50 protein-coding genes (2 of these 50 cut by a window edge) are annotated in these 57,671 nt (G+C 44.5%); 15 read left to right on the plus strand and 35 right to left on the minus strand.

The window, feature by feature from the left end; translation table 11 throughout:
* Positions 1-1,163, plus strand: the 3' portion of a protein-coding gene (locus tag BMW79_RS04275) for a RagB/SusD family nutrient uptake outer membrane protein (protein WP_089891010.1). The gene continues 211 nt to the left of window position 1, outside the view; 1,163 of the gene's 1,374 nt are visible here — the last part of the coding sequence; its start codon lies beyond the left edge, outside the window; it ends in the stop codon at positions 1,161-1,163.
* 87 nt (positions 1,164-1,250) lie between these two features.
* Positions 1,251-2,690: a TlpA family protein disulfide reductase gene (locus BMW79_RS04280; protein ID WP_177192037.1), complete on the plus strand. Its 1,440-nt coding sequence runs from the start codon at positions 1,251-1,253 to the stop codon at positions 2,688-2,690.
* Between the two features lie 380 nt (positions 2,691-3,070).
* Here BMW79_RS04280 and BMW79_RS04290 read toward each other — a convergent pair whose 3' ends face one another.
* From BMW79_RS04290 to BMW79_RS33800, 6 genes are all read right to left on the minus strand, one after another.
* Entirely contained in the window at positions 3,071-3,424 is a 354-nt protein-coding gene (locus tag BMW79_RS04290) for a DUF6520 family protein (protein WP_089891020.1), read from the minus strand.
* A gap of 76 nt (positions 3,425-3,500) precedes the next feature.
* Positions 3,501-4,286, minus strand: coding sequence for a protein kinase domain-containing protein (locus BMW79_RS04295; protein ID WP_143059068.1), 786 nt, complete (start codon positions 4,284-4,286; stop codon positions 3,501-3,503).
* Between the two features lie 194 nt (positions 4,287-4,480).
* On the minus strand, positions 4,481-4,972 hold the full coding sequence (locus BMW79_RS04300; RefSeq protein WP_089891025.1) for a hypothetical protein: 492 nt from the start codon (positions 4,970-4,972) through the stop codon (positions 4,481-4,483).
* Positions 4,973-4,989: 17 nt separating this feature from the next.
* Positions 4,990-5,469, minus strand: a complete 480-nt coding sequence (locus tag BMW79_RS04305) for a MauE/DoxX family redox-associated membrane protein (RefSeq protein WP_089891028.1) — start codon at positions 5,467-5,469, stop codon at positions 4,990-4,992.
* Between the two features lie 395 nt (positions 5,470-5,864).
* A complete protein-coding gene (locus tag BMW79_RS04310; RefSeq protein WP_089891030.1) occupies positions 5,865-6,206 on the minus strand; it encodes a hypothetical protein in 342 nt (113 codons plus the stop codon).
* A 233-nt stretch (positions 6,207-6,439) separates the two neighbouring features.
* The gene (locus tag BMW79_RS33800; RefSeq protein ID WP_177192038.1) at positions 6,440-7,015 is read right to left on the minus strand and encodes a helix-turn-helix domain-containing protein; all 576 of its coding nucleotides are present in this window, start codon (positions 7,013-7,015) and stop codon (positions 6,440-6,442) included.
* 894 nt (positions 7,016-7,909) lie between these two features.
* On the opposite strand from BMW79_RS33800, the gene BMW79_RS04320 reads away from it, so the two are divergent.
* Complete coding sequence (locus BMW79_RS04320) at positions 7,910-8,491, plus strand: hypothetical protein (protein WP_143059069.1); 582 nt, start codon at positions 7,910-7,912, stop codon at positions 8,489-8,491.
* A gap of 96 nt (positions 8,492-8,587) precedes the next feature.
* Positions 8,588-9,733: a hypothetical protein gene (locus tag BMW79_RS04325; protein ID WP_143059070.1), complete on the plus strand. Its 1,146-nt coding sequence runs from the start codon at positions 8,588-8,590 to the stop codon at positions 9,731-9,733.
* Positions 9,734-9,746: 13 nt separating this feature from the next.
* On the opposite strand, the gene BMW79_RS04330 is transcribed toward BMW79_RS04325, so the two are convergent.
* From BMW79_RS04330 to BMW79_RS04445, 23 genes are all read right to left on the minus strand, one after another.
* Positions 9,747-10,607, minus strand: a complete 861-nt coding sequence (locus BMW79_RS04330) for an RteC domain-containing protein (RefSeq protein ID WP_089891040.1) — start codon at positions 10,605-10,607, stop codon at positions 9,747-9,749.
* A gap of 498 nt (positions 10,608-11,105) precedes the next feature.
* The gene (locus tag BMW79_RS04335; protein WP_143059071.1) at positions 11,106-12,257 is read right to left on the minus strand and encodes a hypothetical protein; all 1,152 of its coding nucleotides are present in this window, start codon (positions 12,255-12,257) and stop codon (positions 11,106-11,108) included.
* A 36-nt stretch (positions 12,258-12,293) separates the two neighbouring features.
* A complete protein-coding gene (locus BMW79_RS04340) occupies positions 12,294-13,289 on the minus strand; it encodes a hypothetical protein (protein WP_089891046.1) in 996 nt (331 codons plus the stop codon).
* A gap of 25 nt (positions 13,290-13,314) precedes the next feature.
* A complete protein-coding gene (locus tag BMW79_RS04345) occupies positions 13,315-14,322 on the minus strand; it encodes a hypothetical protein (RefSeq protein WP_089891047.1) in 1,008 nt (335 codons plus the stop codon).
* Between the two features lie 20 nt (positions 14,323-14,342).
* Complete coding sequence (locus tag BMW79_RS04350) at positions 14,343-15,353, minus strand: hypothetical protein (protein WP_089891050.1); 1,011 nt, start codon at positions 15,351-15,353, stop codon at positions 14,343-14,345.
* Positions 15,354-15,552: 199 nt separating this feature from the next.
* Positions 15,553-16,563: a hypothetical protein gene (locus tag BMW79_RS04355; RefSeq protein ID WP_089891053.1), complete on the minus strand. Its 1,011-nt coding sequence runs from the start codon at positions 16,561-16,563 to the stop codon at positions 15,553-15,555.
* Between the two features lie 11 nt (positions 16,564-16,574).
* Positions 16,575-17,312, minus strand: coding sequence for a hypothetical protein (locus BMW79_RS04360; protein ID WP_089891055.1), 738 nt, complete (start codon positions 17,310-17,312; stop codon positions 16,575-16,577).
* A 35-nt stretch (positions 17,313-17,347) separates the two neighbouring features.
* A complete protein-coding gene (gene traN / locus BMW79_RS04365; RefSeq protein ID WP_089891058.1) occupies positions 17,348-18,208 on the minus strand; it encodes a conjugative transposon protein TraN in 861 nt (286 codons plus the stop codon).
* Positions 18,209-18,233: 25 nt separating this feature from the next.
* Positions 18,234-19,538 carry a conjugative transposon protein TraM gene (traM, locus tag BMW79_RS04370; RefSeq protein WP_177192039.1) on the minus strand — a complete coding sequence of 435 codons (1,305 nt, stop codon included), beginning with the start codon at positions 19,536-19,538 and terminating at the stop codon, positions 18,234-18,236.
* 31 nt (positions 19,539-19,569) lie between these two features.
* Positions 19,570-20,025 (minus strand): hypothetical protein, encoded by a 456-nt coding sequence (locus tag BMW79_RS04375; RefSeq protein WP_089891064.1) that lies wholly within the window; start codon positions 20,023-20,025, stop codon positions 19,570-19,572.
* A gap of 3 nt (positions 20,026-20,028) precedes the next feature.
* Positions 20,029-20,646 carry a conjugative transposon protein TraK gene (gene traK / locus BMW79_RS04380; RefSeq protein ID WP_089891066.1) on the minus strand — a complete coding sequence of 206 codons (618 nt, stop codon included), beginning with the start codon at positions 20,644-20,646 and terminating at the stop codon, positions 20,029-20,031.
* 61 nt (positions 20,647-20,707) lie between these two features.
* Positions 20,708-21,937 (minus strand): conjugative transposon protein TraJ, encoded by a 1,230-nt coding sequence (gene traJ / locus BMW79_RS04385; RefSeq protein WP_089891068.1) that lies wholly within the window; start codon positions 21,935-21,937, stop codon positions 20,708-20,710.
* A 143-nt stretch (positions 21,938-22,080) separates the two neighbouring features.
* Entirely contained in the window at positions 22,081-22,713 is a 633-nt protein-coding gene (locus BMW79_RS04390; RefSeq protein ID WP_089891071.1) for a hypothetical protein, read from the minus strand.
* Positions 22,714-22,726: 13 nt separating this feature from the next.
* Positions 22,727-23,380 (minus strand): hypothetical protein, encoded by a 654-nt coding sequence (locus tag BMW79_RS04395; RefSeq protein ID WP_143059072.1) that lies wholly within the window; start codon positions 23,378-23,380, stop codon positions 22,727-22,729.
* A gap of 432 nt (positions 23,381-23,812) precedes the next feature.
* Positions 23,813-24,493 (minus strand): hypothetical protein, encoded by a 681-nt coding sequence (locus tag BMW79_RS04405; RefSeq protein WP_089891080.1) that lies wholly within the window; start codon positions 24,491-24,493, stop codon positions 23,813-23,815.
* A 234-nt stretch (positions 24,494-24,727) separates the two neighbouring features.
* A complete protein-coding gene (locus BMW79_RS04410; RefSeq protein WP_089891083.1) occupies positions 24,728-25,105 on the minus strand; it encodes a hypothetical protein in 378 nt (125 codons plus the stop codon).
* Between the two features lie 61 nt (positions 25,106-25,166).
* Positions 25,167-27,713 carry a TraG family conjugative transposon ATPase gene (locus BMW79_RS04415; RefSeq protein ID WP_245752374.1) on the minus strand — a complete coding sequence of 849 codons (2,547 nt, stop codon included), beginning with the start codon at positions 27,711-27,713 and terminating at the stop codon, positions 25,167-25,169.
* A 4-nt stretch (positions 27,714-27,717) separates the two neighbouring features.
* Entirely contained in the window at positions 27,718-28,044 is a 327-nt protein-coding gene (locus BMW79_RS04420) for a DUF4133 domain-containing protein (RefSeq protein ID WP_089891085.1), read from the minus strand.
* 17 nt (positions 28,045-28,061) lie between these two features.
* A complete protein-coding gene (locus BMW79_RS04425) occupies positions 28,062-33,611 on the minus strand; it encodes a DNA methylase (protein WP_143059073.1) in 5,550 nt (1,849 codons plus the stop codon).
* A gap of 3 nt (positions 33,612-33,614) precedes the next feature.
* On the minus strand, positions 33,615-34,049 hold the full coding sequence (locus BMW79_RS04430) for a hypothetical protein (RefSeq protein WP_089891090.1): 435 nt from the start codon (positions 34,047-34,049) through the stop codon (positions 33,615-33,617).
* A 391-nt stretch (positions 34,050-34,440) separates the two neighbouring features.
* Positions 34,441-34,869 (minus strand): DUF4134 domain-containing protein, encoded by a 429-nt coding sequence (locus BMW79_RS04435; protein WP_317042869.1) that lies wholly within the window; start codon positions 34,867-34,869, stop codon positions 34,441-34,443.
* 151 nt (positions 34,870-35,020) lie between these two features.
* Entirely contained in the window at positions 35,021-35,548 is a 528-nt protein-coding gene (locus BMW79_RS04440; RefSeq protein WP_089891095.1) for a hypothetical protein, read from the minus strand.
* Between the two features lie 105 nt (positions 35,549-35,653).
* On the minus strand, positions 35,654-36,490 hold the full coding sequence (locus BMW79_RS04445; RefSeq protein ID WP_089891097.1) for an RteC domain-containing protein: 837 nt from the start codon (positions 36,488-36,490) through the stop codon (positions 35,654-35,656).
* A 408-nt stretch (positions 36,491-36,898) separates the two neighbouring features.
* Between BMW79_RS04445 and BMW79_RS04450 the strand changes: the two genes are divergently transcribed.
* The gene (locus BMW79_RS04450) at positions 36,899-37,330 is read left to right on the plus strand and encodes a hypothetical protein (RefSeq protein WP_089891100.1); all 432 of its coding nucleotides are present in this window, start codon (positions 36,899-36,901) and stop codon (positions 37,328-37,330) included.
* A gap of 511 nt (positions 37,331-37,841) precedes the next feature.
* On the opposite strand, the gene BMW79_RS04455 is transcribed toward BMW79_RS04450, so the two are convergent.
* Complete coding sequence (locus BMW79_RS04455; RefSeq protein WP_089891101.1) at positions 37,842-38,588, minus strand: LytR/AlgR family response regulator transcription factor; 747 nt, start codon at positions 38,586-38,588, stop codon at positions 37,842-37,844.
* Positions 38,589-38,990: 402 nt separating this feature from the next.
* Here BMW79_RS04455 and BMW79_RS04460 point away from each other — a divergent pair, with 402 nt between their 5' ends.
* Positions 38,991-39,311, plus strand: coding sequence for a hypothetical protein (locus tag BMW79_RS04460; protein ID WP_143059074.1), 321 nt, complete (start codon positions 38,991-38,993; stop codon positions 39,309-39,311).
* A gap of 72 nt (positions 39,312-39,383) precedes the next feature.
* On the opposite strand, the gene BMW79_RS04465 is transcribed toward BMW79_RS04460, so the two are convergent.
* From BMW79_RS04465 to BMW79_RS04485, 5 genes are all read right to left on the minus strand, one after another.
* Positions 39,384-41,282 carry a sensor histidine kinase gene (locus BMW79_RS04465; protein WP_089891105.1) on the minus strand — a complete coding sequence of 633 codons (1,899 nt, stop codon included), beginning with the start codon at positions 41,280-41,282 and terminating at the stop codon, positions 39,384-39,386.
* Between the two features lie 299 nt (positions 41,283-41,581).
* A complete protein-coding gene (locus tag BMW79_RS04470) occupies positions 41,582-42,238 on the minus strand; it encodes a hypothetical protein (protein ID WP_143059075.1) in 657 nt (218 codons plus the stop codon).
* Between the two features lie 10 nt (positions 42,239-42,248).
* A complete protein-coding gene (locus tag BMW79_RS04475) occupies positions 42,249-46,670 on the minus strand; it encodes a DUF6443 domain-containing protein (RefSeq protein WP_089891110.1) in 4,422 nt (1,473 codons plus the stop codon).
* 18 nt (positions 46,671-46,688) lie between these two features.
* Positions 46,689-50,378 (minus strand): RHS repeat domain-containing protein, encoded by a 3,690-nt coding sequence (locus BMW79_RS04480; RefSeq protein WP_089891113.1) that lies wholly within the window; start codon positions 50,376-50,378, stop codon positions 46,689-46,691.
* Between the two features lie 6 nt (positions 50,379-50,384).
* Entirely contained in the window at positions 50,385-51,806 is a 1,422-nt protein-coding gene (locus BMW79_RS04485) for a hypothetical protein (RefSeq protein WP_089891116.1), read from the minus strand.
* Between the two features lie 619 nt (positions 51,807-52,425).
* On the opposite strand from BMW79_RS04485, the gene BMW79_RS04490 reads away from it, so the two are divergent.
* From BMW79_RS04490 to BMW79_RS04540, 9 genes are all read left to right on the plus strand, one after another.
* Positions 52,426-52,821: a single-stranded DNA-binding protein gene (locus BMW79_RS04490; RefSeq protein WP_089891118.1), complete on the plus strand. Its 396-nt coding sequence runs from the start codon at positions 52,426-52,428 to the stop codon at positions 52,819-52,821.
* A gap of 68 nt (positions 52,822-52,889) precedes the next feature.
* Positions 52,890-53,687, plus strand: coding sequence for a hypothetical protein (locus tag BMW79_RS04495; RefSeq protein WP_089891121.1), 798 nt, complete (start codon positions 52,890-52,892; stop codon positions 53,685-53,687).
* 12 nt (positions 53,688-53,699) lie between these two features.
* Positions 53,700-53,921: a PRTRC system protein C gene (locus tag BMW79_RS04500; RefSeq protein ID WP_089891124.1), complete on the plus strand. Its 222-nt coding sequence runs from the start codon at positions 53,700-53,702 to the stop codon at positions 53,919-53,921.
* A gap of 64 nt (positions 53,922-53,985) precedes the next feature.
* A complete protein-coding gene (locus BMW79_RS33690) occupies positions 53,986-55,080 on the plus strand; it encodes a hypothetical protein (RefSeq protein ID WP_143059076.1) in 1,095 nt (364 codons plus the stop codon).
* Positions 55,055-55,771 carry a hypothetical protein gene (locus BMW79_RS04515; protein WP_089891134.1) on the plus strand — a complete coding sequence of 239 codons (717 nt, stop codon included), beginning with the start codon at positions 55,055-55,057 and terminating at the stop codon, positions 55,769-55,771. The genes BMW79_RS33690 and BMW79_RS04515 overlap by 26 nt, the downstream gene beginning before the upstream one ends.
* On the plus strand, positions 55,768-56,553 hold the full coding sequence (locus tag BMW79_RS04520) for a PRTRC system ThiF family protein (protein WP_089891137.1): 786 nt from the start codon (positions 55,768-55,770) through the stop codon (positions 56,551-56,553). Before BMW79_RS04515 ends, BMW79_RS04520 begins: the two co-directional genes overlap by 4 nt.
* 6 nt (positions 56,554-56,559) lie before the next feature.
* Complete coding sequence (locus tag BMW79_RS04525; RefSeq protein ID WP_089891140.1) at positions 56,560-56,775, plus strand: hypothetical protein; 216 nt, start codon at positions 56,560-56,562, stop codon at positions 56,773-56,775.
* A complete protein-coding gene (locus tag BMW79_RS04530) occupies positions 56,756-57,247 on the plus strand; it encodes a hypothetical protein (RefSeq protein ID WP_143059077.1) in 492 nt (163 codons plus the stop codon). The genes BMW79_RS04525 and BMW79_RS04530 overlap by 20 nt, the downstream gene beginning before the upstream one ends.
* A 329-nt stretch (positions 57,248-57,576) precedes the next feature.
* A protein-coding gene (locus BMW79_RS04540; RefSeq protein WP_089891148.1) for a hypothetical protein crosses the window boundary here: on the plus strand, positions 57,577-57,671 show its 5' portion. Its footprint extends 712 nt past the window's final position; the window shows 95 of its 807 coding nt (coding positions 1-95); its start codon is at positions 57,577-57,579; its stop codon lies beyond the right edge, outside the window.

The raw sequence follows: 57,671 nt of genomic DNA on the forward strand, positions 1-57,671 counted from the left end.
CTGACTACTCAACCTTACAACCAACAGAGCGTAATTTATATGCCTGGAAAAAAGAAATATTTGAGGATGGCTATAATGGTGATTGGAATGCCGCATATAAACGAATTTTCTATTCTAATGTAATTCTTGAAAAATTAAACGATGTTGTAAAAAGTCAAGATAATGATATTCAGTATAATCAAATAAAAGGAACCGCTCTATTTATGCGTGCATATTCGCACTATCAACTTGTCCAGTGTTTTTCAATACCCTATGCGAATGCAACCGATGAAAGTCTCGGAATACCATATAAAATTTCATCTGATGTCAATATAAAAAACGGAAGAATGCCAGCTAAAGAGGTATACAATAATATCTTAAAAGACCTTAAACTTGCGGTCAATTTGTTACCTTTTCGAGCTTCGTTTAAAACTCAACCAGACAAAAATTCCAGCAGAGCACTATTGGCTAAAATCTATCATGCAATCGGTGATTATAATAGTTCATATTATTATTCAGATACGGTGATCCTTGACAACCCGATGTTAATTGATTATTCTACTATAAATACCGCTCCCTTTTTCCCGTTTTCAAGCCTTATAAAGACGAATCCAGAGATATTGTTTTATGCTTCAAATTCTTCATATCGTATTCTTGGCCCTTTTGGGCCTGCCCAGGTTGACTCAAATTTATACAGGTCGTTTTCGAATGATGATTTGAGAAAAACACTATACTATATGAATAATGCAATTACGAATAATCGTATAGTGTATCGGGGAAGTTATGCAGGCGGAGCACAATTTGGAGGGTTGCTCACTTCGGAAATGTATTTTATTAAAGCAGAGGCTTCCATAAGAAAAGGTAGGGTAGAAGAAGGAATAAGCTTGTTAAACAAGCTATTGCTGACGAGGTTTAAACCTGGCAGGTTTACTCCATACGGAATATTAAGTAGTGCAGAGGCATTGAAGATTCTTTTTCGTGAAAAAGGGTTGGAGCTATCATTTGTAGGACAAGTTCGATGGGAGGATCTACGAAGATTGAATACCGAACCAACCTATTCAAGTATACTTAGACGCCGTATCTCTAATGTGGATTATGAATTGGCCCCTAATAGCCCTCGCTATGCGCTGCCTATACCTAATTCAGAGTTGCAAATAAATAATCTTCCACAGAATCCAAGATAAAAAAAAATGATAGTATTCGTATTTAATAGGCCAAGTGTTAGGATTCAGAACTCATTCAGGTTCTCCTTATTTATATTTTTGGTTTCAGTGACTGTTATATTCTCAGCCGGGAACATAAGTACCGAACATGGTTCAATGCTATTTAAGGACGCGAGGATTGCTATCGAGATCGACTCCGCATTAACTTACGATTCCTTAGAGTTAAAAGTATCCTCTACTTTATTCGGACAGGCAGGTCTTGATGATGCTTTTTCGGATAGATATGTTTTGTCATCAGCCTCCAATATATACAACTTCGATTTCAAGTTATTAAATGACATCTCATATTTTTCTGTTTATGGGTACAAAATTGATAAATCAGGTTCGCATAAAGTATTGCTTGCAGAAAACTATCTTATCGAGTCCGGAGATAGTATGAGGGCGGTTATCTTATCAAAGGGGTATAAAAATGAAAACTATTTCCCCTTAATCTTTAAAGGCCTAGGTGCCGAAAAGAATAATTGCCTTAAGGTGATAAACCGAATCAGATACTTTGGATTAGGAAACAATAAAATTAATCAATACTCAAAGGAGTTTGGATTCATAAACAACCCTCTACTCGCGGCTATGTTAAACACTGTCAATGACTATAGAGGAAGTATGTCAGGTCGCTCTTATGATAAGATTCTGCTTGACTGCCTAGCATGGGAAGCAAGTATAAAATCTACAGTTTTCAATCAACGATGGATAAAGGGGGACAAAAACACACGGGATTCACTTAGGAGTCAAGATGTCAAATATTTAGTCGATGATTTTAATGGATCGGACTCATCAATTTTGTACGAATCTTTATACTACTATCAATACCTAATTTATAGAAGTTTAAATCGCTTACTAGTCGAAAATCAAACTACCAATATTGATTCGCTGTATTTTACAGCCGTTAACGATTATGATGGAATTATGCAACAAAAGATTGCTATAACCCTGCTTCGAAAAAGTTTCTCTATATTCTATAATCCTGATTCAATTCTCAGATACTCTGATCATATTTTTGTTGATCCGTTGTATCGTAGAGAGTTTATACGACTTCAAGCCGCAAACTCTCCTACCATTGCTAAGGACTTCGTGCTCCCTGATTCTGAGGATAGCTTGATTGCATTATCCAGTTTTAAAAATAAAATCATTGTTTTAGATTTTTGGTTTACAGGTTGTAAACCATGTAGATCGTTTTATCAGGAACACTTAAAATTGGTCGAGGATAAATACAAGAATGATTCTAATGTAAAATTTATCACTATCTCAGTTGATAGAGATTCACTTGTTTGGAAAAAAAGTTTGACCCAGGGAATATATACATCTAATCAATCTATAAATTTATTCACAAATGGGAAAGGTGAACGACATGAGGTAGTTTTCGATTACAATGTATATGCTTATCCCAAAATAATTGTTATCGGAAGGAATGGACTAGCTTGGAATGATCGTCGAAACATTTCGTTACGAAGCAGTGCCGGTTTAATAAATTTGATTGAGTCGCTCAAATGAAGTATAATTAGTACGCAGGATTAAGATCGACAAAGTTTCCGAATTTTATTGCAATGGCGTCCTCAATACGAATTCTGCCTTGATAATCCGGGAGGGCATATGATGTAATTACACAGCTTTCATTTTCTTGCACTATGCAGAGATAATCAACTCCCTCTAAGTCTGAGGTGATAGATTCGCTCAAGTGATAATATACCGAATCATTATAATCAACTGCCCAGGCATAATAATCAACATTATGATGAGTTACCAGTGCTATCGTTGCCGATGCAATAATTGTAAATAGCCCTTTAAATTTATATGTATTAAGCATGCGATAGAACGGCTTAAATAGACTGTATAGAAGAGCGTAGCCTATTTGGCTACGCTCTTCGTAATTTTTACTTAGTTGGGTCGGCATCTACAAACTTGGCGCCGGCAACCAGAACGTCACCAGTGGCAATATTTGATTTAGCATAACGTTTCCTCAGCGTAACAGGTTCAATTGTGATTAGAGCTGGGTCAATGTTAATGGTACAGGTTGTGTTTGATTGCAAATTGCAAAAGTACTGTTGATTCAGGACTTCGTCACCTCCTCCTACTTCTTCTGCCAGATAGTAGTAGTTGGCGTCACTTGTGTCTACTCCCCACGGTTCTTTTGGTAATAACTCGTTGGGGGTAGCTTTAAAGGCAAATGCTGCGGCTAGTGCTAATACACATGCCAGCATCGTAAAAAGGCTTTTCGCACTTTTCATAAATTGATAGTTTAATAATTAATAGAATTTGTTTGACTAACTAACCATTACACGCGCATGTAATATCTTATTTCCCCTAAAGGAATTTTTTACAGTATAAAATTAATTGCTCTGACATATCCCTAGGTGACGGACGATTTAGTGGATTGGGGTCAATGCAGGCTAATGCCAAATCGCACAACGTAGCATTAGCGCAAATAGCCAATAGATTCTTTTGGGTAACCGAAAATTTCTTCATGTCGATTATCTTACCTGGGTGCTCGCCTGTTAATAATTTAATGGTTATGCAGCCAAGTGAGTAAACGTCCTCAGTTTTCTCCGGCTTTGCATACTTTAACTGTTCAGGCGCCACGTATCCATGTGTTCCGGAAACGAAAGGCGGGAACGGGGCCAAGTTCAAAATGTCATGCGACATTTCGAGGTCGATTAAACTGACAATTCCCTTTTTCCCAAATAGTATGTTTGAAGGAGTCAGATCACGGTGTACAATATTTAAGTTGTGTAATTCTTCTACGGCCTTTATCGTTTTAACTAATAGATCAATGATGTATCGTTGATCATCTTTGGACAAACTTGTAAATGGCCTGTCTTTTGTAGTTGTATATAATATTTGCGCAAGACTTTTCCCTTTTATTTTTTTTGTAATTAAGTACGTGTAGTCACCTTCTTTTATTATACTAATAAGTTTTGGAACAGATATCTTGCCTTCTAACTGCAAAAATATTTTAGATAGCCATATGAGCCGATCTTCTGTGGTCCTGCCAATGGGATCAATGCTACTATTTGGCATAGCCTCTTTAATGATTATACTTTTTGGAAGCAGCCATTTAAAGTATAATCCCGAATATATTCCACCACGCACTGAGCGTGAAATTGGCCGCTTTACAATGTATTTCCCACCGACAACCTTCGGGACTTGATAGCAGTTATAAGTGAAACCAGGGCCTAGGAATGGGGGCTTTTCCTTTTTAGGTATGGCGTACTGTTTTATTTCCTGTTTTATTCCGCCAACTGCAATTTCTTTTACTCTACAGTATGCGGTGAATACTGGACCTATTAAATGGATGGCGTTTTCACAGTGGGGGCCTTTATCGGTAGAAGGTTATTCAGATGATCCTTTAGCAACAAATTCAATTGTTCATCTGTAAGAAGCATTGATATCGTCTTGCCAACTTCACCAAGAGAAAATTCACCACCGTTCTGCCGATAATTGTAGTAGCCATTTTCAACAATACGAAACGAAATGTTATGATTTTTTAAGAATTTTATGATTGTTTTGAGGACGGAAAGAGTATCCTGGGTGTTGCACGAAATAAATGTCACCCATTTGTGGTGATAATTTGTAGTCCCCACATAAAGAAACCTGCCCACCCTCTGGTATTCAATCCCATTTCCCTCCAAAATCTCGCTGTAATCTTTTATATCCAAAGCCTCAATGAACTCCCGATAGGGATTTCCCGGTTGAAGCCTATATGTATCGTTTCGGAAGACCGTTTTGACCTCCTTCTGATTGTTATTAGATCCTGGTATCAATAATTTTCCACGCATTGCGGCAGGATTAATTGTTAGATAGAATACTTTTCCTTCACGGAAACGAGGATTGTGTTATCTTCATTATCATCATGCTTCAACTTTTTACAAAGCACGTATCCCCAAAATGAAATTGCAGTAAAAGCTATATTAATAAATAAGTGGGGCCCCCAGCCGATTTGAGGAAATACACCTCCGCATGAGCAAGGGACACGGCTATATACTGCCTTACTCAGAATAACTCCAACATAAACTGTAAACACAAACATCATTATGGTTGACATGAGGAAGGCAAATTTCCTAGTTGGCCGAAAGAAAAGTAGAATCGAGGCAATGTATTCAGCAGCAGGTATTAGTATCACAAGCAGGGGTGTCCATCTATTATCCATCGGCTGATTATTCATCGCGCCAACAAAGCCTTTGAAATCCAAAATCTTCGATGTTGCTGTATAGACAAACAACAAGGTGATAAGTATGGAAAAGATTTCTACAACTACGAAGTTTTTCCTGCTCATAATATATAGGATAAAAATTTCGAATAGGATTACATAAACTTAATAAGTTTTACATTGGTAGTTTTCTGAATCACTAATGTTTAGTGAGGCTGAATTTCCCTGGCGCATATCTCACAATTTGAATGGCTTCAGCTACTACAGTGAAAATTCTATTAACCTGTGCTATGCTCATATAATCTACGTCAATTGTCCATCCGTTTATATTAACCTTCAAATAATAATAGACCACATCTTCAAATTCCATCTCAATATTCCTGTGTTCTTACATCAGAGATAATTGGAATGTATTTCAACACAGACATTACCGCAAGTACGGCTGATCAGCCAATGATTGCTGCGGCTAATGATAATGTGAGTTTTCTAGGCATAAGATATTCACTACCTGAAAGGGATTGTTATTTTGTTGGATTGAGATCAACAAACTTTCTATTAAGAAAGATTACAAATATTACTCCACTCTTTAGTATTCTTAACTTTCCGGTAATAGGGTCGACGGTAATGTTAACCACATCTATCTGTATAGTACATGTAGTATTTGACTGCACATTACATAAGTAATCTATTCCTTCAATTTCATCACCACCACCAACTTCCTCTGCTAAATAATAGTAGTTTGCATCACTGGATTCTACGGCCCAAGGTTCAGTAGATTTCAACGGCTTCTTCACTGAACTAAATGCGCATAAGATAGCAACACATGTAGGCAGAAGCGCCCTAAAGACAGCAGGTAGTTTCATGTTTCTGATTTAAAGTGATGAAATAGTGCCAATCCTACGAACAGTCCAGACTATTTTCATCCCTGCTAACTGTCCGAAGGTTATTGGCTTTCGTATTTCTCAGATCATGCTTTGCTTATCGGAACTTGTCAAAACGTTTCTTGATCTATCGGAGGTGCTTCACAAAAATACTATGGCAGATTGTTGATTCAATCAAAATAGCTGATCTTTCGCCTCGCATATTTGTCGAACTTTTATTCTTTTTTTCGCAAACCACGCGTGTATTCCTGTATTGTACAACCGAAGTAATCAGAAAAGGTACGGCGAAGTTGGCTTTCGCTATATCCGACCTGGCTGGCAATCACTACGACTTTCTCTCCTTTATTCAGCAGCTCCACTGCGCGACGGATTTTTGTTTCAATACGATAATCACTGATTGACATTCCGTATACAAGCGAAAACCAAGTACGGAGCTGATAATGGTTAAGGTCCGTGGCCTTCGAAAGCTCTTCCGTTGTATGTGTGACCTTTAAATCAGAAGTGATAATCTCCCTTATTTGATATACTCTACCGATTTCATCATCGCTCAATTTGTTTTTGGGTGTACTATTTTTAAGCAATGTCATTTCTATTGCGTAATCCGCTGCCTCTGCCTGCCAGTCGATGTCTCCCCCACCCTCCAGTGCGTTCCCCAGCATCATAAGCAAATTATAGTCAGCAATAAGGCGATGCTTCGACAGTTTGGTGGGTTCGTTCTCCCTCATCCGCCATAGTACTTCCTTTGCACGCTCAAAGCGAAAGCTATGCTTATGGAATACATCTGGCGCCATACAAAGGAGAATACTGCGACTTGTATTGTCCGTTATGTGAATCTTCGCCAGCCATACAGGGGCGTAATATATGGTGTAGGATCGCTCATGTAGTACAATGGGAGAAAGACCCTGTACCTGGTAACGGATCGTCCCCTGCAGGCTAAGGTGTAAAACCACCACCCCTTGAAGGTAGCTGGCATTAAGGTGGTCAGGTTGACTGCCGGAAAGAAGGGAATGGTAAATACTAAAGGGTCCGGATTGCCTACATTGTAAAACCAGGGAGTTTTTGGCCCACGACGCAGATCTCAACTGTGTTCCGGGTATGGCTAAATGAGCGTACTGATCTGGCATCACGTTAGACAATGGCAGTTCCCCGAACCTGGAACTGCTTAGTTTTAGGTCCATACGATAAGGTTAAAACCACGGGGAATGTGGTGCTCGATTTGGCCACCGGTGAGGGTGAAATGCAAATTGCTCAATCCCCCTATGATTGCAAAATATTATTAACCTTTTATGATATGCAAACGGAAGTATTTTCAGGGCGACAATTTAGATACTATACTTGCGGACATTGCTGACCGCGAGAAACATTAAAATTTATCTGATAACGTAAAGGTTTCCCCTTACCCAGTCAAATTATCCTTTATTCTGATGGATTTTTACTGTAGAATTGTATGGACAAATTTTTTATCAAACCGCCACGGGGCGGTGCTCGACAATGCCTCTTTTAACAACCTGTAGCACTCTCCCTGATCACCCCCCCTTTGAAAATTTACGCGACATTTGGTTAAGGTTCCATCCCTGCCGGGACATGGCTATGTCAGGTTAGGTGCATTATGCACCTAACCTGGCATCCTATCCGTGGCCATTTTTGCACTGAAACGACAAAGAGCAATTATGAATAACCTTACTATGAAGCCTCCACCGCTGTTACACCTTTGTCAGCCTGTAGATCCTTTTGCACCAGTGATCTTCAATATCAAATTTGCGCGGCATATAACTTATGAACTGCGCACAGTCGATGTTGCCCGTGATCTGGCCGAGGTGCTGGGCTGGATGGGAAAAGGAAGTATTTCTGAGCATCAGGATGCCGACCTGGCCGCTGATACCTTCTACCAGTCCTATATGATAGTGGCGAAAGATGATAATTCCCAAGCCCTTGTTGTAACATTGGACGGGGTGCCTGCCATCCAGATTGACGTGCGTACCGGGCCTAAAACCCTAGCCGAAATCATTGGTGGCAAGCAGTGTTACGTTCTTAGCCTCAAAGCCAACCAACAGCTTAGGCTAAAGACAATACAACATGGAATAATGTTTGCATTTTCTTCTATGTTCGAGGTTACACAACATCCAATATTATGTGTTCAGGTAGACCAGGATCAAACCTACTGGCATGTGGTCTGTACTCAATTAAAGGGTGATGTGATCCAGCGAATAACGACCAGTACACAGGCGCAGACAATATACCGATTTGATAGAAGTCAATTTTTGTAAATAATAGCACCAACCAACAGTTGCCTCCTTTTCCCCACTGATGGCCACTCCTGACAACAGGCCCTCTGCCGTTTTGCACGATATTAAACCACAACTATGAAATACGAACTTGTTGAGTTGGAACAGTATATACACGATCGGTTACCTCCGGAGATACTACCTGTCGATGAAAAGTTACGCGAAAAGGTGGCTGTCCACAGCCATTACCTATCCTTGCAGGTACAACGGCTGCGAACCATCTTTAAAGAGGACCTTGCCGCTATGAAGGACCTGGAAAGGGCCAGAATATATGTGCCGGTACACGCTCTTTCGATTCTGGATATATGCGGCCAACTTGCCAACTGGTTTCAGGCGGCAAAAGAAAAAGGCCAGAACCAGCTCATGGAATTTTACAGCCGGATAGATAGGCTGCTTAGTGACCTGCTCCAAATCCTACAAAAAACATTGCCGGCGGCATTCGATACCTCTCTACCTATCCCATTTACCATCTACAATGATCATCTGCCGCATATCCGGCAACTAATTGACGGAATTTCCGATCTTAAACCGCTGCTGGATCATCATAACCAGCCGGTAATAGATCTTGTGCAAACGGAGATTACCAGTATTTGGGCAAGCCCACGCGAGGTAACTTATCATCTGCTGGAGTACACTACCCGGTTGCTCACGGCATTAAGCGAAATTAAAGACCGTACTGTGCCGAATTATAGTCACTACCTGCATACCGCCGTGCTTATCCGGCTCAACTACAACTCCCCCAAATATATAGAACGGTGTATTTTTAAACTCATCGAGAAGATGGATGAAATGAATAACCTGGAGAAACTGATCACCATTGACTTTTACGTCGATGAACTCTCTAAAATAGTGCCCCTTAAAAGCGACTGTTTGATAAGCGATGAACACTCAGCACTCGATCAGCTCAAAGCATGGACATTCCAGGAGAAAAAAAAGTTGGAAAAGCCTTTGCTGGCCACTCAACAGCAAAAGGAATTAGAAAAGCTATTCCTCGATTTAAGTGTCGATGAGCTGGCTGCCCTGACTTATGGCGCACAAAAAGCCGGCTTTACTAGAAAGGATGATAAGCTGAATTTGTTCCGTCAGATAATTGCCTTTATCCGCACAATTGGCACCGATAATATTGCCATCGACAGCTTTGCCAACAAAACCTATAAACCAAAAGAGGCTGCTAAAGTCAGTATGCGGGCAAAACTAAGGTTGCTTGACGATGCACTGCGGTGACAATGCGTTCGTATTACTTCGAAAATTCATCATCATACTCATAACGACGTAAAAGGGAAAGTTTTATGCTGTCAAAAAACGGGGTGCGGGATTTTTTCTTCAGCCGATTATTTTCATACATTTTGTAAATATTGGAGAGATCAATCTGAAAGATGTTTCCAAAAAAGGTGGCCAAAGAAGAAATGGACTCTTTTTTGCCGTTCAATACCCCCATCTCGTTGAGGCCATAGATCAATTCTACAAGTTCTGCCTTATTACCGGTCCACGATATCGGGCTTAACGGCTGGCCCCCTGCAGGTGTAGCAGACGATAACCTATGTTCGAGGTATTCCTGGAGAAACGTAGCGGAAACGAGTTGGGCATACAAGTAACTCCACGGGGTATAATATCGCTTGTCCAGGAATGGTAACAAGGAGGCCCGATCATCCCTGAGTAAAAAATTTAGCGTATCATTTTGAATCGTTGGAGGATAACGCAGAAAATAAGTCTGGTCATTGTAGGTAAAACCCAATGACAAGTAAAGCTGGTCATCTTGATGGTGAAGCAGGAAAGAACGGGTGCTGTCCAACCGCTTACGATAATACTGCTCGATGGCCTGCTGGTCTTTCTTTGGCGCAGATTGTTCGAGCTTTAGAAGGTCAGTGAAAAAGTAAGCTCTGCCATCAAACTCTGGCTTTACATACTTGAAAAAATTTATCTCTTCTTCCTCGTCATTAAAAGTGTGCCGATCAATATGAGCGTGTAACTCGGCGATAATACCTGTTACTGCCCGTAAGCATTTAGCCAAATAACTGGTGGTAACGGAGAATAATTCTAAAGATTCGTTTTGGGCGCGAACTTCTGCGAGAAGTTGGGAATACCAATGTTCTGTCATACCATACTTTTTTTGCCTGGGAGGCAGGTGAACGATTTGGTATAGTGGAAAAACAGAACAGATAGGAAGGGAAACCCTGATGTAAAATTACTTTTGATCTCATGAAAGTGAGCATGGTAAGCAGTTTACAGGAAAATGACATTTAGGTAAATACACCGGATTTCAGTAAGAAACACCGGGCAATAGATTGTGACCGGGGGATAAAAGTAATGGATAAGCGTAGTTGTATTTCGCCCAACGCATAGAATATGGCGATGAACGCATTACTGGGGTTGGTGAGCGTCGGCAAAGGTGATAGATTAGTATTTCCTCCACGGAATAAAGTATAATTGAGATCACGATATTGGAAGGTTAACAATGGCGTTGAAATCAAACACAAAAAAAAGGAGGCATTCACTCGTAGGAATGCCCCCTGGGATAGATCCCCCTCGATTGTAGCAGCACTTGGCTGGTTGCGCTCCCGCAGAGCCACCTCCACTGATACAATTATTTTACCTGCTACGGCCTCACTTTTTGACCAGCCTTTTGTCCTGATTTTTTTACCACGCGGGTTGAGTTACCGGCTGCTTGTCTATGATTCTTGTTTTTTCGGGCACCTTCTTCATCGGAGGCGGCTGCCCGTGGCTGCCGCTGGCCGCTTTTGGGTTGATTCTTTGGCGGGGTGACCTTCCCCTTCTCGTCCACGTAGCTGATGCGACTGGCCAGCCGATCATTGGCCTCCTTAGTCCGAAATTCCTTATGCCCGAGTGCTTTACCATGCAAGTTTTTGACGTGATAGGTCGCCATATTTGCATTGAGCGACATCAGAATTTCCGGGTACATCGGAGAAGGAGTTTGCAGCTTCACCTCTTTACCTGCCAGCAGATCCCTCATAATCTCGCTTCTGCGCGATGGGTTATTCATTTCCGGTAAATTGAAGTCACCAATCTTTTTTTCCGGATCGAAATACATAGTACCCTGTACACGCCGCAGGGGAAGATTATCACTCTTAGTTTTGTTGCCGGAAAAATCTACCGCCACATAGGCGTTGTAGGATTGGTTTTTATTCTTGTTGTAGTAGGTTTTATGGACCCACCTGGGCGAATCAACGCTGGGATTAGCCAGCATCGTAGTAGCCTCCTGAATAGTGATCTTATCGGTAGGCCGGAAGAAACGAAGTTGGGCGCTTTCTTCTACCGAAGTGGCTACATCGAGTTTGGGCGCAGGGAATCCCGATGTTTTGATGGGAATATCCATCGCACTAATCATGGCAGAATAGGCCTCCTGGTGCGCTTTATGGAATGGTTTTAGACCTTGCCGGATTTTATCAATGTGGGCAGTGGTAGCCGCCGCAAACTCAGCGGTGTTTTTAAAATCCTTTCTGAGTGGCGCACTGTTCGCCAGGGCGACTACATCTTTGAGTTTAACGCCTTCAGCTTCCAGCTTCGTCATATCACCTGGATATACTTTTGCATCGAAACCATTAAAATAAAGGGTAGACGTAGATTCGTCTACCCGGAACTTATTAGTAGCCTTTGCCAATCCTTCCGGGTTTAAGGAAAGATAAAGCAATTCAAACTCTTTAGTTCCACGGGCGAGCTGGTCGTCTATTCGACCATCCATTGCGGCACCATAGCCAGCATCATCAACTTTGGCTTTCGCCCTCTGCACGTCTTTTACCTGTTGCATGGTAATAGATTTTTAAAGTTAAAATTTAGGAGTCCGGTTAATTCCTTTGAGCGGGACTTCTACAGTCCTGGCTTTGCGCTCATTGAGTGCCGACTCCCGTGTACCCAACCTGTGTTCAACTACACTAGGCAACGCAAGAAATTCTGTCGTATTTAAACGTTGCCCCTGTAGATCAAATACCATTATGTCCCTGCTTTCAGGTGCCACTACAATATTGACGTACTGGTGGGCAGAACCGTTTTGAGGTGTCACCTGCGCCGATCTACCAGAACGTAGTATCCCCTCTACAGACGCCCGATGATCGGGTCTGTCGCATTCGAACATATCAAGATGGAGGAGCTTTGTATCCAGGTCAAAATCAGGATGCTGCACTACCCTGGAACCATTGTAATCAACCACCTGCCAGTCACCAGCGCCATCATTTAGGCCACGATTGAAGTAAGGCGTCGGACACTGGCGATCCAGTAACAGGTTGAACATATTTTCCAGCCTTAGCTTTTCATCATTTCCGAAAGCGACAAAACATACATGGTCGGATTTATACTGATCATAAGCCTTTAGGCCAGCGGCATCTACAGGCGGTCTGCCGTTACAATAAATAGCCCAGTAATGAAAAAATACATCCTGGTTGCGGCATTGAAGGTCTAAAAACCGCTGTAGTAGCCGATGACCATAGTGTTTATCCATCTCCATGCCCACATAAGTGGGCATCCGCAGGTGATGATTAGCATAACGTTGAATATCCTTTTCCAGTTCGGCTATCGCATATTCAGGGTAACGCGCCTGCGGTATTGGTTTTACCATCACAGCGGCGGTACCATGATAACTTGCATATCCGTTAAGCAAGGTTATGATTGGCATATAATACATGGTAGATTTGGGTCCAACCTGGCTGCCCATCCATTGAATAATACCATCATACCTCTTACTCATGGCCAGATTTTCCAGCACCGTTACATCATAAATGCCAGCCTTGTGCATCTCTTTAAATGCGTCACGAAGATTCTTTACCATTTCTCACACAATTTTGCGTTGGATATTAATGTGTGTTGTGCATACCGCGTGTCGTTCCACCGTCCCTAACCATTCTGCCTACAGCCGGCTGTTTGAAATTATCCTGGCGCCCTATGAGCATAGCCACATCTTCCCTATCCGTGTTTAATCCAACTTTCTGATGGTTAAAGAAATCATCGTACGCTACTACTCCTTTACTGGCAGGATCGGCAATGAGCCTTACCGCTCCTGATGAGTTACTACAGGTGGTTGTTACCACAACTTCAGCACCGGCGCGTAAGGCCTTTTCCAATTTTGCCAGGCCAGGCCCGGCGCTGTACTCCTTGATCCTAAGTTGCCGTAGCGTTTTGTTCAAGTCATAATCAGGATAATACAGCACCTGCTTTGTACCGTCTCCTTTATTTTCCCCGGCAAAGTCTACTGCCATCCACATGGGTTCTTTATCATGATATTGGCTGTTAAAGTAGGGCAGCGGTCTATGAGGCTGAGACATCAGCACCAACATTTGAGTGAGGGAAATACTATCTGTAGCCGGAAAAAAGGCAGTCTGTACGTCCTCTGCTTTGTACTGATTATAGAATGGCAGCTCATTTTTCTCCATAGGCGGCTCCCCCTTGCAATACACCGCCCAGTAGCTTAAATACTGACTGGTATAAAGCTGGGAGAACGCATGTAGGACCCGCTTACCCACGTGCCTGTCGGCGACCAAATCATTTACAGTAGGTTTGCGAAAATGAGCTAGGTAGTAATCATTGATTGCCTCCTCTAAATTTTCTGCATTGATAGAATGCCTGTCTAATTGCTTTATCTTCGAAACCGAAACCCCCTGAAGGGCAAATTTTTCATCTTTGCGAATAATAGCCGGTGAATAGAAATAGTAGCTATCACTGGTGGCTATCTGCCCTACCCACTCAATTTGGGGACCACTGTGTTGGCGGTATTGCAGTCCGGTTATAAATGATTCATCATAAATCCCCGATATGGCCAAATCCGTACGCAGCATGTTATAGTCGTTATAATTTCCATCAGTCATGATACCATAATTTTTGCCTGTTATCCAGGAAGTTGTTTTCTACCGTTGTCCTGCTTTTGCTTCACGATCCTTTGTGTCTTGCCTTGCCCAATCTCTAATTCCCTTTTTTCAATTACGTCTTTAGGCGCCAGCAGCGTGGACATTTCTATTCGCCGTTGTGCAAAGTCCAGGGCAATGACGTATTTGTTTTTTGGATCTGCCACTAACATTACGGCATCCGCCGGTTTGCTTCCTACAGGCGTAACGGAGGCGGCAATGCCGGCCCTCAATGTTCTGTCCAATTTTTGCCGGCTCGATTCGCCATTGCATTCATCGACGTTAAGTGTACGTAGGACCATATTCAGATCGTAATCCGGGTAGTAGCATAATTTAGTCGGATCATCATCAATATTTTGGGGATGATAATCCACTTGCAACCATTTCGGTTCAAAGTCCTGGGAATTTCGATTGAAATATGGCCGTGGACATTCGGGATCGGCCAGCAAGGCATACATATGCGACAGGTTAAGCCGCTCTTCGGCTGGATAGTGAACAAAACGAACCTGCTCTTGCTCGTGGCTTCTAAAATCGCTGATAGCGGCTTCTGGAAGTGGTGGATCTCCATAGCAATACACTGACCAATAGGAATAATGTATCTGGGGATGTACAGAATAGAGCTTTGAAAATTCATCCAACACAGGATGCCCATATTTAACATCAGCTCGAAGCTCATCTACCGTAGGAAGTTTATAGTGAGCCATTAGGTAATCATTCATGTTTTTTTCCAACCTATCGGTACTTGCGCCATTTTGATCTATTCTGCCCATACCATTTACCACGACGGCAGAAACTCCCTGAAAATCCAGCACACCATTACGCTGAAAAATTACCGGGGTATAAAAAAGGCGCTTATCATTGTTGAAAAGTTGGCCCACCCAGTTTATCTGGCCGTCTGTTGGGGACCTGTTTTGTAGCCCATTAACAAACTGCTCATCCTTAATACCGATTGCGGTCAATTCCTGATGAAGTAGATTAAGTGTTTTAATTATCATAACAGCGTTTTTTAGCGAACCTTAATAGAATTAAAAGGCGCCTTACGGCTTCAATTCGCCCTGCCCCCAAATTTGCGGAACACTGTGTTGGCGATATTGCAGACTGCGTTTGAAAGATTCATCATAAATTCTCGACATTGCCAATGAGTACGCAGCGCGTTATAACTTATCATAGTCATGATCCCTTAATTTTTGCCTGTTACCCTGGCATTTGTTTTCTGCTATTGCCCTGTTTTGAATTCACTACCCTTTCTGATTTGATTTGCCTCCTCTCTGATCCTCTTCGTTCAATCACCTCTTTAGGCGCCAGCAGCGTGGATAGTTCTATTCGTCTTTGTGCCAGGTCCAGGGCGATCATGCCTTTGTTTTGTGGGTCTGCAACTAACATTATAGCGTCAACCTGATTGCTGCCTACCGGTCTAACGATCGCCGAAGTACCGTTACGAAGTGTACGCTCCACTTTATTACGGGTCGATTGGCTATTACATTCTTCCACGTTAAGTGTACGTAGCACCTTATCTATATCGTAATCAGGGTAATACCGCAAGGTTGTTGCCCCATCATACGCATAAGTGGGGTGAAAATCCACCTGCAACCACGTAGGTTCATTTTCACCGGGGTTGCGATTAAAATATGGCCGTGGACATTCGGGATGTGCGAGCAAGGCATAAATCTGTGATAAGTCAAGCCTATCTTTGTCCGGGAAGAATGTAAATTTTACATTTTGCGCCTTAAAATCGTTGAAATCGCGCACAGCGCTCTCCGTCAATGGGGGATCGAAGTAACAATGCGCCGCCCAATAGGCAAAATGAGTAGCAGGATCGACATCATATAGTTTGCTAAACTCGCTTAGTACCTTTGCACCAGCTACCGGATCGGCTAAAAGGTCATATTCGCACGGCGTACAATAGTGAACGGCATAGTAATCATCAATAGCTTTCACCAACCTGTCGGTGCTGGCGCCATTTTGATCAATGTTCTTGAGGTTCGCTACTACGGTGGCCGAAACTCCGTGAAAATCCAACCAACCATTATGCTGATGAATTGCCGGTGAATAAAAAAGACGTTTGTCGTCGTTGACAAGTCTGCCCATCCAGTGTACCATGCCGTCTGCCACAGGGCTATCTGTCAGCCCATTAATAAACCTCTCATCCATAATACCGGTTGCAGCGAGTTCCTGACGAAGTAGGCTTAGCGTATCATGTCTCATAACAACCCTTTTTAACGAACCTTAATAGAATTAGAAGGCCCCTTACGGCTTACTTCCCGTACCCGGTTATTAGCAGACTTCTTAAAAGCGGACGTTTTTTTTGCTGCCACTTTGTTATCTTTTTTTACCGCCAGCATAGTCCCATCCTGAGCCACTGCAAGAGAGGGTTTATTATCTCTCTGCTGCTGCTGATCTGCTTTATTGCCGAGGGCATTAGTATCGTTTGCCGCCTTTGGTTGCGTACGCATCTTGTTATCCGCAGATGTGAGTACTTTGTTACTGCCGATAAGTATTGTACCGGCTGCACGAACAAGCAGTTTAGCCAGGTTATAAAGTAGCCTGATGCTTTCTGTCAGAAGGCGTACAAACGGATTACGGTTAATACGTCGAAGTAAATTGTTGGTGTTCCTGCCAGCGGCGGTAACGCCCTGGGTTACCGCTTTGCCGGTAGTATTAGCCGCATCAACAACCACGTTTTTAACTTTTGTGGCACTGTCCAACACCTTTTTTGCAGCCATGCTGTTAAGCATCTTTTGGGTCTTATCCATTGCCATATAAGCATCCCGCATCTGCATAACTTCGGACATGCTTCCTGGCTTATGCTTATTGGTGAGCGTTCGTAGCACATCTACCTTCGATTGCAGGTATGTCCTATCTGGTTCTTTGCCCCCGAGCGCCTTTTCGGCGATTTTGTCGTACTTCTGGAAGGCTGCCCAATCCGAAGCAAACGTTGATGTTCCTTTGTTCATAACACAACATTTTTAAGTTTTAATAATGGCCGACCTTAGAACAGGCGGGCACGTAACAGGTCTGTACCTCTGATTTTGATAGCAAGGGGGCGATCGCCATTTTTTTCAAAGAGTTCAATAAAAAAGTATTTATTATCCGAGATGGTAAACTGTTCTACCGCGATGACGATCTCAATGCTGTTGCCTGCCGGTACCGCCGACTCGGGTGTATAGGCCAGATGCAGCGGTTCAACAGCTTTTTCCATAATCGCTGTCCTTTTGGCGGTAGTACGATCACGGATATAGCACTGTAATAGATTTATGGGGTAATCAATGGCCGAGGTATTATTTACGTGGACTTTGAAAAACAGTACTCCCTGTTTTTGGAAAACCCCTGTTATCCTGGCCTTCATACCACCCTTTTTAGCACTGGCAGGACGGCGCTGGTGGGGAGCCGTTGCTACCAACACTTTGGCTGCTTCAGCGATCTGGCTTTCCGTTAGCCGGGAATCATCATAGATGGCCTGTGTTGGTACCGAAGTAACAGCGGCAAAGGAATATACCGTTTGAGTTGGCGCCGGGTCAACATGAACTTTGAGAAAGTATATCCTGCCATCTGTGGTAAAGACGGTCAGGGTGGTGTTGGGCATGTTAAGCGATTTTGCTTTAACGCGCAACACGTTTTTTACGCCAGGAACAGCACTGGTAGCCAGATCAGGGTGACCCCGATCAATAGCCCCTTCGGTAATGGGTGCCGGAAATACCAGGATAACAGTGACCTCCGTGGAAACGCCAATTTCGTTATAGGTAACGTTTTGCGCTTCTGTGATTTTATAATTCTGCGCATAGCTGGCTGGTACGCCCAGTAGCATGGATAGGCTCATTAACAGGAGCATTATAATCGGTGCAGTATTCATGATAAATGCTTTTTTATTGATGGAACTAATTGTTATCAGACTTTAGTAATACCGGGTATTCGGATTTAACCGTGACTTTTACCAGGGTAACTTTTTTACTCAACAGCCGTTTAGCCGACTCAATGCCAGCGGCGGCAGCCTGAGCACCGATGCTGGGGTCTATGGAGCTGAGGGCGACAGATTGTATGGCCTGGTCGGAGGCTTCTTTGGAGGCATCGCGATTCATGGAACCATTGATACGAATGCCGGGATAGCCATCATAATCATATACCGTCAGCCGAACAGGTAATTGCAGGTTACCATAACGAATGGAAGTAATTGTTACGGCAAGCCGCTCACCATTCAGGTTACATTCACCATATATTTGAGCGCCTTTTGGGATGAAATGACCGGCGACATAGATGGGTTGTTGCAACCGGAAGCGGATGGAGGCATTGGAGCTTACGATTTGACTACGATGTACCACGGCCTGTATCCCCTCATTTTCAGTGGGCAGTTCCCCATCACCTGCTTTATCATTACCATAGAAAAATGCTTCATCCCCTTTGGACGCACTTACGGGCACCACCGTATCACCTCTGTATATCGAATCGGCACCGAAGTACTGGCGGCTGGCTGCCTGTGGAAGAACATGCACAGGATACACCTGCCCTTTATTGTTTTTACTGGCTTCTTTGAGCCGGTTTCTTACCCGATCCGGATGTTGTACATCAAGCAGCTTATCAATCATGCCATCCATCTTCATCAATTCAGCATTTTCCCCTTGCTGGTCGCCCATAGATGCCATCAGGGCTTCCAGCTTTTCAAGCTCAAGGCTGCTTTGCTCCTGCGGTTCACGGTCTTGCTGCAATGATGAAGGCGCGGTATCCTTTTCAGCGTCATCTATAGCCGCCTGGATCTTCTGCAGGCGGGAATCCAGTTTTTCGATTTTGCCTTCAGCCTGTTGGTGTGCTAAATCGGCGCCTTGGTCCTGCTCCTGCGAAGAGAATGGAGAAGTGACCATGCCGGGACGCTGTGTTTCTTGCACAGAATCTTCATCTGTATGTAGATTAAAGATGGAATAGGCATCACGATTTTCCTGACTTCTCCTATCGGCAGAATCCTGTTCCACCTGATTGTACAGGCTGAGTTTATCCGGGCTAAGTCTACCAGATTGATCTTCGAATTGGGCACCCGGTAAAGTGCCATTCAAACCTGCGGGTAACTGCTCCTGTTGATCATCTGCACCCTTTCCGCCTCCGAAAGCATAAAACAGCATTGCACAAAAAGGTAAGGCTAAAAAGGGCAGAAGGATTTTTCGGCTTCTCCGTGGTTTATTTGTATCCCCCATGTTATTTGTATTTAAAAAATGATTTAAAATGTTATCGCATAAACTGGCTGAGATTGCGCTCAACATAGCGTAGGCTATCCAGAAAGCCTGGCCGCCGCCGTTCTATCGCTGCCACTGTATCCCTACCGGAAGGAGTAGCGTTGAGGCTATCTACCCGTTGTAAGAACCTTTTAATAGCAGCAGCTTCCTGACCAGTAATGTGCGGTTCAAAGCCGGTGGACGGAGGTTTGGCTACCATAGGGGGAAGAGTAGCGGGCATCTCCAAAGCCGGTTGGTTTATTTCAGTTACCAGCAACATTGAGCTGATGGCAAACATGACCAGTACGAACCCGGTAGTATAGATTTTTTGCTGGCGCCGGCTCCAGCCTTTCGTTTTGGCGTTCATGAACCCGGCCCACCGTTGTTGCACACGCTGGATACCGTTGCCTATCCCACCGGCTAGTTTCTCCTTCCATTGCGGAAGCGGTCGTTTCTTACGTTTCCACATATCTTATCGTTTTTCTATTTCAAGATCTGAGTTGACAAGGGTGGCCCACTTTTCCACCAAAAAGCCGTGAGGATTCGTATCGGTCCTGTCCACGGTACGCAGGTAACCTTCTGTAACCAGGCTACGGGTAATGATAGCAGAAGTGCGAATAACTCGCTGGCGGCCATAATAGCGGAAATGATATGGATACTGGCTCGTGGACACCGATACACTATCGCAAATCACTTCCTGGCTCACGTTACCAGAGATCACCGATACGTAGTAGCCTTTCTCCTTCAAATCGTCGAAGGCAGCTTTAGCTGATCCGTCTGCCAGCTCCATTGCTTTGGCGATGGTGGCGTCTATAGCCCTTTGGTCGGGGGAAAGGGTGAAAAAGAAGGAATGGAATACCTTCACATGATCCCTTGCCTCCACGGGGATGTTTTCTTTTCTGGTGGAGGCTTCTGCAGAAATAGCCTGACCGTTGGCGACAATATAAATGCGTTCATTTGCGCGATCTACCTTTTGCAGACAACTAAATATCACATACGCCAGTAAGGCGGTATAGGTGACGATGACTACGATGGTAAAAAGCCGAACATGCTTAAAGGCGTTATCTACATTATTAATGTGCTGAAACATACGATTACATTTTTTGCTGTTATGCAATTGCAGGGAAAAGTCAGTTAGGAGGAAGAGGGCATCATCCTCTGAGCTTATCCTGCATGTAACCGGATTGCTGATTGGCAGCGACACCATTATTCATGCGGTTGTTCATATCACCGAATCCATCCGAGGCGAAACCGGCGCCATTAGCCAGTGCGCCCATACCCGATGCAGCGCCTCCCACAACACCACCCACAAGGCCGGAGGAGAAATTGGAAAAGCTGTTGGTGATCTTACTGGTCAGCGCACTACCGCCGCCAGGGTTGACAATAAAGCTGGAAATATTGGGAATGGAGGTGTAGGTGACAATCCCAATTATCGTGAAAATAATGTAGCCAACGTCTGCGGTGGTAAAGAAGGAATCCCCATACTGCTCGACCTGGCTTATATCGAGTTTGATCATCTCCGTCTGTATCGTACCTAAGATGGCACCGCAAATATTAGCGACCGGCAACCACAGGTAGAAGTTTACATACCTGGCGATCCATATTACCAGTGAATGCTGCAAGCCATCAAAGATTGCAAGCGCGAAAACCAATGGGCCAATCATAGCACAAATGATCAAATTGAAAGTTCTCACCGTATTCACACATAGAGCGGCAGCCTCATAGAGAAGTTGTAGGCAAAAAGAAATAAGATCCTTAAACCACATCTTCATATTATAGTAGGCTTTCGACATGGCAAACTCAATGTCGTGTGGGATCGCATCGAGCCAGTCCTCCTTACCTACATACTCCTCATGAGTATATTTGAGCCACTCATCTCGGTCCCCTCGTCCCTCGTTGATGCCATACATTTTATATTGAGGATGCTTCTGCATCTCCTTTTCCCGCCTTTCTATCAGTATTTGAATGTCGGCATTGGTATTATCGACAATGGCCTGCGTACCATATTTAGCCGGAGATAAAATAATTTCCATTGTGTCGATCACCTGGGGAAATATCCCGATACAAAATGCAAGGCAGAAAGGACGGAACAGAGGGTAAAAATCAATGGCTTCATTATTGGCAATGTGTTTCCAGACCCTATTACCTATGTAAAAGGTGGCGGCAAAGCCTCCAATTGCTCGGGCGTAATTGGAAAGCTGCCCGCACTTAGGCATCATTGTGGCAAACAGGTTGTCTAAGACCCCGTGTAGTCCACGGACCTGTTCAGGTATAGATTGGGCACTAAGAAGCTGTGGTAACAGTACCAAACCCAAACATGCTGCAATATGCAGATAGAGGCGTCCATAACGTTGGTTATGGCTTTTAATTCGCTGTAACATATCCGTGACTTAATTTTTTAAGATGCACGGTCACCGGGGGGTGAGAAATCAGTTACCGCAATTACTATTCAATTATTAAAATTTGTATATTCCATTTAAACATGGCAATAGACAAGATATATACCTACTTCTAGCAGGTAATCCTATTTGATGCCATGCAAATTTTTAAGCGTTTGTAGCTCTGACTTTTCTTTTGTTCGGCTTAGCACTAAGCCCGACATATCGGTAGAAAATGAATGAGTGAAAGCCAACTTACTATTCATATCATCGGCAATACGGTCAATGGCCGTAAGACGCTCATCGTCGCTCATCCTTAACTTCCTCGCAGTAATGACCAGCAACAGTTCATCGAGATTTTGTAAACTTTCGTCAATAACCCGGCTGTACACTCTGGAAACATAGATAATGTCATCTGCCTTAAAAGTACCGGCATCACGGAAATACTTCAACCCACTGCGGCATTGTTTTGCAAGCCTGATCTGTCCTTCAATGATTTCCGGGACCCGGTGGTATTTTTTGATCTCCGGGCTGATTTGGTAAAGTCCATCGAGAAATAAATCGTGAATCTTGTAATTACCGCTAGTAACATCCTTTACCTTCTGGTAGCCCTCTGAAATAATCTTATAACCATCGTACATTTTATCGAGCACCTCGCGGAACTGGTTGAGCTTTTCCACGTTGAGTATTAATTGCTGTATCTCAAAGCTCTGCGCACTCACCCGGTCGGCGAATAACAGGGAGCATAACAACAACACTGATATGATTTTCGCTTTCATATTCACACTGATTTTAATGGTTATGTAAATTTTTAAGCTGTGATATTTCGCCACCTTCCTTTAGGATACCATAAGCAAGTGCGCGGGACTCATCGGCCATATTGCGCATAAAGTCAAGCTGCGACTGGGATTTAGCTGCGATTTTGGTAATGCGAGAAATCCGTTCGTCATCCTTCATCTGGTACTGGCCTGCGGCCAGCACGTCATCGAGATCACCGAGGTTCACCTCAATGTCAGCGCTCAACTTATCGAATGACCGCAAGACGAAATACTTAGTATCTGCATCCAGGGAGGGCAAATTGGTCACCGCCTTTTTTATGGCGACGATCTGCCGACTCATATAGGCAGCATCCTCATAAGTTTTTACTGCCGCCGGGTACTTACGCACCTCCGGGTTTACCGCTTTGAGGGAGCTATAATAAAGGGAATGCAGGTCAAACTCGCCATTCTTAAAACGGGTGATCGTTTTAAGGCCGTTATCAACCGCCTTGTAACCATCCTTTACCAGCCCAATATAGATCTGCAGCATGGCGATCTGCTTTAACTGGTAGTTGGTAGCCGTTTTCTTCTGCTTAAATATTTCGTTCCATGTAGGGACCTGGCTATAGGCCGGATGGAATAGTACCACCAAAAGGATCGAAACAAGTATTGATCTTATTATCAACATATCCCATGATTTGAAGATGAAAATTTACTTACCATCAGTTCCACCATTTCGGCGAGGCCAGGAAGCTATTCTTTAGGTCTCGTTTGAATGGCAACAGCTCATTTGCAAATACGGTGAGCCTCCGTACGCGCCTGGAAGCACTGATAACCGCATTTACCTCGTGAATGAGGAAACCTCTAACGGGACAGTAAGAAAGCGACAGCATACATTGTTGAAGTCCTGGTGGCGGGTCTAAGACGACCTGGAAGTGAACAGCACTGTCCACCTGTTCACTCATATGGATGAATAACTGCTTTAAGCCAGTTTCCAATACGCCGGAGTAGGAAAATTCAACGCCATAAATTATTCGGCAAGGTTCATAGTATCCCTTCCTGAGCATCATTGAACAGAGGCATCCCGCCTTTTCATGGAAATTGTTGATGGATTCAGTTTTCATTGTGATAAATTATATAGTGATTTAAGCGTTTCGATTTCACTCTTTGATTTTATACGTTGCATACCCATCACCACATTTTCATTAGTGAAGGCCCGCAGATCGCTAAGATTCTCCTGCACATCAGTATTAACATGGTGAATCATCTCCAACCGCTTTGCATCTGACATTTGAGTTTTAAAGCTGTTGATAATGGTATAGAGCTGATCAATGTTTTGCAGTGACACCTCCAGGATTCCGGTATATACATCGAGCATATACTTGATCTCATTGGGGGTATATCCTTTGGAGGTGGTAAAAAAAGAGATGGCCCGTTTATACTCCTGTGCCACCTGTACCTGCATGTTTACAACATCGCGCACACGCTGGTAATAGGCAATGGCAGATTTCACCTTATACAACTCATCATAATATCCCCCGAAGAGTTCCTTTTGCTTTTGACTCCAATCATAAATCTCTTTGAGTTTGAGCTTACTAAGCGTGTTTTCCAGCGCCTTTTGAAGATTCTGTAGCTTAATGGTTTCAGTTTGCAAACGCTGGATAGCCAGGTCCATAGCCCGGATTACCTTCTTTACTACAGTGGTGATGATCACTGTAATGGGCGTAGCAGAAACTGAGCATGGCACAGCTATCACACTGAACATGGCAACCAGTAATATTTTAATTACGAAATGTTTCATAATACCTCCTTTTGGAATCGGTTAAGAAATCCATCCATCCGCGTGTAGCGGAAGGCAGTACTTGTGGAGGTAGTTGGTAATTGCCGGAAATTCTGGTAATACCGCTACGATAGCGGTGTACAGACACTTTAATTTGAATCAAATGAGGGGATAGTTACCACTATCTTACCTGGAGGGATGGTAAGAGGATAATGAATGGCCGGAAGAAAGGTAGTGCCGGCCCACTATGCTCGTTTATTTCTTTCTATGAAACTCGGTCTTAATGAACTTGACTGTGTTTCCTTCGTTGCTGTATATAAACAGAGTGCCTGATGGTTCCACCTTAATGGCGTTCATATCTTTATCATATATCCCGTTCCAGTTACGCGAAGTCACCCGATCCGATATGCCGGGTCTTAACGAGCGGACGATACTATACAATTCGACATGATAAATGCCACCAGGTTTGGAGGTAGCCTGTTTAATTACCAGACTGTCGGAAACGATACTATTGCCGACAGTATCAACGTGAGAAAACTCACCTGTTAGCGACTGCTGTGGAGATTTTGACCCACCACAAGCTGCCGCTGTGACGGTACCGGCAAACACTAAAAGGTTAAATAATCTGCGCATACATTCTGTTTTATTATTAAAATTAGACCATTGTCCAACGCAACCCAATAGTGGCGCCGGATTAATTTTTCTGTGCCTCCAAATCAGCGACCAACGCCTTTATCCCCAATCTCATATCACCATTATGTGCCGCAGTATATTGCTGAACAAGTAACTTTTCCCGTTCTTCCGTGGTGAAGCAATAGTATTCATACGGAGAAGGTTCATATCCGAACACCTTCATATATTGGCCGGAGAAATCCACATAAAACTCCCGATACTTCCTTTTAGAATCATTTGCGCGGTTAAGTGATAGAACCATCATTTTTCCTTTGTCACTCATCCCCATCGCTGCCTGAATAGCATCGAATTTGTTGACAAACTTTTTCATATCCAACAAAATCTTGCAATCCGCATTGTTGATAATAGCATCACGAATAATGGGGCTATTAATCAAGTCGCCAATCTCCTGGGATACACACCATGCTTCTCCGAAATATTTTCTTACGGTCTTGTATAAATATTTTATGAAGTTGGCCATCCCCGAGGTAGCTATAGCTTTCCAGGCCTCCTCAATGACAATGATTTTTCTCACGCCTTTGAGCTTTCTCATCTTCGAAATGAATAGCTGCATTACTATCAGCGTCGTTACACTTAGAAGGACGGGATGCTCCTTAATATTGTCAAGTTCAAAAATTATCAGCGGCGTTTTTAACAGGTCTAAATTCTCTTCAGCATTAAGTAAAAAGTCAAACTCGCCACCCTTATAGTAAGGCTGCATAACGTAGAGGAAGTTGTCTACATCAAACTCTTTTTCTTTTACATTCTGCCTGCGAAGAGTATCCATAAACTCTCCCTGGAGATACTCGTAAAAAGTATTAAAACAAGGAAAAAGAGATGGCTCTGCTGCCAGCTTTTCAAAATACCCGACAAGTGCGTTGGACAGCGCTACATATTCACTCTGCTTGTAAGATTCATTTTCACGCTTCCACAGCGCAATCAGCAGTGTCTTAATAGACTCCCTCCTTTCCGTATCCAACACATCCCCATCGGAGATGAAGAAGGGGTTGAACTTGATGGGGTTTTCCTCTGTATAGGAAAAATAGTAGCCCCCCATGAGCTGGCATAAGCCCTGGTAGCTATTTCCCACGTCAATGATTACCGCGTGGCTACCTTGTTCTAAATAACTCTTTATCAGCGCATTACATAGGAGACTCTTACCCGAACCCGAAGCGCCAACTATGAATTTATTGCGATTAGACAGTAATCCAGTCTTGACCCCCCAATCTGATAGATCGAAATGAACGGGAGCACCTGTCTGTCTATCCACCAACCTAATACCTACCGGTGATGGAGAGTCGCGATAACAGGTTTCCTGCGTGAAAAAACAGGATGCCTGTTCTAAAAAAGTATCAAACAGCTCGTTGTCTGGAATATCTGCGCTGTTACCCGGCAGTGAGGACCAGTAAAGTTGTGGGGCGCCCTTTATTTCTTCCCGCGGATTGGCATCAAGCTGCGCCAAAGAAGATGATGCTTGATTACGCAGCTCTTTTAGCTGGTGACGATCTGCGGTCCATGCAATGAGATTATAATGTGCTCTTACCGGTAGCCGCGACTGAGAAATGGCCTCGTTCAAAAAATCGTTGGTGGCATCCCTGGAAATCGCGTTCTCCCGGCTATATGCACTGAGCGACTGAAGCCGCCGGCGTTTTGTTTCCAGCTTCTTCATCGTTTTCTGCGGGTCCTCCAATACCAACACCTGATTGTAGATGTGATTGCAGGGCAGAAGTAACCCGCATGGAGCTGCAAAGCCAATGGCGAACTTAGTTCTATCCGTGGAATACTTGTCATAAGTAATCCGCGGACCGCACATGCCTGGGAGATCCTCTACGTCTGCCAGAGTATACATTTGGCAGTACTTATCACCAATCTTCCATTCCGGTTTGAAGGTAATATCCTCCATCACCGGGGCATCTGTTTCAGAGAGTAAAAAACAGTATCGTTCCAACAGCCCCGCCTTTTGGCTGTCGCCACTTAGTTCGGCGGCGTTCATGCGGCGCGGCTGTATAAAGCCGCCTTCTGAAAGTAACCGCTCAAACTGCCCGACCCGATCCTGGAACTCGAAAAGCGCCTGACCTTTCACTACCTCGGCTGGAAACATCGCGGGGCGTAGCAGGTTGCTGATGGCGCTATTGCTCGGTTTGCGCCCAGTAGCCTTCCGTGTAATAAACAAATAGGACTTATGGGTAAGAATAGGGCGCCCATGAAAAAAACGCTCCGCCGACCTGCCTAAAAAAGTCTTTTCATCATTACCTTCAAAATCAGCCTTGTACTCATCTTGCAGATACCAATCCTGTTTATGGATAACCGTTCCGGTTGGCAATACCCTTATGGCTCTACCCCATACATGATGCAGTGCTTCGTATTCTTCGGTAGCTAACGAAAATATTTCCGGAAGCGTCAGTTCAAAGCAGAAAGTAATATCTCCTGCTTTGGATATAATACAATCTCCCTCAATTTTGGAGATGGGAAGTAGTGCCGCTAACTGCTTTTCCTTTGACCGGGGCTGTTTGAGCTGGAGCATAAGGGATGCCAGCAGGATTATCCCGATAGTGATCATTGCAATCATGGCCTTACTTTTTAGGTGAGGTTAGATTGAAAAACACGCTTCGGGAATGGCAACGGATATGCTCTGGAACAGAGCGGTAACCAGTTTTTTTTAGCAGGCCATGTTCACCGTATTTACGGGAGTATTTACTTACTGTAGAAAAAAGGAAAAAGCCTAATCCCCCTACAATCAGCGCACAAAGCCATATTGGCGCACCGGCGATATATCCAATCGCAAACAGTACCAATAAGCCTACCAAGCCAACGGCTAAATATAAAATGTATTGGGCCTTTATCCCCTTAAACTCAATACTGCGATTTATTCCTTTGTTAATACTATATACAATAGACATGGATTAATTCTTAATGGTTAAGAAATTCCCGGTCCGGCGGTGCCGGTAGGGCGAATGGTGACTCTTTTGCTGAGTTGGAGGGAAGAAAGGGAAGGGTGGTGAGTTGAAACTCCAACCAATGCAGGTTCCGGCACCGGTTGTTCAACCAAATTGGAGGGAGGTGTAAGGGAGGATGTTTCGGAGAGTGTAGTCTGCTGTTGAGCCTGTTCGGCCTCGGCCTGTTGGGCTAATTTTACGACAAGGGCAGCATGTTGAGTACGGAGAGCGGATAACTCCGGTTCCTTTTCAAAGGGTCGATCTACCATTTGTGAGAGGACGGCGGCACGATCATTACCTTTATCAATACGTTGCTGATGCTGAGAAATCAAATCAGTTAACCGGTCCAGGGCAAAGAGGAAATACCGGGCAGCCAGCTTTAAGTTAGAGAAGTTGGGAATGCCGTTAGTGACAGAATATTTAAGACCGGTATGAGGGCTTTTTGCAAATAAGCGGTTAGGCGGCGTGTCGATCTTACCTTCATTGCCTCCAATGGCGACCATAGAAAAACCATAAAGCGTGCCTATCTCTCGTTCTTGTCCTTTGATAATGGACGCGTCATAGATTTGCTGAAGAAAATATTTACCTATTTCTTCGGGGTCTTTGCTGGCAATGGGAATGACAACCTGGTTAACGCGGTTATTTTCGCTATCAAATCGTACCGCGCTATCGAAGCACTCTTTGTCGGTAACCAATTTCTGACAGGCCGACACTTCAGCTTCCAGATTCTTTTTCAGATATACCAATTCAAAGCGGGCATTAGCAGCCTCGCGGCTTTGAGCAGCCTTGTAGACTTGTAGCATCATGATCTGGCGCTCAACTTTACTTTTTTCAAGCAAATCAGTGTTACCGGAAAGCACGGCAACGTAAGCGGCGTAATTAATAGTGCCTTCAGCATCCATTACACCTTCATCAAAAGACCTTACGGAGATATTGGAGGCGCGGGTTTGATATAAAAACTCGTCTTTTAGTTTAAGCAGGTTGAATTTGAAAGCATCCAATGATCCAACTACCGCATATATAAAGGAGCGTACTTTGTTGCCGTATTTGGCGGCGATCATATTGCCGGGCCTTCTCATGCGTCCTGTGCGCTGCCGCAAATCCGTTGGCCGATATGGAATATCGAGGTGATGTGTGGCAATAAGGCGCCGCTGAAAGTTATTGCCAGTGCCGGCTTTGTAAGTGCTGCCGATAAGTACGCGAATATGGCCTTCGTTAACAGCCTTCTTATTTTTGTCCTTACTCTTATCCGACCAGTCGTGGATAAAAGAAATCTCTTTGGCCGGCAGGCCATGTACTTCCACCAGCACGCGCTTTAACTCGTCGTAAACATTAAACTGGTCAGGTTTGGGTACACCCAAATCGGAAAACACAAGCTGTACGCCGCGGTCAGGGCTGGTTTCACGATAGATAGCAGCAATGTTGGTGGCAGCGATATTGATCTTATTGCCAGGATGTTCATCATAGAGCAACTCATTGATCAGCCGCATGTCCAGTGACATCTTCTGCGCATAGGTGGTGGCTAGTAGCATTCGGGCAGCATCCTGATCGCCGGTGGCTCCTCGCAGTAGCCGCAACTGACTGGCATTACCAGTTTCCGCAAATACCACAAGTTTCTTTATGAACTCCGCCTGGTCAGGGGTCGGCTGAATATCAATTAGCTTTTCTTCAATTGTAGGAAGCGCAATACCAGCCTGCTCGGCAGTTTTATGCTCTGCAATTTCATTATAGGTTTTTAGCAGCTCTGGTATTTTGATAAAATGCCGGTAACGTGCTTTGGACTTAATGGCTCCGGTAACGCTAATTTCAAATTCCGATGATTGTTTGGCATATACAGCGGCCCATCCATCGAAATTTTCAAGTTGCTGGCGGGCCAGCTCCCTGGGGCGTAGGTATTTAAAAATCAAGTAAAGTTCAGTCAAACTGTTACTGAGCGGCGTGGCCGTAAGGAATGTGGCTTGCAGATCCTTGCCCTTACTTTCCTGTAAAGTGCGCAGCGCCATTAACAGGCTCCATGCTTTCTGCGAACCATCCGGGTTACCCAGTCCGGCTACCCGGTTATGCCGGGTGGTAAAGCCGAGATTTTTAAAATGATGGGATTCATCCAAAAAGATATGACCGATATTGAGGTCATCAAAGAAAATATCTTTATCCGTACGGGACTTAATGCGCTCCATTGTATATTTCAACCGCCCCGAAAGGTTGTCTTTGCGGCGTTCAAGACCTTTGAGCATCTTTTTGGAAATGTCACCGCCTAATTCGGTAACTGTACTCAAATCTTTACTGACCATCCTCAGCTCATGACGCAGGATCTTTTGCTGTATATCTAGGCTCTGATCCAATTTGAGGAATTGGTCATGAGTAATTATCACAGCTTCCCAATTGCCGTTCTTGATTTCGAACAGCATTCGTTGACGCTCTTTAGGGGTGAAGTCATCTTTGCCGGCAAAAAGGATTTTTGCATTGGGATAGGCACTACGGTACTCCTGGGCAATTGCCGTAATGTTGGATTTTAATCCGAGAATGAGGTTTTTGGTACTTAGCTTCAGCCGCGCCATCTCATGAGATGCCATCGCCGCTATGAGTGTTTTGCCAAGGCCGGTATCGTAGTCGATCACGCCCCCCTCCTGTGACATCACACGCCATACGGCATCCCGCTGGATGGGTCTTATTTCGGGATAACCGAGTGCATTGAGGTCAAGGTCTATAAAATTCAAATGGCTTCCGTCATAGTTGCGCAGCACGACGGAGTTATATATTCGATTATAACGGGTCTCCATATCCAGCTTCACCTCAACGCTTTGCAAATTGAGCCATGTCTTAAATCCTTCCCGAATAGTTTCGATCTTCTGGAATGCCAGCGCGTTGGCCTCCGCGTCTGGTATACGACGGTCGGAAATGTCTTTATAGGTAAAGTGAGGATAGGTGTTTTCAAGGGCATGTTCGAAAGTCGTTGAACCATACATCACCTCCCCGTCACGGGTTCGTACAGCATATTCTTCCAGAATTTTGCCGTTGCGAGAACTGGGAACCACTTTAAAGGTGTCCATTGATTCAAAATAGTGAACCGTCGTTTCTACATCGAATACGGAAGAGGCGTATTGATCATAATATTGTCGGGGTATCCAACGTTCGCCAAGGTTAAAATCAAGTATCTCAAAAGGTACTGACTCTGGTTGAACAAGGGTGATAGCTTGCAGGGAGCGTTGCAGTTCACTATCTCCAGGGTTTCCTTTCAATGCGTCGGTGACTCTCTCCATCTTTTCCACCACATTTCCGCTTAGGTATTCTTCACTGGTTACAAATGCTTTCTTCGCCGGATCGAAATAGACCTTATCACCCAATGCTTCTCGTACCAGTTCAGGGTCAAGGCCGCATAGTGAACTCATATACTTCAAATCCACCCTGCCCCGTTGGTTCAAACACACCGGTAAGGTATCGGCCGCATTATAATAGTCCAACAATGCTGCCTTACGAATAGAAACTGGCTCCCGAAATATATCGGAACGTACAAAACCATCGGAGGTCCTTACCTCCAAAGAGGAAAGCATTTCAAAGCCGAAGGCATCATTGAGCACTAGCCTCTTATTGTCATCACTGTTGAAAACCCCGTACTGGTCTACAAACCTCTGGTAGATGCTATTTAGCCGGTGGCGGGAATCATCCATCGGAAGTTGAAGCTCCGCCTCGTTACGATAAATAAAATGATAACTATCCCGCAGGTCGATGTATGCTCTGAGCTTTTTCTCATCTTCAGCGGTAGTAAATAAGGGGGAGAACTCCGCAGTATTGGTTTCGTGCTCCACTTTACTGAGATGACCTATTTTACCGTGATGCTCCACCAGCATCCCATTTTTATAGTTTGGCTCAACCTTCCCGTACTGGTGGTAATAAGGAACGGAAGGTTTACTCAGCCCCTCTGTTGCATTAAGACCAAAGTTGTGTTCGAGGCTACGGTCACCGTTATATATAAAGGTGTTGGGGTAAGCCTCCAATTTCTTTTTTAGGGTTTCCAGGGACTTTAGCAGTTGGCTACCAGACTGCCATTTGTCTGAAACGGAGATACCTCCGAGATTGGAGTATAGTTTATAGAGGTAAAGATTTTTGGTTAGGGTCTTTGCTTTTAGTAGTACAATGCTATCGTGCTCTGGTCTATCAGTGGTAGACAGTTTTGCCGCGATACTGGCTGTACGGGCATCGACCAAGCTACGATCATTTTTATTCAAGTAAGGTTGCGCCAGATCGGACTGCCCGGCGAAATCTGCATCGAACATGCCTAGTTGGGTAGATGAAGCGGCAGTAGCCACTGCTGGCGGTGGAGGCAGATAGATGAGCTTTTGGTCAGTCGCCGGTTTGGGAGCCACTTGATGAATCGCCTTAAATGTTGCCAGCTGGAAACGTTCTTTAAGATCGGCGGAAAGCAATTCGGTCAACTTACCGGCCATTATAGCCATATCTCCATCCTGGAAATTGCCCGCAGATGGCTTTCCATATTGGTTATGGGAGGCGACTTGCCGGTCACCGAGTACCACATTGGGGTGGCGGTCCAGGTATGCGTTGTAATGAAACTCACCGTTTTCATTGGAGCGAATAAGAGAAGTGGAAAGCAGCAACTCTTCGTCTGTAAGCGAGGCTTTATTACTGTTCTTCTGCACAACCAGTAAGTGCATGGAAGCCAGTACGCCGGCTGATTCCATTAGATTATCAGGTAGTACCGCTACACTAACAAAATCAGCAGATTTAAACAGATATTGGCGTGCGTCCTCATTGCCTGGGCTATTTAAAAAGCCAGCAGTGGTGATAAAGGCCAGCATACCTCCATCTGGCAAATGGTCCAGCCCTTTGACAAAAAAGTAATTATGAATTTTGTTGGTAAGGATACCACGGGGGAAATTTCTATCGAACACCCCATATGCGCCAAAAGGCGTATTGGAGATAATCAGATCATGATAAGGAGTTGCAGCTACGTTCACCTCTTCAAAGCCGATGATATGTACCTGCGATTTTACAGGCCATGAGCTGGATATAGCCTTCAAAACATACCCGGAGATAATATCTTTTTCTACGGCAGTAATGGATACCAGGGTAGGAAAATGCTCAATGGCCTTTTTGATGAAGATCCCAGCTCCCGCCGATGGCTCCAGCATATGAGAAGGGGAGATACCATTTTGAGATAGGGCTTTGTAAATAGCCTCCGGAATAATAGGTGGTGTATAAAATGCAGAGAGGGCACTAGACCGGATGGATTCGCATACGTCCTTATATTGCTCATCGGAAAAGTGAATACCGATCGTATTATAAAGCTGATGAATCTGGCGGTAGTATTGCATATCGTTGGTAGAAGCCCCCTGCTTTAACCAACTCTCTTCTGAGTCTGGACCATATAAAACCTGCTTTACCGCGCCGAACCCCTGGTACTTCTCTAATTCCTGCACCATCGCAGGGGTAACCTGGTTACCCCTACGGTGCAAGAGAGCGTACCTGATGGCCAGGCGGTTCTGCTCTATTATATGGCTGATTGAAACACTCATTATTTATTTGGATAGGCGGTATTCCAAAATGGCGACAACGATTTGTTTTTCGAACTGACCATGTGGGCTGTCCAGGTAATCGAACCCGTAACTTTCCATGATCGGTTCACAGAGTGTTATCAGGTTCATGATCTCATATTGGAGAATGCCTGCTTCCCTGAGTTTATCAGCCCAGGTGCCAAACTTTGTGGCGACTATGGATTGTAGGTAATCGTATTTACTGGGGCCAAGAGATTGGGCCATAGCCTCGATACCCAGCTTGAGAATAGTAGACTGATCGGCACCCTGCTGTATAAGTGTATTGACATACGGCGTTACAAATCCCCTGCAATCATCCAGGTAACGGCTAAACAGGTTGTTGGCCTGAAGTGCCAGTGCGTAGTCCGGATAGTGAGCTTGCAGATGCTCTTTAAATTGTCCGAGAAGAATGTCAACCATTTTATGATTTATTTAGGGTGAAAAAATGCGAGAATAAAAAGGGCCGCGTAGGTTGCAGGTATGTGAAGCAACTGTGTAAAACGCGGCCCTAACCCAACTACCAATTGATTGGCTTAGAAGTGTGAACACCTCCACAAGCGATCCACAAGTCCGTTTAAGGAAAAGAAAAAGAAAGGAAGGCTGCCAGGACGCAATAGCGCCGGTTTCTGAGCGTGCTTGTTATCGTTGTTCCATTCGATAAATCCATCCAGCTAACTTTAGGACAGCATACCTCATAAGGCAACCTTCCCCTTTGGGAAAAGCCCATCCCTCAATAGGCGTTTTCCCGTCCCTCCTAACTTCCGTTTAGTATTTTTGTCTGCAATGCCCGTACAGCAGGCCATTTGCATAATCAGGTGATATTGAAAAATCCCTTTAAAAAGGCCGAAACCGCAATAAGAAATACGCAGCTTCCCAGCCATGCAGCGGCGCTTTTACCAGTATCCTGATCCCCCGAGTTCCATTTTTGATAAACCTTTACCGCTCCAACAATGCCACATACTGCACCAACGGCATACATAAGATTAATTCCCAGGGAGAAATAGCCCGTAACCTCTTTGGTGGCAGATTCAAAGCCCTTTTTGCCACCAGCCGATGCCTGCCCGAAACTTGCCATTCGGCAAACCAGTAACAGCAGTAGTATTTGAAAACGGAGCCAGTATTTTTTAAAAGCGAATGATATTTTATTGTTGATCGCACAAGTTCTTTTCATCGTGAGTGAGATTGTGGTATGAACTGGCCACCGGGGCAAGGCGCACCCCCTCGCTTTGCCTATAGACATGGCAATCACTTGCCACCCATTCCGGCAGCCTGGTCCATACACGTTTTTAAAATGCTGTAAACTTTTCTGGCAATAACCTCCCGATACGTTAAAGCGAATAGCCGTAACCGTTAGTTATATGAGCAAAAAAGGGGGTTAGTGACGCGCCCGTTTAGGCGAGCCAAAGAGTATCTGTTTCTGCTTTTGTAAGTGTGATATTATAGTTCTGCTGAGCCTGTCGCTCAATCAGATTATGGATAGCTACTTTAAACGGCAGGCGGTTCAAGGAGGTGAACCGGGATACTTCTGGTTTAAGTAGTGTAATGAGTTGTTCTTTATCCTCAACGGCGACATTATTGGTGAAGATTTCATTGATCTTTTCTGCGAGGGCTTCCAGATCATCAAATACGCCATCTTCAAATTCAGCTTCAGTGTCAGATTCTTCTACTTCTTCGTCTGTTTGTTCTTCATCATCTACGACCGGTGCTTCATCATCATTTAAAAGTGATTGCTGCACAGTGGGTGCTTTTTCAACTTCCTGGACGCTCCATATACGTTTGGAAGCCTGTTCTTCTTCTTCAGGAGGCGATTTGCCCAGAAGTACATCTTTGTAGACATATACGCCCCATACTAAGGCCGCTATTCCGAATACAATCCAGAACTGCAACCAACTGACTGAGCCAAGGAATGATAAAAGCATAGATTTCGTTTTTTGTTTTTTGAGTTACTTTTCTGTTGTTGAAACAAAATAACGACATCATGCAACCGAAAAATAACAGGAAATGTCAGGCGATAGAAATAAAGTTTATGCCGCATGCAAATCATCTTCATCCATCCGCCTCATAAGGGCATTACGAAGCGCGTCCAGGAAAGGTGTTCGGTTTTTTTTGCGCAGTCGGCAATTTTCATACATCTTGTAAATGTTAGCCATGTCAATGTTGAACACAACACTTAAAAAATCAGTAATTTTTCCGATCTCCGGTTTTGCCTGATTAAAAACTCCATACTCCTGGAGAGCGTATATCAGCTCCACCAGTGCTGCCTTAGAAGCAGTCCATTGCAGGCTGTTTTCTGTTTTGACACCATCAGGCGCCAAGCATTCAACTTTAGAAAGCTGGCTTAATAGGTATTTTTCCGTCTCCTCATATCCTTTAAATCGCGCAAGGATAACGGATACAGGCGCTATTTTGCCACTCACTATCCACAAAGGATCTTCCGGAAATAAGTAGTTAATCGTTTTATTATTGACGGAAAAAAAGGCGCCGTCCATATTATCGGCATCCAACCGGAAGTAATCACTTAGCATCCAATGAGAGGCTCGGTAGGCATCCATTTTTCTTATCCAGCTTTCATAGTGCACCCTAATCCTGGACGCGGGGCCAACTGGTTTATTAAGATGAATTTCCTGTAGGTCGGAGAAGTGATAGTAATAACCGAAGATGATGGGGATGTGAATCTTGTAAGCGGCAATCTGATCTGCCTGCGCTACGTCGGCCATACCTTTACAGAGGTCAAGGGCGTCCTGGCAGGCAGTAAGACAGATATGCCGACATTGAATAATGGAGCTGAGATCATTGGGGTCTTTGATCTTTTTGAGGTGTTCGGCCAGATCAGTAGCCTGTTGAGAAAGAAGGTGTACCATGTCTTTGCTATTTAAAAGCAAAGAGCGCTATTACAAACCGGGGAAAAAATGGAGACGGGTTGTACAACCGAGGGTACTATATTGATTTTCAGTCAATACTATTTTCAAAAATCTCTATGTTTAAACTTTAGGTTGGACACCAATTGGGGTATTACAGAATAAGATAAGACCAAACTATGATAGACCGAACATTTTGTTTTGCAGTAACATTCTACCGCGATGTGTACATTGACGCAATCATCAGACTACATAATGCTATTGGCAACATAGCTGGCTTTCATTAAATTCGCGCTCCTGTGGTGAAACTATCCCTCACAGCACAGGATGAAACTTTGATTACAACGAGATTTTAATACGATATTTAGTAGCAATTATTTAGTTTGCTTAGCCCATTAAATTAAACCTCCAATGAAAAAGGCTTACGTCGCATTGTTGGTGCTTATCCTACCGCTGTTCGGTGGCTTTTCATGCTGGAAGCCATCGGTTATTAGCCGCGAGTGGCCATATCCACTTGGCTGGATACCTGATTCTCTTCGAACAAGAGCCTATTATTTCGGTTACAGGCAATACGAAGGAGGATACACGGGAGATTACCAGACCTTTAGGTTTGAACCCTACTTATATATCGTTAATGTCACTGATAGTATAGGAACACGATCCAAAATAAACAAGGAAGCCAGGAAATTCTGCGACTCTGTGCTTTACGATCAAAAAAACAACTACGAACTTTTAACATTTACCCCCCTTCAGTTTAAAGTATTTTACATCGAATCTACAACAGGGATATTAACCGAAGGTGCCAGCTACACCTTCGACTTACGTAATTATCCATTTAATTAAAGCCTCCTTCCTACTTGAGTAATATTAGCAGCAATGGAAGGTAAATTTTATACCGAAGTGAAGTTACGGTGCTTTAAAAAAAATCCCGGCACCAAAAGGTGCCAGGGAGAGTTTAGGTACACGTCCAACGACGTGAATACCATTTACCTTATCGTTATTTCATAAACCTTCTAAATGGAAGGTAAAGTCAGGGTAACGATTTATAATACAAAAGATATTTAAAATAGCCATTGCATCCAAAATTAATCGCTCCACTGTTTTCTTAAAAGGATTTGAAAGTAAAAGCAAATAGGATACTATGGCCGCAGCTCTTTGGTAGTAGATCCTGAGAATACGGCGACCTTGTGAGAGGATAAGCATTGATTACAAACTGTCGTAAAATCAGTCATTGAACAACTGGCGCCGGACAAACGATTAAGCAAAGGCATACGTCTTGCTCAAAGGGGATTGCTATGGGTAGCGAAATCAAGGAAGCAGATAACCATTACATCCACATTTCTTTCACCTCATCCTATTTCATTCCAATCAGGTAAGATTCAATGCGGGGCTTATTCCTATATGCAACTGGTATTTTCAGATTACCAGCCACTAACAAGTGGCCGTCTCTATGGTATCCATTCACATGGCGAACAGATACCATGTAGCTTTTATGAGTACGCAGAAATCCGCGCCCGGAAAGAAGTTCTTCATAATCCTTCAATGGCTTTTTTACATTTATTGTCCTACCATCAACAAGATGAAATAAGGTGCCGTCGCCCGCTTCAATGTAAACTATGTCCTCGATGTTAACCATATGCAGAAACGACGTATCCGGCAATGCGATCTTATTGGGGAGCGCCTTATTAATAAATGCCTGCTCGGCCTGCGATACCTGTTGACTGCGAACTTCTCTCATGCCGAGTGCTTTCTCCAGACTGATAGCCAGTTCTTCATCATCTACTGGCTTTAATAAGTAATCAAGCGCCGAATATTTAATAGCATGTAGGGCATGTTCCTGGTAAGCAGTGGTGAAAATAACCTTAAAGGGGATGGGGGAAAAGGCCCGTAGAATATCAAAGCCAGTGCCGTCCAGTAGCATAATGTCGAGGAATATAAGGTCTGGAGTGGTAGCAGGCAATACTACCAATGCTTCCTTTACACTCCCAGCAATTGCCAACACTATAAAATCCGGATGCTTTTCGATAAGGAGCTGTAAATCGGCGCTAATGGTGGGTTGATCTTCTATGATTACCACCCTGATTGATGACGAACCGTTCATAGGATAACATTTTATTCATGATTTTCCAATATCATCAGGTAGTGGGAAAATAGTATCAATGCAGACAGCTTTGTTTAAGCCAACGGCCAGATGACGACATGGTGTATGGGTTACTCTATGAATATAACGCATTTTCTTAACCCTTCGGCTACCTTTCGCAATTCTTAATATTATCACGGTAAGGCTGTGACTGCTTTAACCGCGCCAAGTCAACATCCATCATAGCTTACTCAGACTCGATGATGATTTGTGCCATAATCTATTTATTGACGCAAACCTATCTCACGGATTGCAGACATACGTTACAAGACTTTCGCGGCATAATGCTCCCAAGGTCCGCTTATTCCACGTTCTTGTCCCGTATGAATCCGTGAGATGACCGGTGCGCAAAAATTTTTGATTATGGAAAACACAAATCATCCCACAGCATCGAATCTGAGTCAGTCTTTTACAGTGCATGTTGACGAATCTGGTTCCTGGTTAAAGGTCACTATAGCCAATCTGATAACATTAAGCCTTACAGAAAGGATTTCCAATGCCTCTTTTAAGAAAGGCAAATATGCCTATTTAGAGTATCCAGACGACGCCTACAAGTTCATCCGGGCCTGGCTTACCGCACATAGCTGCAACAGTGAAGATTTTTCCTACTTTGAATCATTTGTAACCATTCAGAACGATGGTAAGTTCTCCTGGATTAAACGGCTACATCACTACAAACCATAGATACGACATCTATAGTTTTAACAGCTAGTTTCCGACTGGAAACTGGCTGTTTCCCTTTTATACAAAAGGTAACTATAACCATCTGCGGCGCCTGTGCCGGTCAACAGTTGCATCCTCATTTTTATAAGGAATGATCATGGTCACCCTTACGCCTCGATCCACCCCTATTTCGTTATGATCCACCTGCAGGACTGCTTTTTTTCCAGTTTGTTTGCCCAAAACTCGTAACCGATCTGCCGTGATCGTGGCGGCATGTGGTTGACCGTCATCGACGATTAAAGGGGCTTTAAGACCATTCCCATTGTCCTGGATGGTGCAGCGTAAAACGGCGTTTTCCTTTTCTATTTTTACGCTGATGTGCCCACGGCGGTCAGCCAGTTTGCTGATCCCATGAACGATTGCATTTTCGACAATGGGTTGAATAAGCATCGGCGGGATCATCACCACGTCGGACTCATAACCATCATAGACTTCTATTTCATAATCAAAACGATCCCCTTCATGAATTTTTCGCATACCAATATAGCTGTGCAATGCCTCCACTTCGTCATTGAGCCGCACATAGTTAGCGTTGGCATTGACCAAGCTAATCCGCAGGAGCTTTGCTAGTTTTGCCAGATAGTCAGCGGCTTTAGTATTTTCCCGCATATATGCTTTTAATACAGATAGAGCATTAAACAGGAAATGCGGATCTATTTGAGTTCGCAATAACCGTAGGTAAAGAGATTGCTGTTCGGATTGCAAGTCAGACTGTCGCTTACGGGCCAGTAAGTAAAGAAGAATAATGCCGAATAAACTGCCGACGATTACCAGTATGAGAGACGTTAGCCGCTGCCGGCTTACCTGTTCTGATAGCCGCTTTTCCCGATCCAAACTGGAAATGCGCTCATCCTTTATCCTGACCTGGTACTTGTTTTCCAACTCGTTGGCCTTCTCACGAAAGGAAACGCTGTCCTGTGTTTTGTGGTACTTTAAAGCTGAATCCATAAAAGCATGTGAGCGAGTAAAATCCATTTGCGCAGCTCTGTTTCCGCCATAGAGCGCGTAAGCATCGGCAAGTCCCTGAAATTCTTGCTTATTATAAGATAGACTTATTGCCGTATCCAAGTATATGTTCGACCGCGACAAATTGCCCATCTGCTGATGAGTAACAGCTACAGCATAAAAATAGCTACCGTCCAAATACGCCGTGTCGGAGCGTAATATGTCGATTGCCTGATGATAGAGAGGTAATGCCTTTCCATATTGCTGTTGTTGACGTAGCACTTCCCCTTGATTAAATATGCCAATAGCCTTAAACCGGTCATTAAGATCGGTTTGATTGGCAAGAGCAATCCCCCGGTACTTTTTAACCGAATCAGATTTATTTAAGCCCTCGTAGTAATTGGAAATGTTGGTGGCAAAAATATAAATAATCCGTGGGTGGTGAGTTGTCTGATAGCCTTCCATCCAGTACTTTAAGGCAGTTTTTCCATCCCCCGTTTCATCAAAAAGGCCCGCCATTTGTCCAATGATGGCAATCCTCAAATTAGTATCCAGCTTATCCTTCTGTGCATATACATCCATATTATAACGAATCGCTTTATCGTATTCCTTCATAATGTGATAGTGCATGGCAAGGTCCCTTTTGGCCCACATAACATATTTATTAATGGTATCTTCCTTATCAACAAGGCCCATTGCCTTCTCTATGTATATCCGTGTACTATCCTGCTGTTGATCAGTGTACATAAAAGTGGCGCCTCGTAGCCGCCACCATGTACTGGCTACAGTGTTATCACCCAAGATCATCACTACCGGATAAATACTATCCAAATACCTTCTTGCTGAATCATTTTGACTGTTTAACATAAAAGGAATTATCCTTTGCTGGATTGCAGTAGACAGGCTATCTGTGGAGTCCCTTCTTTGATGGGAAGGTTGTCCACAGGAAATAATTGCCAGCATGGCAATAGCGATGAGGTTTCGCATTGGTTTTGGTTTAAATAGTTAATACTTTAGAAGGGAGATTATGGTCTATTTCGCTACAGGCAATGCTTTAATGGATGGAGCTTGTATTAATCTTATCGAGAAAGTCTTGAAGCAGTTATTTCCAGGCTACGAATTATTTAAAAGCATTCCGCATTTAGTTTCGTTTTTCGTCTACTTGACGACGATATAATCAAAAGTTATACCACATTATAAAATCTGAAGGACTTCTATCGTGAAATCGAAAAGATAGCATCCAAACAAAAAAGCAGGCATTGTGCCTGCTTTTTTTTCTTTGCATGTCAGTTGTTTGAACCGGGAGGTGGTATTGGTGGCGGGTGCGACCCCACCAATTGTTGGTATTCTTTTTCAGTATAGAACTTCCCGTTATATACCCTTATTCCTTCTTTAAGCTCCAGCACTTTCATTGGAACATAATAATCAAAATAGTGGTCCTTGCGCTTTACCGAATTATCGAAGGTGACTGGCCGGTCCATCCCCTCATTGCGGGCTGCTCTGGAGGCCACGCGGACATGCAACCATTCCACTTTGGCATAAGAAACGTATATGGTATAACCCTCCACATCAGGATCGGAGCCGGCCTGGCCTTTCTTAAAAGGAATAACCGTCACCCCGGCTTCCAGCCTTTCACGACAAGTCGAATCGGCCAGCCGGTAAGGATCAAACATCCGGGGAGCTGGCCCCGATACATACTTTACAGTATCGTTCAAGTTAATGCTGGAAAGAATATGCGCCTTTAAAGTGCCAGTTTTGAGTTGTTGGGTAGAGATGAAATAGAAATCATTATCCATCGGCCCATTCGTAATTCTATAAAATGGCTGATCCTTCCCATCCAGTTGGTAAAAGTAGCCATCCGTCACCTCTGTACCGATACACTGAATTTGTTGGTTATAACCAATTGTAGGAGCGCAAAACAATACTAAGAGGATATGTTTCATATAGTTCAATTTAAAAATCATCTTTCGACACCGGAGTAATCATACCAGCCCGGCTATTATCTTTTACATTTAACCTCTGGCTTTCGGTGAGGTTATCGTTGGTCATATCTTTATAGCGCTTGCCAAAATAACCGATCATAGCCGAAATCCCATCGTTGTCAACGGCATTATAAAAGTGGAGGTATTTACCCGTTCCTTTTCCTTTGCTGTCCTTGAGTTCCACGGCGGAAGCATCGAACATGATACAGCCAATGCCATGCGGCAGACCGAGGTTGTGACCAACCTCATGAATAGCGTTACTAATGCTGATCTGAAGAAAATCACCTCCAGGTTTAGATTCAGCATATTTTTTAAGATCGGCCTCATCAAGCGTGATGTCGCGGTTAGTTGCGTGGCCGAGGGTAAGGCTTTCTGGCGAATCGCCCGCATCAGGCTTATTACTGACAGTAACAGTGTTGCCATATTGCAATTGCACTCCGTCTTTAACGGCCAAATCATCGCCGGCTTTTTGTCTGGCATCATCTTTATCTTTGGCTTCGATCGCTTTGAGATCAAAGCGAATGTACACCGTACCATTTTTAGTTTCCACGGCACGGGTCTTTCCATCCTGATTGTATTCGTTGAGCGCTGCCTTGAAAGCTGCCTGCTGCTCTGCGCTCATGTTATAGTAGTAATAGTTGGCAGTTACCACATAGGGGTCATCTTTGGAACCACTGCCCGTAACCACCCCATCTTTGCCGGTTGGATCGGTGACCTGCGCGGGGTTACAAAAGCCATAGGCATATGGGCTGCTCCAGGCATATTTGGCGCCGTTTGGGTCTACAGAATTAAACCGGCCAATCTGCGGGTCAAAGTTACGTGCTCCGTAATCATACCACTCCAGGCTATGGCCAGCAGAAAATTCCTTGGTCTGCTTCTCTTTGGTGTTTACCCCATAATTGCCTGACAACAAGCCGGTTGCCCTGGTAGATAATGCTGCAATGGAGAGGCCATAAGGATAATAATGATTTTCTTCTGTAATAGGCCCCCGCTGGTGGGTGATGGTCAAATTATCAAAGTAAACAAGTTCATTGCTTTCATTGGAGAAATATATATAGGCATACCCATTTCTAGGTACATTGACCGCATTGGACAAACGCAGGTCAATAGTTCCCGGTATATTAGGTGTGTAAGCTACCGGAATCACCACGCTGTTAATGGCATCAAAATGGAACTGTTCATCGAAGAAAAGTACGTGTAAGTATGCCTTTGGCGCACTATTACCGCCGCTGGTGTTGGGCGCTGAATTAAGCAGGCCACCCATCGCCGGGTCAGCGGCCACAGAGCTGGCAATATTGCCAGCGAAAGGTTTTAGGGCATTACTTACCCCACCACTTGAAAGCAGCGCACTACCAAAGGAGGTGATAAAGCTGGTCAGGGGGTTGGCCCCGCCGTTATTGGCATTACCGGTCGTATAATAGTACTGCACGGAAACATGCAACCTCTCATCACCCGGTTTGCCGCCCATGACTTTGAGCAGCTTACCAGCCCCAAAAGCCCCGGTGGACCGCCTTACCAGCATTACCTGGTGTCCATTGGTTGTGGTATCGCCAAAGGCTCCCGGCCTGCTTACTCTCGATGCCGTAACATTGATGGGGCTACCATCCGCTTTCTCATAGAAGGCGTCCTGGGCGGTTACCTCCGCAGATCCGCTACCACCTTCCAGGTTCAGGTCGGGATAGACATCTGTAAATGGTTTGTCGGTGACCACCATCCGCACATTGCCCAAATGGTCTTTCAGGAAGTAATCATAGCTGATCCCTTTGATGTAATCGTGACGGCAAATGCCGTCGGGATGAATAAAGTAGGCAAGGTTCTCAAACTGGTCAGTCGGTTCATTGGGATCGTGATAGCTGCTTTGATAAACGAAATTGTCCACGTAGATATTTTCAGTGGTCAAGACAGGGCTGACTGTCGAATCAATGACCTTCTTTCTAAGTTTGGTGCCACGGGCGTCATAACTATAGATGATCATGCCTTTACCTTTTAGGAAGACGGTATCGGCCAAATTCATGTAATTATAGCTTATCCGGGTTACATCTTTATTCTTATCGTAAGCCAAATTACCATTGCTGTCATACTCATAATCTACCGCTGTTGTGGTTTTGGTGCCGCCCAGGGCGCTCATATATTCTGTCGAGGACCTGAAATCACCCATTCGGGTGGATGTGTCATTAACTCTATCCAGTACCGAAGATAGCTGATTAGAGTAAGGACGATAAGTGTAAAGAAGGGAATCAATAATGCCGCTGGAAGTACCCTGCCAGCCCTTTTGGGTGGCTGTCTTCATGTTGCCGTTGAGGTCATAAGAAAATCCGGCGGAAAAATCTAATCCGGAAGTATTGGAGAAACTCGATCCGGTAAATTGGGAAAACGCAGCCCCGGTCAGGCGGTTGAGCCTGTCGAGCTGGTAGTCATATTTGCGGGTCGCATTATCTCCCATCCCTTTCCAGACGATACCACCAATTGTTCCGTTGTATCGGGCAGTGGCAAAATTTTGAGAGATACCGTTAACTGTCGTTGCCGCCTGGTCGTAAGCCAACTCAAAGCCAAAATACTTAGACTTATCGGTAGAATCTTTGGCGAAGTCGCGGTTCATACCCAGTAACCAACCCCTGACGTTGTAATCATAAAGCTGGGTTTCAATGGGAAGGCCGGTAGTCGCATTTCTGCCAAGCATCCTCTTTTTCAAATGCCCGATCTCATCATACGCATATTCCACCAGCGTCCGGTAATTGTCTGCGTAATTATTAAAGGCGACTTCATCTTTGATAACCCTGCCTAAATCGTCATAGGTGTACCTATAAAACAACCTGTAGGTCAGACCATTAGGCGCCTCTTTGGACGAGGATACGATACAGCGGATCGCCTTACCCACAAAATTGTACTGGAAGGTGGTGGAAGTGCTGGCACCTGTAAAGTTGATGGTTTTATCCTGGATCATCCTGCCTTTATTATCGTAGATGCGGACGGTAGATATGTAGCTGGAGCTACCCAGTACCTTTCGTTTACTCCAGGTGATATTACCGAAGGGTTTGGCATGGGCCACCAAGGGTTCAGCATACTCAGGAGCTGTATAATAGCTTTGATTGATCGTTAAGCTGTTAATGTTGGTGACAGAAAGGCTGGAACTTAACCCTGCGGGTATGTTGTTGTAATCATCATAGTGGCTCACCGTGAGTTCTTCATAGGTGGCACCGCTTAGCGTTGGATATACTAAGGTGTTATAAGCACGTACGGCGTGGTAGGCAAGGTTATTGTTGTCATTAAGCAGCCCCATGCTGGTTTCCCGCCCGAGGGAGTCATATACAAAGTAGCGCCACTTTTTAGTACTTGCCCCCCGAAGGTTACCATCCTGGCTCATCACCATCTGGCCTCTCTGGTTATACACCAGGTAAACTACCGCCACACCGGGATCTTTTTTACGGATGGAGCGGCCCTTACGGTCATATTCATACCGAAACATCTGTTCTGCTGTAATAGCACCACCGAGTGCATCGGCATCCCAGGAGTTCGCACTTAGCAGTTTAACCCCTTCCGGCTGAATCACTGCGCGGAGCCGGTCGAGTTCATCATAGACCATATAGGTACAGGCCCACCCCAGGTGGCCGCTACCGCTACCATTATCCGCATCGGCTGTATATTGTACTTTGCGCAGGATCAGCTTACCCATTTCATCCTTATACTCAATAATTTGGTTACCATGCTCATCACGGGTAATATTTTTGTACAAACTGCCCCCTGGATAGATGGCAATTGTAAAATAGGCGCCGAATTTATCCGTTGAATCCCGCACCTGCCAGATGCGGACGCTATCGGAAACGGTATTGATCCAATAATTTGAAACAGTCCCCCTGCCCGAACCCACCCAATTGCTGCCAGCGGGTAAATACGCGGTGGCTCTATCCAAAGTAGAGGCTTCATAAACGGTTTGGTTATAACCCCAGTTAGGGCCGGAACCAACTTCCAGCCGCGCATTGTAAAACTGGTGTTGTTCCTGGAAAGGGTCACGTTTGAAGCTGCCGTTGTTAGCAGATTCCCCAACACCTCTGTCCAATGCCCGAAAGTGCAGGTAGTCAATGGCCTGACGGCCCTGCTCATCGTAAACAAAACCCTTTACAATATCTGCTGCAGTATCGTTAAAAGGCAATGACCCCTTTCTGACAACTTCCTGTATGGGGCGGCCCAGCCCATCAATGTAAATTGAGGTCATTTTTGCTTCCCGCAAAGCGGCAGACCTTACACTGTCGGCAGTTCCTATGGGGGCTTTGGTTTCCCAACGCCGAACAAAATTGATCTGTCCACTGGGATAAGCATCGGGCAAAGGTTGTTGAGCAAAAGCGGATGAGCTAACAAATAGTAGCCCTGTAATATATCGAATGATGTTTCGCATCTTACTTTTTTTTCAGGTTTATGGATTTACAACCGGCACTGTATTATAGACCTGGTAGGTATACTGATATTCAGTAAGGATTTTTCCATTGTGGTCACGCTTACGAAGTAACCTTCCTATGCTATCATACTCGTAATAATTCCTGCGGTAGAGATTATCGGTTTCGTTAATTAGCCGCCAATCTTTATCATAAGTGTAAGTGAGGTAGTTTTGTTTGTCACCTTCTTTGTTGGCCCCCATCCGCAGCTCGTCGATCTTGTTTCCATTGGAGTTAATGGCCAGTTTGAACGGCGAGTTTCCGTAGGTGAACATATATATTTTCCACCCGTCGTATTCTCCAATTACTTCCACGTTGGGTCCTGTTAAAGTGGTGTAAAGGCCTGTAGTAGTATTATAACTTTCCAAGGTAGGCGCCGCCCCTGTTGACCTGGCGGCCACAAAGACTCTTCCTTCCGTAAAGTCAGTAGCCAGCCGGCAGCGCCCCACAAAGGAATATTTACCAGTAAAAGCTACCGTACTATCCAGTGATCCTATCAGCGTCCATGTTTGTCCATCGGGCACCTGATTGATGGTGCCATAATCGTCGGCCTGGTGCACGGGGTAGGACTCAAAAGAAGTATAGGCAGGATTACGATGCGTACCCGATCCAAATAAGTGGTGGCCGAGGATCTGTACCCCATTATACCCCATCATATAGCGGGAACGGGTACCATCAGCGTATTGTGTTTCCAGTGGGGCAAAACGAACATCATAATTTTTCACCGTCGCGCTCTGCTCATAGGCCGTATCCTTCGACCAATGTGTATCAGTGATGTAACTAAAGGTCGTAATATCTGTTGGCGTCAGTGATGACAATGACCGCGGGCGGTCAAGTGCCATTTTAAAGGCGGTCTTTAACATAGGAATATCGGTAGAGGAAAAATTATTCAGTGCATACTCGTTGAGTAATCCGCCCAGAACTCTTTCAACTCCACCAGCTGAATCCTTTAAAGTATGGAGCTTCTCGATCACAGCGTTGAGCACATGGTTATTCAGGAAGCGGCTTATGATAAATTCCGCCGTATCATCGGGAAAATCCATCGGATAGCGGGTGATCTGAGAGCGATGCTGCCCCCGGCTATTAATGGTGGTCATCTTCGTGACCTGCCAATGACGCGGGTTGTATTCAAACTGCTGTACCAGTTCCAGCTTATTTGTGCTACCAAGTTGCCAGGTGGTGGTGGTCGTTTTTTTCGGACGATAAGCATATGTGTATTCCTTATAGGAATTGGAATAGATCAGCGTAATGGGCATTAAACCGTCAGCAGCAGTAAAGTAGGCATCCGTGGCATCGAGGGTATTCATCGTCCAATGCTCCAGATAGGTTTTGGGATCAGTGCTGGGCCGGATGGGAACTGCTTCATATTCAGTGATACTGCTTTGCAGTAATGTATCATGGGGGGTATAATGTCCCTCAAAAATCGGCTTCCCCCTTTCCAGTTCTCTGGAGGAATAGTGGTTATAAGGAGAGGTGAACGGGTTAATAGAAGCCAGCATGGTATCATCTCCATGCCCATTATCATAGTTGGTAAATCTACGGATGGTATAAGCGCTATCGGTGCGGCGCTCGATCACCTGGGAATAGCCTACCGCCGGTCCGGACAGGGCTGCATTGATTGGCTGGTTGGAGCTGACCGCGACCTTCATATTTTTCATACAGTCGAAATACTGATCCCCGTACAATTTCGAAAATGCGGTATCAAAATGATAGATAAAACTATGTTGATCCAATACCCCGCTGGAAGGCAGGGCTTCAATCGCAGATTCACTTAGTGCATTGTTGTAACCGGTGACGTAAAAATATTTAACCACGTTGGCCGTGCGGGCCACTGTATCGAAGGTGCGGATAGACTTAATCCGAAGCCCACCAGCATAGCGGTTAGCAGAAAGAGAATCTACACCCGCCGCACGATCCATTTTTACCCGCTTACGATAGGTATTAAGCTCATAGGTGAACTCCTTATATCCTCCAGTGGGAAAGACCATCTTCTTTAATACGCCTTGCCTGGTGTGGACCAGCGAAGGTTGTCGTAGGGTGTCGATCTGCCCATTGCGCAGGCCGAATATAGAGAACGAATTGGTCCCATTCCAGTAGCCCCAGTGGTCAAGTTGACCTGAAACGTAATCCGGGGCGATCAGATCATCAAAGTAGGAGAATGTATACCGTTCATCGGTGGAATTACCCAACCTATCCCACTTTTCAAGTCCATGCAGCAAAAAGCGATCTGGAGAATTGGACAAGTCGGCATAGGTGAATCTCCACAGATAGTTATCCCCCCGATAAGTTTTGACACCAATGGAATCGAGTTGTTTAAACTGAATATCCTGGGTCACATTATTGGTGAGTTTATTCTGCTCAAACGTATTGCTATAGAAGAAATCATATTCTGCAATCCCGCCATATATATGGGTAAGGTAAACGGGAGAAATTAATTTGGCTGCTGTTGTTTGTGCAGGGATGTGAGGATTGGCACCTGCGTTTTCGCAAGAATTTTCGCTGGGCCTGATGGAATAGGCCATTTCAGAATTATAGAGCTGATGGATGTATTCACCTCTCGCATAATCATAGCTGACCTGCTGCCCATCAGCAAAGACCACGCTGGTCAGGTAAAAAGCGCTGGCGATCCAAAAGTCATTGTAGTTCTGGTCGCCATAGTTACTGGAAGTATTGACATAATTTTCACCAATTGAATATTCTATGGCTTCCTTTCCTTCTACGTTCTTACCAAAGTAAAACCGGGTGCCATCCTCTGCTACCATCACAAATCCGGCCATCGTTTTAGGATACTTGTGTTGCATGGCGTAAGGTGTCATACCCAGTAACCACTGCGGACAGGTAGCCCCGGCCTGCGGATCACTATTAGGTTGAAGCAGTGAACCTGGAACGTCTATGTCTGGCCCGATCTCATACACTTTGAATTTTTTATCACTCACCACCTCGATCTCGGTACTGGTCTTATAGTAGAATTTGCCGCTATATCCGAACATATTAAAGCTGAACTCATCAGGCTGCACATCAAAGGTGCCAGGGTAGGTATTATCGGACCAATAGCCGGTGGTGCCGGGTACAAAACGGCCCCCAAAAACACGTTCGTAGGCATTGCAACTATTGGACATCCACCAGTGTTTTAGCGGAACGTGCAGGCTGTTTTTAACCCAGTGGGGTAAACCACCGAAGTTGATATTTATAAATTCATGGGTGCCTTTTTCCAGCGTTAGATAGTTGTACGGATAGGGGGTACCAGGCGTTTGCCTGGCCCATCCCAAGGTTAACTGCTGAAAGGCATCCGGATGATAGTCGGGAACACAATCACAGACATTTTCGAGCCGATAGGCAAATTCATCGGGAATATTCCTTACCGAGCGGGTGATCACCCCACCGGTATTAACTGTCCAACCTAATGCCGCCACACCGGGATGCAGATCGGGTTTAAAGCCCGAAGCGTTATAGGTAAGCGACACGCCCACATCATGTTTGAGCCACGGCACAGAGGCTAGTTTCACATCAATGGAGGGCCGGCCAGTAAATTGATTGACTTGCGTTTTACCCACTACATTAAAACTCCAGGCTTGCGGAGATTGCATGTTAGTGAGCGGTTCGGGAATTTGAGCAAGGGTAGTTAAGGCCGCAAACAGCCAGGTACCCAAAACAAGCAGTTTTTTGTTCACAGTGGTTTATTTTGATAATTGATACCCCATGCGGAAGACGAGGGGCTGGAAATTAGGGTCGCTACGTTTGGACAGAAAATTATAGAGCAGTTGCAGGTTTGACTTTTTAAAGAATTTACTGTTCACGCTGATGATCTTACTGACTCCCACCAGCCCGGCGGGTGTCCAGTACTTTACCTCCGGGAGATCCTGAAAGGCACTGAACGGACGTTGGTAGTTGTACTCCAATCCGCCGGACAGATAAAAGGAACCTTTGGCCTTTACATCCACAAAGGATCGCAGCCCCACGCCCTGACCGGTTATCTGGATGTTTTTAATGTCCTTACCCCATCCTATTTTAAAGGAACCACCCACGCCGACTGTGCTCTTATTACTGAGTTTATAACCTAGGCTTAAACCGAAATCTGTAGTGGTTGGAAAGAAAGTGTTGCTTTTGGTGCTTTGCGCATTGGTACCCACCTGCAGCCGCGATAGAAAGGACTTTACTTTTTGTGTATTGGGCTTAAAGTCCGGTAGATCTTGAATAGGCTTATCATCTCCTACACTGCTGAGTTTATCCTTTATTAGCTTTAACTGGCTGCTCATCGCCGATACCTGTTGTTGTAAAAGTTGGCTGTTGGCGCCGGCTGCGCCGAGCTGTTGCTGCATGGCAGGCGTAATAGCCAGTCGTACCTGCAGACTACCGTAAGATCCGGCCGCGGCAGCATTAGTCATTTCACTGGAAGGGAAAAGCGCTGCAAGGGCAGAATGCACCTTAAAAAAATCCCGAAACAAACTACTTTCCTTTAATATGCCTAACAACTTAACCACTACTTTTTCAGGGTCTTTTATCAGGGTGAGGTATTGGTTTACCTGCAATTGATAATAGCCGGCAAGTTGTTGGTACGCTTTGAGTTCTTTGAGCATACCGGCCTGCCGCAACTGCTCACTAAAGGCGATGGCCCTTTGTCTTAACAACCCCGACCAACTACTGGTAGCATCTATGAGATTTTGGGCATATATAAATTGTTTGCTCATAGCCTGTAATTGATCTGCCGGGAGTTTATCGGCAAGTCCGTATTGCTGAAAAAAATTCAGCGCAGATCGTATCGAATCAAACCGGGCAATAGTATTGCGGTAAAGGGGAGGCACCGCAAAGGTGCTGTCGGAAAGATGATCCAGGTTAGTCCCCGTTAACGAATCCATCGCTTTAAAGAGGCGATGATAACGAAGGGAATCCTGTTTTCGCAGTTTATTGGCAATCTGCTTTTCCAGCTTTGACACCTTTTTATGATAAAGTGCTGTAACTGATTGTAGTTGAGAACTGACTTTAGAGATAGAATGATGGTAGGCGCCGAGGCCACGGGAAACAATGTCCGGTGTTTGACGAGCATAGGTAGGCAGATAACATATCAATGTTACCACCATAAGCAGTAAGATCTTACGCATGGCGAAGGCTTGCAGGGTTTAACAATAAATTGCTGTGATCTCTATGAGAGTGAAAGATGGTTGGGGAGAACGACGCCGGTCTTAAACCGACACGACAATAATGCTTCGGCAATGATATTTGGAATTTTTATCATTTCCAATTTTATTTATTTTTTTAATGGATGGTTACCCTCAACCTCGCTATCTGTAAATCATTTTCGCTTCCACCACCTTTTCTAAAATAATAACATTCTGTTTCCACCAGGCAGCTACGAAATAAGATCTTGCTATTTCCACACCTCTACCACTTCTAAAGTTGAATTTTGTTTTTGTTTGTTGATGTAAAACCCACCACCGCTAACGCAGACCACATATACCGTTCTTCACTTCTTCCGCGAATATACTATCCGGCTCAAGCCTCCAGACAAACTGCGGCCGCGCTGAACGGCCTGGCCTTACAGGTGAGGAAAAAAAATCTCCACCCCCGGCTCTCCCACCACTCCCAGGAAACGGGGGTAGTATTTTTTTTCCTCATTCGTCCTCTGGCTCTCACCGGCTTAGTGATAGCTGCTTACAGGTGTATGAACGAGGCGAAGCAAGCGCGGAGCCGAGATTTTTAAACCATAAAAATTTTAATTGTATGTGTACAGTAACAGGAACAGTAACGAGAAACGCCAACGTCGGCGAAACAAAGACAGGTTTGAAGATTGTCAATTTTACCGTGGCGGTAGAATACCCCTACTATGACAAGAAGGAAGAAAAGAAGAAGAAAAGAACCGCCTATTGGAACTGCCACTATTACCGGGCAGAAAAGGTGGCAGAGCATATCCTTATGGGTCAGGTATTGGAAGTAGTGGGTTTCCCTTACCCTGATTCCTTCGTAAAGGGTAACGACGAATTAAACAGCCAGTTGCACCTGATCGTCGATACAATCAAGTTCCACGGCGCAAAGCCCGGCAAGTCTAAACCGGTAAAAAAGGAACAGGCAGGGGAACAAAACGTTAACGAGGATCAATTTGCAGACCTCCCGTTTTAGTCCTACCCGGCGGCGGGACCGGTTACCGGTAGCCCGCTGCTTTTTTAAATCTCAAATACATACCGATTATGCAAACGAACTTTTTTACAGAGATCGCCAAACTCATGGCCGATGATAGCCGCCTGATATTCACGTTAGAGCGCCAGCAGGATGGAAACTTTATTGTTGTGGTGCATTATGATCTGATCAACGAAAGCAAAAATAACAAGCTGGTTATTCAACCCCTTGTTTTTCGCAAAACAACTACCGAGGAATTGGATGCTCAATTTTTGTTACGGATAACAGAACCGGTGAGCGAAATAGGCGACCTGCTTATTAATAACCGCCAGATCAACGCGACCATCAAACAGAACAGGGCAAAGCTGGACAAGTCAGCCCAAACAGTAACTCCCACAGTCTCCACAAATGCTGAAAGTTCCACCCCCGCTGCCCCTGCGGTTAAAAGGGTGCCGCCCAAGTATCAGGTTGCGATGAAAAAGGTAGATGAACTGGAAAAAAAGGGATTACACCGCCAAGCCGTGGGCGTACTCCAATCCCTCAAAAACTTCCCTTTATTCAAAGCCGAGATCGAGGCAAGGATCGAACAGCTAAAGAAAGCCTACGACCAGCCAGAGCTATTTACAGGCGGGCAAGTACAAAATAATACGATTACCAATAAAGCCCTAGAAGATGACAATAACACTCTCTCAAGCAGTGGTGATCATATTCCTGATAGTGTTGCTGATGGCGATCATCAGGGAGATCATACGGATGATGATTCGTATAATGGTCTTGATCCTGATTATATGGATAATGATGATGCTGATACGGCTGGTATGGAAGGCGATACTTCTACAGCAGATCACCCAACATACATGAACCACTAAAAAGATACCACTATGATAGTTTCCACATTACCGCGAGTTTTCTTTTATGAACCCGGACGGGGCGACGACCCCATCGAATTGCCCGACCCCAATGCCGACATGAGCATTGAACGGGTGCAGTCACTTTTTGCTGTCAATTACCCGGAAATCTCTACCGCCAAAGTGCGCGGCCCGATATTCAACAGTGACAAAGTGGAATATCACTTTACAATTTCATTAGGTCAAAAAGGATAATCATGAAAATCATAAGGCAATCAAAATTTCGCATAGACGAATCCATACTAAAAGACGAAAAGTTATGCAAGTTATACAACAACATAGCCGCCGAGTTAGAACAGATATACAGCCTGCCAACCGCTTCACAGGCCATCCGGCAGCAGGCGCAGGCAGCGCCAATTGCGATGATTCAACCCCTGTGGTTAGGACCAAACTTCAACCTATTAGAAAAGCCCATACCGGAAAGCGAAGAATAGAACACCGCTTTTTTACTTCCCTGCAGATATTCTGTTCATGCCACAACATAGCCGTACCGGATACCCACAGCTTACCCTATCCTGACAATGTAGTAAAGGCTTTTGACATACTCACCAGTCAAGAGCACCCGGCAGGCGGCAGGCTGTTTATTAGCGGGGAGCGGGGAAAGAAGGGAACCATTGGCGCAGCTAAGATATGGGATTGTAGCAGAACAGTAATGTACGTACCCCTCGATGGGTTCTGGAATATTCTACAGGGTAAACGATGCCCATATCTATTGAAAATGTTAGCTGGAACGCTGGCCTACTTTAAGCAGATCGTAAAAATTCCCATGTACAATGAACCATCCCCGATAAAATGGACGATTGATGCCATACGGCAATGGTTGGAAGAGGAAGATTTGGAAACGGATGGGGAAGAAATGGTGAAGGCATTCGAGAGGGCCGACAAGCTGGCGAAAAAGACCAGGAGGATATTAAACGATCCGGCCAGCTTAGCTGGATGGGATGAGGGGTTACGCGGTTTTATACCGCAGTCTGATTGGGAGTATGAGATCAAACTGTGCTGTGCGGAGCTTCGGCAACTTTACCACAAATACCCACAGCGCAAACTGGAAGAAAACATCCACGAAAGTTTATTTCCAATAGATGAGGATGGTCGCCTGTATGTCGATGATATAATAGGTTTCTATTTTTTAGGTAAAGAAAACATACTGAATGATCATGTGCTGGACTATATAAACGGCAGTTTTCAGGAATGCTATGAGGAAATAATGCCTATGAGCATTATCAGCTATGACCAACCCGGTATTACACCAGTGTTCAATCTCGAATTTGAAGATAAACTGCAACACCTGCTCGGAACGTTTGCTTACACCATAAATAACGAGAAAGATGAAATCGCTGACGAATCTATATGATCAATTGTCCCTGAAGTGGACACCGATATTTGGATTGATAATATATGCCAGTAACGAGGAAACGCCTTCCCACTACGTCGAAGCAGCGCAGGTTGGCGAAAATGACGAGTTGATTAATCTGCACCCGCTGTCTTTACAAGAATCCACCAACATAGGCCGCATCACAATGGCCGCTACAGGCAGCAAAGACTATCTGATGTCAAAAGGGTTCATCCCCTCCAATGTTCTTTACCTCAACCAATCCGGGGAAGGAAAGGTGGTATGGCATACTGCCCCCCAACGCCGTCGTCTTTTGTTTGGGCAAGAACTGGAATTAAAAAATGGAAGGGCCAACGTTCCTGGGCTTTTGTGGATTGCCAGTGCTGACAAGTTGCGCCTTTTTGCACTGCATAGCGCAAATAAGGTGGCCTCAAATTCTCCACTCTACATTGCCCCATTCCATAATGTAAGTAGTAATGGTGCCGTCTGCATGGGGAACGTCGATATTGATGCCCGCTTGTCTGATGGACTGGAAGCATATATGACTAATTGGGAAACCGCTTTTTTCAACAGCCATTTTACGGCAGATCATGGCGGCGGTGGTAAAACAAAAGACCTCCATACCCTCTATTCAGAATTGATTGGAACAGATAACAGATTCCCCGAGGAAGAACTACGAAAACTCAAACAAACTATAAAAGACGTGTTATGAATAATCTTGAAGCAGTACATTACCTGCATCCAATTTTTTTGCAGCCCCCGCATCCAATAACAGTAAACATTATCGGGGCAGGCGGCACCGGAAGTCATTTCTGTTATGCGTTGGCAAACATGGCCCAGACCCTTTTGGAAACAGGGCATCCGGCCTTTTTTGTTAAGGTATATGATGAGGATACGATACAGAAACCAAACATTGGCCGCACCACTTATTCGCGAAGTGAAATCGGCCTGAATAAAGCAGTTGCCATCGTTAACCGGATAAACCATAGCGCTGGACTTACATGGCAGGCAGTACCAAAAAGATATGACAACCAAAGGGAAACTGCTAACATGACCATCACCTGCGTACATACAAAAGGTGACCGAGTGATGATCGGCAAGCAACTAACTAACGCTAACAAAAGTAATAACTACAGCCCTACCAATCCCTTATACTGGCTGGACTGCGGAAACGCCACCGATACAGGACAGGCAATTCTTTCCACCGTCACCAAACTACAACAGCCCAAATCAAATATGTACCTGCCAGTTGGTTACCTGCCGCTGGTAACAGAAGAATACGGGGAGTTTATGGTTGATGAGCCAGATACGCCGAGTTGCTCTGTGGCGGAAGCCATTTCTAAACAAGACCTGTTTATTAATCCCTCCATATCACTGGCAGCTATAAAATTGCTTTGGCAGTATTTCAAGCAGGGCATGAGCCATTACCGTGGTGTATTCGTTAACAACCGTAACCACTCTACCGTGGGCCTGCCGATTAAAGCTAAATATTAACATAGTATGAAAACAAAATTGCAAATAGTAGACATGGAGGGTGAAACGATTAATATAACTGATCTGGATACCGCCATCATGCAGGCTCGTAATTTTTCCGGTTATTCCACGCGGGACCCGAATCATAAAGCCTTTATGGCTAACCGAGGCCGGTATTGGAAAGACGTTTTAGAAAAGTTACTTCAGTTAAAGCAGAAACAACATGGCAACGCAGAAACCTGAAATGCTCCTAAAAATACGGCAGCAGACAGTTGCGCGGCGTTTATACAAATGCCGCCCTTTGTTTGCTTACTATGAACTTATGCAGTTGTATCCCGGATATACCTATGAGCAGTATCTCACGGACATTAAACCCCGGCCCACTGGTAAAAAATTGCGCAGGCGTAAAAACGTAAAGGTAAAATATGGCCGGTATAGAAGGGTACAGCAACTTCTTACCCAATGGCATACCAGCCATGACTATGATGCGCTCATTACCGCCAGTAATCTTTATAAGCACCTACGTAAGCCCTACTATGTAAAAGTGAGAATCGGTAATCAGCACCTTAGTTTTACCTATCCCGCAACCGTAGGAGTAAACATCATTGAAGAATTGGTTAGCCTCTATCATCAATGCCACGAGATCGCCGATGCTATTGCCATTCACGACCTATGCCGTCAGCGTTATGGCTTTGGTTATGAGGTGCATTGTTAACCTTGAAAAACTATTAGTTATGCCTAGAATACCATCATATCTATCTATTGTCACTTATCCAAATTGCTATTCATACGGCGATACAAGAGCCGATGAGGATGGCGATTATAAAGTAATTGCCCGTGTTTATTTCCGGCCCCTTTGTATTTCCATTTACCATAATGATCCCAAATACGCAAAGATTATCAGCATTGCCAGGAGGGATATTAGACGTATTCTGGCAAACATCGACAAGCCCATTCAGATAAGCACGACAGGGGAAACCATTCAACCTTACATAAAAGGGATCGGGCCACTTTAATGATTAATTACCACAAAATTACATCAATATGAACTACACCAATAAAAAGGTGATGATCGGCTTATCTGCCGGTATTAACAGTGCCGCTGTCCTGGTATGGCTGGACACACTGCCACGACAAAA

Source organism: Chitinophaga arvensicola (assembly GCF_900110835.1).
In the GTDB taxonomy this organism is placed as follows: Bacteria; Bacteroidota; Bacteroidia; order Chitinophagales; family Chitinophagaceae; genus Chitinophaga; species Chitinophaga arvensicola.

What these genes read in the sequence shown, in the direction of transcription:
- BMW79_RS04395 (WP_143059072.1), bottom strand. Translation starts at nt 23,380, where the DNA reads ATGTTGATAATAAGATCAATACTTGTTTCGATCCTTTTGGTGGTACTA.
- BMW79_RS04465 (WP_089891105.1), bottom strand. Translation starts at nt 41,282, where the DNA reads ATGCGAAACCTCATCGCTATTGCCATGCTGGCAATTATTTCCTGTGGA.
- BMW79_RS04420 (WP_089891085.1), bottom strand. Translation starts at nt 28,044, where the DNA reads ATGTCTATTGTATATAGTATTAACAAAGGAATAAATCGCAGTATTGAG.
- BMW79_RS04430 (WP_089891090.1), bottom strand. Translation starts at nt 34,049, where the DNA reads ATGGTTGACATTCTTCTCGGACAATTTAAAGAGCATCTGCAAGCTCAC.
- BMW79_RS04520 (WP_089891137.1), top strand. Translation starts at nt 55,768, where the DNA reads ATGAATAATCTTGAAGCAGTACATTACCTGCATCCAATTTTTTTGCAG.
- BMW79_RS04525 (WP_089891140.1), top strand. Translation starts at nt 56,560, where the DNA reads ATGAAAACAAAATTGCAAATAGTAGACATGGAGGGTGAAACGATTAAT.
- BMW79_RS04310 (WP_089891030.1), bottom strand. Translation starts at nt 6,206, where the DNA reads ATGAAACTACCTGCTGTCTTTAGGGCGCTTCTGCCTACATGTGTTGCT.
- BMW79_RS04445 (WP_089891097.1), bottom strand. Translation starts at nt 36,490, where the DNA reads ATGGTACACCTTCTTTCTCAACAGGCTACTGATCTGGCCGAACACCTC.
- BMW79_RS04345 (WP_089891047.1), bottom strand. Translation starts at nt 14,322, where the DNA reads ATGACTGATGGAAATTATAACGACTATAACATGCTGCGTACGGATTTG.
- BMW79_RS04360 (WP_089891055.1), bottom strand. Translation starts at nt 17,312, where the DNA reads ATGAACAAAGGAACATCAACGTTTGCTTCGGATTGGGCAGCCTTCCAG.
- BMW79_RS04290 (WP_089891020.1), bottom strand. Translation starts at nt 3,424, where the DNA reads ATGAAAAGTGCGAAAAGCCTTTTTACGATGCTGGCATGTGTATTAGCA.
- BMW79_RS04500 (WP_089891124.1), top strand. Translation starts at nt 53,700, where the DNA reads ATGATAGTTTCCACATTACCGCGAGTTTTCTTTTATGAACCCGGACGG.
- BMW79_RS04390 (WP_089891071.1), bottom strand. Translation starts at nt 22,713, where the DNA reads ATGAAAGCGAAAATCATATCAGTGTTGTTGTTATGCTCCCTGTTATTC.
- BMW79_RS04405 (WP_089891080.1), bottom strand. Translation starts at nt 24,493, where the DNA reads ATGAAACATTTCGTAATTAAAATATTACTGGTTGCCATGTTCAGTGTG.
- traK (WP_089891066.1), bottom strand. Translation starts at nt 20,646, where the DNA reads ATGTTTCAGCACATTAATAATGTAGATAACGCCTTTAAGCATGTTCGG.
- BMW79_RS04435 (WP_317042869.1), bottom strand. Translation starts at nt 34,869, where the DNA reads ATGTCTATAGGCAAAGCGAGGGGGTGCGCCTTGCCCCGGTGGCCAGTT.
- BMW79_RS33800 (WP_177192038.1), bottom strand. Translation starts at nt 7,015, where the DNA reads ATGGCGCCAGATGTATTCCATAAGCATAGCTTTCGCTTTGAGCGTGCA.
- BMW79_RS04485 (WP_089891116.1), bottom strand. Translation starts at nt 51,806, where the DNA reads ATGCGTAAGATCTTACTGCTTATGGTGGTAACATTGATATGTTATCTG.
- BMW79_RS04460 (WP_143059074.1), top strand. Translation starts at nt 38,991, where the DNA reads ATGGAAAACACAAATCATCCCACAGCATCGAATCTGAGTCAGTCTTTT.
- BMW79_RS04425 (WP_143059073.1), bottom strand. Translation starts at nt 33,611, where the DNA reads ATGAGTGTTTCAATCAGCCATATAATAGAGCAGAACCGCCTGGCCATC.
- BMW79_RS33690 (WP_143059076.1), top strand. Translation starts at nt 53,986, where the DNA reads ATGCAAGTTATACAACAACATAGCCGCCGAGTTAGAACAGATATACAG.
- traJ (WP_089891068.1), bottom strand. Translation starts at nt 21,937, where the DNA reads ATGTTACAGCGAATTAAAAGCCATAACCAACGTTATGGACGCCTCTAT.
- BMW79_RS04515 (WP_089891134.1), top strand. Translation starts at nt 55,055, where the DNA reads ATGAAATCGCTGACGAATCTATATGATCAATTGTCCCTGAAGTGGACA.
- BMW79_RS04530 (WP_143059077.1), top strand. Translation starts at nt 56,756, where the DNA reads ATGGCAACGCAGAAACCTGAAATGCTCCTAAAAATACGGCAGCAGACA.
- BMW79_RS04320 (WP_143059069.1), top strand. Translation starts at nt 7,910, where the DNA reads ATGAAGCCTCCACCGCTGTTACACCTTTGTCAGCCTGTAGATCCTTTT.
- BMW79_RS04300 (WP_089891025.1), bottom strand. Translation starts at nt 4,972, where the DNA reads ATGCGTGGAAAATTATTGATACCAGGATCTAATAACAATCAGAAGGAG.
- BMW79_RS04330 (WP_089891040.1), bottom strand. Translation starts at nt 10,607, where the DNA reads ATGACAGAACATTGGTATTCCCAACTTCTCGCAGAAGTTCGCGCCCAA.
- BMW79_RS04450 (WP_089891100.1), top strand. Translation starts at nt 36,899, where the DNA reads ATGAAAAAGGCTTACGTCGCATTGTTGGTGCTTATCCTACCGCTGTTC.
- BMW79_RS04355 (WP_089891053.1), bottom strand. Translation starts at nt 16,563, where the DNA reads ATGAGACATGATACGCTAAGCCTACTTCGTCAGGAACTCGCTGCAACC.
- BMW79_RS04440 (WP_089891095.1), bottom strand. Translation starts at nt 35,548, where the DNA reads ATGCTTTTATCATTCCTTGGCTCAGTCAGTTGGTTGCAGTTCTGGATT.
- BMW79_RS04490 (WP_089891118.1), top strand. Translation starts at nt 52,426, where the DNA reads ATGTGTACAGTAACAGGAACAGTAACGAGAAACGCCAACGTCGGCGAA.
- BMW79_RS04475 (WP_089891110.1), bottom strand. Translation starts at nt 46,670, where the DNA reads ATGCGAAACATCATTCGATATATTACAGGGCTACTATTTGTTAGCTCA.
- traN (WP_089891058.1), bottom strand. Translation starts at nt 18,208, where the DNA reads ATGAATACTGCACCGATTATAATGCTCCTGTTAATGAGCCTATCCATG.
- BMW79_RS04340 (WP_089891046.1), bottom strand. Translation starts at nt 13,289, where the DNA reads ATGGTAAAGAATCTTCGTGACGCATTTAAAGAGATGCACAAGGCTGGC.
- BMW79_RS04455 (WP_089891101.1), bottom strand. Translation starts at nt 38,588, where the DNA reads ATGAACGGTTCGTCATCAATCAGGGTGGTAATCATAGAAGATCAACCC.
- BMW79_RS04495 (WP_089891121.1), top strand. Translation starts at nt 52,890, where the DNA reads ATGCAAACGAACTTTTTTACAGAGATCGCCAAACTCATGGCCGATGAT.
- traM (WP_177192039.1), bottom strand. Translation starts at nt 19,538, where the DNA reads ATGGGGGATACAAATAAACCACGGAGAAGCCGAAAAATCCTTCTGCCC.
- BMW79_RS04350 (WP_089891050.1), bottom strand. Translation starts at nt 15,353, where the DNA reads ATGATAATTAAAACACTTAATCTACTTCATCAGGAATTGACCGCAATC.
- BMW79_RS04415 (WP_245752374.1), bottom strand. Translation starts at nt 27,713, where the DNA reads ATGATTGCAATGATCACTATCGGGATAATCCTGCTGGCATCCCTTATG.
- BMW79_RS04325 (WP_143059070.1), top strand. Translation starts at nt 8,588, where the DNA reads ATGAAATACGAACTTGTTGAGTTGGAACAGTATATACACGATCGGTTA.
- BMW79_RS04305 (WP_089891028.1), bottom strand. Translation starts at nt 5,469, where the DNA reads ATGAGCAGGAAAAACTTCGTAGTTGTAGAAATCTTTTCCATACTTATC.
- BMW79_RS04410 (WP_089891083.1), bottom strand. Translation starts at nt 25,105, where the DNA reads ATGCGCAGATTATTTAACCTTTTAGTGTTTGCCGGTACCGTCACAGCG.
- BMW79_RS04470 (WP_143059075.1), bottom strand. Translation starts at nt 42,238, where the DNA reads ATGAAACATATCCTCTTAGTATTGTTTTGCGCTCCTACAATTGGTTAT.
- BMW79_RS04375 (WP_089891064.1), bottom strand. Translation starts at nt 20,025, where the DNA reads ATGTGGAAACGTAAGAAACGACCGCTTCCGCAATGGAAGGAGAAACTA.